General features: G+C 70.6%; 46 protein-coding genes and 1 pseudogene (2 of these 47 cut by a window edge). 17 read left to right on the plus strand and 30 right to left on the minus strand.

Going from position 1 to position 57,671, the window contains the following annotated elements; all coding sequences use genetic code 11:
- Positions 1-909, plus strand: the 3' portion of a protein-coding gene (locus AB0D85_RS40290) for an OFA family MFS transporter (protein WP_362332041.1). Its footprint begins 495 nt before the window's first position; the window shows 909 of its 1,404 coding nt (coding positions 496-1,404); its start codon lies off the left edge, out of view; the stop codon is at positions 907-909.
- Positions 910-1,005: 96 nt separating this feature from the next.
- Here the strand turns inward: AB0D85_RS40290 and AB0D85_RS40295 are convergent, their stop codons facing one another.
- From AB0D85_RS40295 to AB0D85_RS40310, 4 genes are all read right to left on the minus strand, one after another.
- Entirely contained in the window at positions 1,006-1,683 is a 678-nt protein-coding gene (locus tag AB0D85_RS40295) for a GntR family transcriptional regulator (protein ID WP_362332044.1), read from the minus strand.
- 147 nt (positions 1,684-1,830) lie between these two features.
- Entirely contained in the window at positions 1,831-2,778 is a 948-nt protein-coding gene (locus AB0D85_RS40300) for a beta-ketoacyl-ACP synthase III (protein WP_362332047.1), read from the minus strand.
- A gap of 147 nt (positions 2,779-2,925) precedes the next feature.
- Positions 2,926-3,060 (minus strand): hypothetical protein, encoded by a 135-nt coding sequence (locus AB0D85_RS40305; RefSeq protein WP_362332051.1) that lies wholly within the window; start codon positions 3,058-3,060, stop codon positions 2,926-2,928.
- A complete protein-coding gene (locus AB0D85_RS40310; RefSeq protein WP_362332054.1) occupies positions 3,029-4,363 on the minus strand; it encodes an OFA family MFS transporter in 1,335 nt (444 codons plus the stop codon). Before AB0D85_RS40310 ends, AB0D85_RS40305 begins: the two co-directional genes overlap by 32 nt.
- Positions 4,364-4,575: 212 nt before the next feature.
- Between AB0D85_RS40310 and AB0D85_RS40315 the strand changes: the two genes are divergently transcribed.
- The 5 genes from AB0D85_RS40315 to fdhD are packed head-to-tail and all read left to right on the plus strand — an operon-like array spanning position 4,576 to position 11,020.
- Positions 4,576-5,547: a 2-dehydropantoate 2-reductase gene (locus AB0D85_RS40315; RefSeq protein WP_362332057.1), complete on the plus strand. Its 972-nt coding sequence runs from the start codon at positions 4,576-4,578 to the stop codon at positions 5,545-5,547.
- A 17-nt stretch (positions 5,548-5,564) separates the two neighbouring features.
- The gene (locus AB0D85_RS40320) at positions 5,565-7,484 is read left to right on the plus strand and encodes a molybdopterin-dependent oxidoreductase (protein WP_362332060.1); all 1,920 of its coding nucleotides are present in this window, start codon (positions 5,565-5,567) and stop codon (positions 7,482-7,484) included.
- 5 nt (positions 7,485-7,489) lie between these two features.
- The gene (locus AB0D85_RS40325; protein ID WP_362332309.1) at positions 7,490-9,307 is read left to right on the plus strand and encodes an NAD(P)H-dependent oxidoreductase subunit E; all 1,818 of its coding nucleotides are present in this window, start codon (positions 7,490-7,492) and stop codon (positions 9,305-9,307) included.
- On the plus strand, positions 9,304-10,164 hold the full coding sequence (locus tag AB0D85_RS40330; RefSeq protein WP_362332063.1) for a 2Fe-2S iron-sulfur cluster-binding protein: 861 nt from the start codon (positions 9,304-9,306) through the stop codon (positions 10,162-10,164). Before AB0D85_RS40325 ends, AB0D85_RS40330 begins: the two co-directional genes overlap by 4 nt.
- Before the next feature lie 7 nt (positions 10,165-10,171).
- The gene (fdhD, locus tag AB0D85_RS40335; RefSeq protein ID WP_362332066.1) at positions 10,172-11,020 is read left to right on the plus strand and encodes a formate dehydrogenase accessory sulfurtransferase FdhD; all 849 of its coding nucleotides are present in this window, start codon (positions 10,172-10,174) and stop codon (positions 11,018-11,020) included.
- A gap of 72 nt (positions 11,021-11,092) precedes the next feature.
- Here fdhD and AB0D85_RS40340 read toward each other — a convergent pair whose 3' ends face one another.
- Entirely contained in the window at positions 11,093-11,917 is an 825-nt protein-coding gene (locus AB0D85_RS40340; RefSeq protein ID WP_362332069.1) for a LysR substrate-binding domain-containing protein, read from the minus strand.
- A gap of 151 nt (positions 11,918-12,068) precedes the next feature.
- Here AB0D85_RS40340 and AB0D85_RS40345 point away from each other — a divergent pair, with 151 nt between their 5' ends.
- Positions 12,069-12,788 carry an SDR family oxidoreductase gene (locus AB0D85_RS40345; RefSeq protein WP_362332072.1) on the plus strand — a complete coding sequence of 240 codons (720 nt, stop codon included), beginning with the start codon at positions 12,069-12,071 and terminating at the stop codon, positions 12,786-12,788.
- A 4-nt stretch (positions 12,789-12,792) separates the two neighbouring features.
- On the opposite strand, the gene AB0D85_RS40350 is transcribed toward AB0D85_RS40345, so the two are convergent.
- Together AB0D85_RS40350 and AB0D85_RS40355 are read right to left on the minus strand one after the other, a co-directional pair.
- Complete coding sequence (locus AB0D85_RS40350; protein ID WP_362332075.1) at positions 12,793-13,320, minus strand: isochorismatase family protein; 528 nt, start codon at positions 13,318-13,320, stop codon at positions 12,793-12,795.
- Between the two features lie 16 nt (positions 13,321-13,336).
- Complete coding sequence (locus AB0D85_RS40355; protein ID WP_362332078.1) at positions 13,337-13,777, minus strand: MarR family winged helix-turn-helix transcriptional regulator; 441 nt, start codon at positions 13,775-13,777, stop codon at positions 13,337-13,339.
- Between the two features lie 115 nt (positions 13,778-13,892).
- Here AB0D85_RS40355 and AB0D85_RS40360 point away from each other — a divergent pair, with 115 nt between their 5' ends.
- Complete coding sequence (locus AB0D85_RS40360) at positions 13,893-14,810, plus strand: zinc-binding dehydrogenase (RefSeq protein ID WP_362332081.1); 918 nt, start codon at positions 13,893-13,895, stop codon at positions 14,808-14,810.
- An 8-nt stretch (positions 14,811-14,818) separates the two neighbouring features.
- Here the strand turns inward: AB0D85_RS40360 and AB0D85_RS40365 are convergent, their stop codons facing one another.
- Positions 14,819-15,868, minus strand: coding sequence for a bile acid:sodium symporter family protein (locus tag AB0D85_RS40365; RefSeq protein ID WP_362332084.1), 1,050 nt, complete (start codon positions 15,866-15,868; stop codon positions 14,819-14,821).
- Between the two features lie 169 nt (positions 15,869-16,037).
- Between AB0D85_RS40365 and AB0D85_RS40370 the strand changes: the two genes are divergently transcribed.
- Positions 16,038-16,913 carry a LysR substrate-binding domain-containing protein gene (locus AB0D85_RS40370; protein ID WP_362332087.1) on the plus strand — a complete coding sequence of 292 codons (876 nt, stop codon included), beginning with the start codon at positions 16,038-16,040 and terminating at the stop codon, positions 16,911-16,913.
- Positions 16,914-16,968: 55 nt separating this feature from the next.
- On the opposite strand, the gene AB0D85_RS40375 is transcribed toward AB0D85_RS40370, so the two are convergent.
- A complete protein-coding gene (locus AB0D85_RS40375) occupies positions 16,969-17,949 on the minus strand; it encodes an Lrp/AsnC family transcriptional regulator (protein WP_362332090.1) in 981 nt (326 codons plus the stop codon).
- A gap of 394 nt (positions 17,950-18,343) precedes the next feature.
- On the opposite strand from AB0D85_RS40375, the gene AB0D85_RS40380 reads away from it, so the two are divergent.
- Positions 18,344-20,170: a long-chain fatty acid--CoA ligase gene (locus AB0D85_RS40380; RefSeq protein ID WP_362332093.1), complete on the plus strand. Its 1,827-nt coding sequence runs from the start codon at positions 18,344-18,346 to the stop codon at positions 20,168-20,170.
- Positions 20,171-20,177: 7 nt separating this feature from the next.
- Here AB0D85_RS40380 and AB0D85_RS40385 read toward each other — a convergent pair whose 3' ends face one another.
- The 9 genes and pseudogenes from AB0D85_RS40385 to AB0D85_RS40425 form a co-directional block, all read right to left on the minus strand.
- Complete coding sequence (locus AB0D85_RS40385) at positions 20,178-22,208, minus strand: PQQ-dependent sugar dehydrogenase (RefSeq protein WP_362332096.1); 2,031 nt, start codon at positions 22,206-22,208, stop codon at positions 20,178-20,180.
- A gap of 15 nt (positions 22,209-22,223) precedes the next feature.
- Positions 22,224-24,476 carry an alpha-galactosidase gene (locus AB0D85_RS40390; protein WP_362332099.1) on the minus strand — a complete coding sequence of 751 codons (2,253 nt, stop codon included), beginning with the start codon at positions 24,474-24,476 and terminating at the stop codon, positions 22,224-22,226.
- Positions 24,473-27,706: a glycosyl hydrolase family 28 protein gene (locus AB0D85_RS40395; RefSeq protein WP_362332102.1), complete on the minus strand. Its 3,234-nt coding sequence runs from the start codon at positions 27,704-27,706 to the stop codon at positions 24,473-24,475. Before AB0D85_RS40395 ends, AB0D85_RS40390 begins: the two co-directional genes overlap by 4 nt.
- Before the next feature lie 11 nt (positions 27,707-27,717).
- The gene (locus AB0D85_RS40400) at positions 27,718-28,506 is read right to left on the minus strand and encodes a heparin lyase I family protein (RefSeq protein WP_362332105.1); all 789 of its coding nucleotides are present in this window, start codon (positions 28,504-28,506) and stop codon (positions 27,718-27,720) included.
- Positions 28,503-29,699 (minus strand): glycoside hydrolase family 88 protein, encoded by a 1,197-nt coding sequence (locus AB0D85_RS40405; RefSeq protein ID WP_362332108.1) that lies wholly within the window; start codon positions 29,697-29,699, stop codon positions 28,503-28,505. Before AB0D85_RS40405 ends, AB0D85_RS40400 begins: the two co-directional genes overlap by 4 nt.
- On the minus strand, positions 29,696-30,880 hold the full coding sequence (gene pqqE, locus AB0D85_RS40410) for a pyrroloquinoline quinone biosynthesis protein PqqE (RefSeq protein WP_362332111.1): 1,185 nt from the start codon (positions 30,878-30,880) through the stop codon (positions 29,696-29,698). Before pqqE ends, AB0D85_RS40405 begins: the two co-directional genes overlap by 4 nt.
- On the minus strand, positions 30,877-31,131 hold the full coding sequence (gene pqqD / locus AB0D85_RS40415) for a pyrroloquinoline quinone biosynthesis peptide chaperone PqqD (RefSeq protein WP_362332114.1): 255 nt from the start codon (positions 31,129-31,131) through the stop codon (positions 30,877-30,879). Before pqqD ends, pqqE begins: the two co-directional genes overlap by 4 nt.
- Before the next feature lie 206 nt (positions 31,132-31,337).
- Positions 31,338-32,045 (minus strand): annotated as a pseudogene (pqqC, locus tag AB0D85_RS40420) (pyrroloquinoline-quinone synthase PqqC); the annotation flags it as partial.
- 20 nt (positions 32,046-32,065) lie between these two features.
- Complete coding sequence (locus AB0D85_RS40425) at positions 32,066-32,206, minus strand: pyrroloquinoline quinone precursor peptide PqqA (protein WP_362332116.1); 141 nt, start codon at positions 32,204-32,206, stop codon at positions 32,066-32,068.
- Between the two features lie 332 nt (positions 32,207-32,538).
- Here AB0D85_RS40425 and AB0D85_RS40430 point away from each other — a divergent pair, with 332 nt between their 5' ends.
- On the plus strand, positions 32,539-33,375 hold the full coding sequence (locus AB0D85_RS40430) for an aldo/keto reductase (RefSeq protein WP_362332119.1): 837 nt from the start codon (positions 32,539-32,541) through the stop codon (positions 33,373-33,375).
- Between the two features lie 131 nt (positions 33,376-33,506).
- Here the strand turns inward: AB0D85_RS40430 and AB0D85_RS40435 are convergent, their stop codons facing one another.
- A complete protein-coding gene (locus tag AB0D85_RS40435; RefSeq protein ID WP_362332122.1) occupies positions 33,507-34,118 on the minus strand; it encodes a hypothetical protein in 612 nt (203 codons plus the stop codon).
- A 245-nt stretch (positions 34,119-34,363) separates the two neighbouring features.
- On the opposite strand from AB0D85_RS40435, the gene AB0D85_RS40440 reads away from it, so the two are divergent.
- The gene (locus AB0D85_RS40440) at positions 34,364-35,056 is read left to right on the plus strand and encodes a glycoside hydrolase family 75 protein (protein WP_362332125.1); all 693 of its coding nucleotides are present in this window, start codon (positions 34,364-34,366) and stop codon (positions 35,054-35,056) included.
- An 80-nt stretch (positions 35,057-35,136) separates the two neighbouring features.
- Here the strand turns inward: AB0D85_RS40440 and AB0D85_RS40445 are convergent, their stop codons facing one another.
- Positions 35,137-35,838: an SDR family oxidoreductase gene (locus tag AB0D85_RS40445; protein ID WP_362332128.1), complete on the minus strand. Its 702-nt coding sequence runs from the start codon at positions 35,836-35,838 to the stop codon at positions 35,137-35,139.
- 129 nt (positions 35,839-35,967) lie between these two features.
- Complete coding sequence (locus tag AB0D85_RS40450; protein WP_362332132.1) at positions 35,968-36,867, minus strand: class I SAM-dependent methyltransferase; 900 nt, start codon at positions 36,865-36,867, stop codon at positions 35,968-35,970.
- Positions 36,868-36,990: 123 nt separating this feature from the next.
- Between AB0D85_RS40450 and AB0D85_RS40455 the strand changes: the two genes are divergently transcribed.
- Positions 36,991-37,761, plus strand: a complete 771-nt coding sequence (locus AB0D85_RS40455) for a phytanoyl-CoA dioxygenase family protein (protein WP_362332135.1) — start codon at positions 36,991-36,993, stop codon at positions 37,759-37,761.
- A gap of 80 nt (positions 37,762-37,841) precedes the next feature.
- Here the strand turns inward: AB0D85_RS40455 and AB0D85_RS40460 are convergent, their stop codons facing one another.
- On the minus strand, positions 37,842-39,563 hold the full coding sequence (locus tag AB0D85_RS40460; protein WP_362332138.1) for a glycoside hydrolase family 6 protein: 1,722 nt from the start codon (positions 39,561-39,563) through the stop codon (positions 37,842-37,844).
- Positions 39,564-39,624: 61 nt separating this feature from the next.
- Positions 39,625-41,100 (minus strand): cellulose binding domain-containing protein, encoded by a 1,476-nt coding sequence (locus AB0D85_RS40465; protein ID WP_362332141.1) that lies wholly within the window; start codon positions 41,098-41,100, stop codon positions 39,625-39,627.
- A 261-nt stretch (positions 41,101-41,361) separates the two neighbouring features.
- Between AB0D85_RS40465 and AB0D85_RS40470 the strand changes: the two genes are divergently transcribed.
- On the plus strand, positions 41,362-44,298 hold the full coding sequence (locus AB0D85_RS40470; protein WP_362332144.1) for a glycoside hydrolase family 48 protein: 2,937 nt from the start codon (positions 41,362-41,364) through the stop codon (positions 44,296-44,298).
- A gap of 266 nt (positions 44,299-44,564) precedes the next feature.
- Complete coding sequence (locus tag AB0D85_RS40475; RefSeq protein WP_362332147.1) at positions 44,565-47,231, plus strand: cellulose binding domain-containing protein; 2,667 nt, start codon at positions 44,565-44,567, stop codon at positions 47,229-47,231.
- A 259-nt stretch (positions 47,232-47,490) separates the two neighbouring features.
- Here the strand turns inward: AB0D85_RS40475 and AB0D85_RS40480 are convergent, their stop codons facing one another.
- Both AB0D85_RS40480 and AB0D85_RS40485 read right to left on the minus strand, forming a co-directional pair.
- Positions 47,491-49,203: a GAF domain-containing protein gene (locus AB0D85_RS40480; RefSeq protein ID WP_362332150.1), complete on the minus strand. Its 1,713-nt coding sequence runs from the start codon at positions 49,201-49,203 to the stop codon at positions 47,491-47,493.
- A gap of 99 nt (positions 49,204-49,302) precedes the next feature.
- Complete coding sequence (locus tag AB0D85_RS40485) at positions 49,303-49,716, minus strand: pyridoxamine 5'-phosphate oxidase family protein (protein WP_362332153.1); 414 nt, start codon at positions 49,714-49,716, stop codon at positions 49,303-49,305.
- A 253-nt stretch (positions 49,717-49,969) separates the two neighbouring features.
- On the opposite strand from AB0D85_RS40485, the gene AB0D85_RS40490 reads away from it, so the two are divergent.
- Positions 49,970-50,314: an STAS domain-containing protein gene (locus AB0D85_RS40490; RefSeq protein WP_362332156.1), complete on the plus strand. Its 345-nt coding sequence runs from the start codon at positions 49,970-49,972 to the stop codon at positions 50,312-50,314.
- 16 nt (positions 50,315-50,330) lie between these two features.
- On the opposite strand, the gene AB0D85_RS40495 is transcribed toward AB0D85_RS40490, so the two are convergent.
- The 4 genes from AB0D85_RS40495 to AB0D85_RS40510 form a co-directional block, all read right to left on the minus strand.
- Positions 50,331-52,721: a phosphoketolase family protein gene (locus tag AB0D85_RS40495; RefSeq protein WP_362332159.1), complete on the minus strand. Its 2,391-nt coding sequence runs from the start codon at positions 52,719-52,721 to the stop codon at positions 50,331-50,333.
- A 215-nt stretch (positions 52,722-52,936) separates the two neighbouring features.
- Complete coding sequence (locus AB0D85_RS40500) at positions 52,937-53,878, minus strand: universal stress protein (RefSeq protein ID WP_362332162.1); 942 nt, start codon at positions 53,876-53,878, stop codon at positions 52,937-52,939.
- 212 nt (positions 53,879-54,090) lie between these two features.
- A complete protein-coding gene (locus AB0D85_RS40505; protein WP_362332313.1) occupies positions 54,091-55,926 on the minus strand; it encodes a rhamnogalacturonan lyase in 1,836 nt (611 codons plus the stop codon).
- 72 nt (positions 55,927-55,998) lie between these two features.
- A complete protein-coding gene (locus tag AB0D85_RS40510; RefSeq protein WP_362332165.1) occupies positions 55,999-56,955 on the minus strand; it encodes a YafY family protein in 957 nt (318 codons plus the stop codon).
- Between the two features lie 71 nt (positions 56,956-57,026).
- On the opposite strand from AB0D85_RS40510, the gene AB0D85_RS40515 reads away from it, so the two are divergent.
- On the plus strand, positions 57,027-57,494 hold the full coding sequence (locus AB0D85_RS40515; RefSeq protein WP_362332168.1) for a hypothetical protein: 468 nt from the start codon (positions 57,027-57,029) through the stop codon (positions 57,492-57,494).
- On the opposite strand, the gene AB0D85_RS40520 is transcribed toward AB0D85_RS40515, so the two are convergent.
- A protein-coding gene (locus AB0D85_RS40520) for a class I SAM-dependent methyltransferase (protein WP_362332171.1) crosses the window boundary here: on the minus strand, positions 57,472-57,671 show its 3' end. 559 nt of this gene lie beyond the right edge of the window; only the last 200 of its 759 coding nucleotides appear in the window; its start codon lies beyond the right edge, outside the window; it ends in the stop codon at positions 57,472-57,474. The genes AB0D85_RS40515 and AB0D85_RS40520 overlap by 23 nt on opposite strands.

The raw sequence follows: 57,671 nt of genomic DNA on the forward strand, positions 1-57,671 counted from the left end.
CCCGAACGCCGGGGCGCCCGCACGGGTTTCGTGAACGGCGGCTTCGCCTACGGCTCACTGCCCTTCATCTTCATCTTCAACTACGCCTTCGACACGGCCAACTACCACCGGGTCCTGGACCTGATCGGCGCCTACGTCATGATCGTGGTCCTGGTCACCGCGTTCTTCTTCAAGGACCCGCCGAAGAACTGGTGGCCGGCCGACATCGACCCGCTCACCCACGCGGGCGGCACGAAGTCCACGACGGCTCTCGCCAAGAACCCTCCCGCGGTACGCCAGTTCACGCCCAAGGAGGCGATCCGCACCGGCATGCTCCCCCTGATGTGGATCGCGATCGTCATGACGGCCGGCGTCTCGATCTTCGGCATCTCCTTCCAGGTGGACTTCGCGAAGGACGTCGGCTTCGGCCCGCTCGTCGCCGCCTCCTCCATGGGCGTGATGGCGGTCATCAACGGCGTCGGCCGGGGTGTCGTCGGCTGGCTCTCCGACCGCTTCGGCCGCAAGTCGACACTGGTCTTCGTCATCGTCGTCCTGGGCCTCGCCCAGTTCGGCGTGATCTGGGCCGGTGACGTCAAGAGCGAGTGGCTGTTCCTGTTCTTCGCCTTCCTCTCCGGCTTCGGCGGCGGCGCCTTCTACCCGCTCTTCGCCGCCCTCACCCCGGACTACTTCGGCGAGAACTACAACGCCACCAACTACGGCCTGGTCTACAGCGGCAAACTCATCTCCGGCCTCTTCGGCGGCGGCCTCGGCTCCATGGTGGTAGGCGCCTGGGGCTACAACGGCGCGTACGCCCTGGCCGGCGGCATCTCGATGCTGGCGGCGGCGGTGGCCCTGCTGCTCCGGCAACCGGGCCGCGAGACGGGCACGGGGGCGACGGTGGTGACGGCCCAGCCGCAGACGGCGACCTGACGGTTCCTCCGCCGCCATCGGCGTACGACAGGCCCTGGGGCACCCCTGCCCCGGGGCTCGTCGGCCTGTGCCGCACCCCGGCTTCCAGGACCTCGGTCAGGCCTTCGCCCGCTCGTGGTACGAGCGCCGGGTGTGTTCCGTGTGTTCGCGCATCAGCGTGGTCGCCAGTTGTTCGTCCCGGGCCGTGATCGCGGCGATCAGTTCGCGGTGTTCGATCCAGGACTGGCGGCCGCGTTGGCGGGCGACCGGGGTGTAGTACCAGCGGACCCGGCGGTCGACCTGGGCGGCGAGTTCGGCGAGGACCGCGTTGCCGGCCAGGTCCATGATCTTGGTGTGGAACGCGGCGTTCAGGGCGACCGCCGTGTCCACGTCGTCCGCGGTGACCGCCTTCTCGCCCTCGGCGCACAGGGATTCCAGCGCGGCCACTCCCGCCTTGTCGGCGTTGGCCGCCGCCAGGCGGGCCGCCTCCGCCTCCAACAGGGTGCGGACGGTGAGGAGTTGGTCGGCCTCCGCCTCCGTCGGCTCGTGGACGAACGCGCCCTGGGCGGGGCGAAGGTCCACCCAGCCCTCGGTGTTGAGGCGCTGGAGCGCCTCACGGACCGGCTGCCGGGAGACGCCGAGGTGGCCGGCGAGTTCGCTCTCCACGAGGTGCTGGCCGGGCTGGAGGGCGCGGGTGGTGATGAGTTCGAGCAGCGCCTCGTACACGCGGTCGCGGAGCGGGCCGGGGCGTTCCAGCTTCGGCACCGCCCCCTGCGGCAGTCCGGCAGACAACATCGGGTCCCCCTTCGCAGGCAAGCAGACAACCCGTACACGCGGACACTCAGTATCGATTGTCTTTCGTCTACAGTCTACGGTGCACAGCCGCCAGGGGAAGCGGGAGTCGGGCACGTCACACCGGCCCGGCACACCCGGCGCGCGACCTCAGGGGCAGCGCACGACCTGCCCGGCGTACGACAGGTTGCCGCCGAAGCCGAACAGCAGGACGGGGTCGCCGCCGGAGATCCGCCCCTGTTCGACCAGCTTCGACAGGGCGAGCGGAATGCTCGCGGCCGAGGTGTTGCCGGACTCGGTGACATCGCGGGCGACCACCGCGTTGACCGCGCCGATCTTCGCCGCGAGCGGCTCGATGATCCGCAGGTTGGCCTGGTGCAGGACGACCGCCGCGAGGTCCACGGGGTCCACACCCGCCTTCTCGCAGGCGCGGCGGGCGATGGGCGGCAGCTGGGTGGTGGCCCAGCGGTAGACGCTCTGCCCCTCCTGCGCGAACCGGGGCGGGGTGCCCTCGATCCGTACCGCGTGGCTCATCTCGGGGACGGAACCCCACAGGACCGGTCCGATCCCGGGCTCCTCACCGGGCCCGCAGGCCTCGACCACGGCCGCGCCCGCCCCGTCGCCGACCAGGACACAGGTCGTACGGTCGGTCCAGTCCGTGACCTCGGACATCTTGTCGGCGCCGATGACCAGGGCCCGGGTGGCGGCCCCGGCCCGGACGGTGTGGTCGGCGGTGGCGAGCGCGTGGGTGAACCCGGCGCACACCACGTTGACATCTATGGCCGCGGGCTGCGGGATGCCGAGCCGGGCGGCGACGCGCGCGGCGGTGTTCGGGGAGCGGTCGATCGCGGTGGAGGTGGCGACCAGGACCAGGTCGATGTCCGCGGGGGTGAGGCCGGCCGCGGCGAGGGCCTTGGCGCCGGCGTGCGCGGCCAGCTCGTCGACGGGTTCGTCGGGGCCCGCGATGTGCCGGGTGTCGATGCCCACCCGGCTGCGGATCCACTCGTCACTGGTGTCGACCATGCCGGCCAGGTCCTCGTTGGTGAGTACCCTGGCGGGCTGGTAGTGGCCGACGGCGGCGATGCGCGAGCCGTTCATGGGTGGTGGATCCCCCTCGTTGCCTCGGTCTGGGCCCACCAGTCTGTTCAGTGACTCACGGGTACGACGGCACGTAAGGCCACAGGAAACAGGCGCCCGAGTTGTCGGCTTCTCGCAGACCCTCGGACGCCCTAGCATGCTTCCGGTTCACCCGTTGAACAGCTGTGTCGCCTTCTGTACGAGTTCGTACACCCCGTAGGCGAAGGGCGCGCCCACCCAGACCCAGGCGACCGCGATCAGCCACCGCCGGTCAGGACTGGGCGGGTTGCTCTCGTTCGACATCGGTGGCCTCCCTCGGGGCGGGAATGTGATGGCGGGCGTCGACGGGCCGGACCAGTTCGTTGGCGATGAACCCGACGACGAGCAGGCCGATCATGATGGAGAAGGACAGGGTGTACAGGTCGGCGCCGTGCTTGCCGGCGCTCTTCTGATGGTCGGCGATCCAGTTGACGATCAGCGGCCCGAGCACACCGGCCAGGGACCAGGCGGTGAGCAGCCGACCGTGGATGGCGCCGACCTGGTAGGTGCCGAAGAGGTCCTTCAGATAGGCGGGGACGGTCGCGAAGCCACCGCCGTAGAAGGAGAGGATCACCAGCGCGCAGAGGATGAACAGCGGCTTGGAGGAGTCGCCGAAGAGCGCGATGAGCAGGTACATCAGCGCGCCCACGCCGAGGTAGACGCGGTAGATGTTCTTGCGGCCGATCAGGTCGGAGGTGGACGACCAGCCGATGCGGCCCGCCATGTTGGCGGCGGACAGCAGGGCGACGAACCCGGCCGCCGCGGACACCGTCACCGGGGTGGAGCTCCCGGCGAAGAAGTCCGTGATCATCGGGGCGGCCTTCTCCAGGATGCCGATGCCCGCGGTCACGTTCATGCAGAGCACGACCCACAGGCACCAGAACTGCGGGGTGCGGATCGCGCTGTTCGCGGAGACCTGCACGCCCTCGAAGGCGCTCGGCGCGTCCGCGACCGGCTTCTCGGTACGCGGGACGCGGATCAGGAGCACGCCGAGGGTCATGAAGACGGCGTACGACAGCCCGTGCACCAGGAAGGCGAGCGCGATGCCATCGTTGTCACTGCCGAAGGACGAGAGCATCTGGGCGGACCAGGGCGAGGCGATCAGCGCGCCGCCGCCGAAGCCCATGATGGCGATTCCGGTGGCCATGCCGGGCCGGTCCGGGAACCACTTGATCAATGTGGAGACCGGCGAGATGTAGCCGATACCCAGACCGATGCCGCCGACGAAGCCGTAGCCGAGGACGATCAGCCAGTACTGCTTCGTCTCGGCGCCGAGCGCGGAGATCAGGAAGCCGGTGGAGAAGCAGATCAGGGCGACGGTCATGGCCCAGCGCGGTCCGTTGCGCTCGACGAGGGTGCCGCCGAACGCGGCCGACAGACCGAGCATCACGATCGCGAGCTGGAAGGGCAGCGCGCTCTCGGTGCCGCTCAGGTTCAGCGCGGATTCGAGCGGCGGCTTGAACACGCTCCAGGCGTAGGCCTGGCCGATGGAGAGATGGACGGAGAGGGCGGCGGGCGGGACGAGCCAGCGGCTCCAGCCCGGCGGTGCTACAGGGGGGCTGCTCATGAATCCCGAACGGTAGGGCCGCTCCTGGGTAGTTGAGAACCCAACGGCTCGATCGTATGCGATGAGCGGTATCCAGAATGCGCCGAACGGTCACTGCCCGAACCCTTGTCGACCACGACCCCATACTGTAGACAATATTTCGTCGACACGATTCGGTCAGTCTCCTCCCCCGACCACCTCCGCGGTATCCCTCAAACCGAACGGAGTGTTCCGTGAAAGTCGCAGTCCTCGGCGCCGGTGCGATCGGCGCCTATGTCGGTGCCGCGCTCCACCGCGCGGGCGCCGATGTGCATCTCATCGCCCGTGGACCCCATCTGGCGGCCATGAGGCAGTACGGAGTACGGGTGCTGAGCCCGCGCGGCGACTTCACCGCGCACGCCCACGCCACCGACGACCCGGCCGAGGTCGGCCCGGCCGACTATGTCTTCCTGGGCCTGAAGGCCAACTCGTACGCGGCGTGCGGGCCGCTGATCGGGCCGCTGCTGCACGAGCACACGGCGGTGGTGGCCGCCCAGAACGGCATCCCCTGGTGGTACTTCCACCGGCACGGCGGCCCGTACGACGGCCACCGCGTCGAAAGCGTCGACCCGGGCGGAGCCGTCAGCGCCGTGCTCGCCCCCGAACGCGCCGTCGGCTGCGTCGTCTACGCGGCCACCGAACTCGAAGCCCCGGGCGTGGTACGGCACTTGGAGGGCACCCGGTTCTCGATCGGCGAACCGGACCGCACGGTGTCCACGCGCTGTCTGCGGCTGAGCGAGGCCATGCAGAGCGGCGGGCTCAAGTGCCCGGTGGAGCCGGACCTGCGCAACGACATCTGGCTCAAGCTGCTCGGCAACATCTCCTTCAACCCGATCAGCGCGCTGGCCCGCGCCACCATGCGGCAGATGTGTCTGCACGGCGGCACCCGCCGGGTCATCGAGATCATGATGCGCGAGACGCTCTCCGTCGCCGAGGCGCTCGGCTGCGAGGTCGGCGTCTCCATAGAACGCCGGCTCGCGGGCGCCGAGAAGGTCGGCGACCACCGCACCTCCACGCTCCAGGACCTGGAGCGCGGCAAGCCGCTGGAACTCGACGTCCTGCTCGCGGCCGTCGTCGAACTGGCGGAGATCACCGGCGTGGAGGTGCCCACCCTGCGCACCGTGCACGCCATCTCGGACCTGCTCGCGCTGAGGAGCGCCGCATGACCGTCGAGGAGCGCCGCATGAGGAAGCGTGCACCGAAGACCTACACCCGCCTCACCCACCCGCTGGTCAGGGACGCACGCGACGAGCCCTTCCGGCAGGCGGGCTGGGAGGAAGCCCTGGACCGGGCGGCGCGCGGCCTGGAGCGCAACCGGGACGCGTTCGGGATGTTCTCCTGTGCCCGCGCCACCAACGAGATGAACTACGTGGCCCAGAAGTTCGCCCGGGTGGTGATGGGCACCAACAACGTCGACTCCTGCAACCGGACGTGTCACGCCCCGAGCGTGGCCGGGCTGAGCGCCGCCTTCGGCTCCGGCGGCGGCACGTCGTCGTACGAGGAGATCGAGCACACCGACGTCATCGTGATGTGGGGCTCCAACGCCCGCTTCGCGCACCCGATCTTCTTCCAGCACGTGCTCAGGGGGATCAGGAACGGCGCCCGGATGTACGCCGTCGACCCGCGCCGCACCTCGACCGCGGAGTGGGCGGAGAGCTGGCTCGGGCTGAACGTCGGCACGGACATCCCCATGGCGCACGCGATCGGCCGCGAGATCATCCACGCGGGTCTGGCCAACGAGGCGTTCATCGAACGGGCGACGACCGGCTTCGAGGAGTACAAGGCGCTGGTCGAACCATGGACGCTCTCGCTCGCCCAGAAGGTGACCGGCGTACCGGCCGCGGCGATACGGGAGTTGGCGCACGCCTACGCCCGCGCCGAGCGCGCCCAGCTGTGCTGGACCCTCGGCATCACCGAGCACCACAACGGCACCGACAACGTCCGCGCCCTGATCAACCTCTCCCTGCTCACCGGCCAAGTGGGCCGCTGGGGCGCCGGGTTGCAGCCGCTGCGCGGCCAGAACAACGTGCAGGGCGGCGGCGACATGGGCGCGATCCCCAACCGTCTGCCCGGCTTCCAGGACATCCTCGACCCCGGTGTCCGGCTGAAGTTCGAGTCGGCCTGGGACACGGTGATCCGGCCGCACTACGGGCTGAACCTCACCGAGATGTTCGAGGCGATGGAGGAGGGCTCGCTGAAGGCGGTCTACTGCATCGGCGAGAACCCCGCCCAGTCGGAGGCCGACAGCGAGCAGGCGGTGCGGCGGCTGGGCGCCCTCGACTTCCTGGTCGTCCAGGACATCTTCCTCACGAAGACGGCCGAGTTGGCCGACGTCGTCCTGCCCGCGACCGCCGGCTGGGCGGAGACCGAGGGTACGACGACCAACAGCGAACGGCGCGTTCAGCGGGTGCGCCGGGCCGTGACCCCGCCCGGCGAGGCCCGCGAGGACATCGACATCCTCTGCGAGCTGGCGGCCCGGCTCGGCCACGACTGGAAGTACGCCGACGCGGAGGCCGTCTGGAACGAGCTGCGGTCGGTCTCCCCGGACCACTACGGGATGACGTACGACCGGCTCGTCGAGCACCAGGGCATCCAGTGGCCCTGCCCGAGCACCGAGCGGCTCGAACCGACGTACCTGCACGGCCGGTTGTGGGAGAAGGACCCGGCCAGGCGCGGACTGCCGGCCCCCTTCGGGCTGGTCCAGCACGATCCGCCGGTCGATCTCACCGACGACGAGTACCCGATCCGGCTCACCACCGGGCGACGGCTCGACTCCTACAACACCGGTGTCCAGAGCGGCGGTTACGCCTCCCCGCTGCGGCGCGGCGAGTACGTCGAGCTGTGCCCGGAGGACGCCGAGCGGTACGGGGTGGTGGTCGGCGAGGAGGTCCGGGTGTCCTCGCGGCGGGGCGCGGTCGTGGCCCCGGTCTGGATCGACACGGCCCTGCGCCCCGGCCTCGCCTTCATGACCATGCACTTTCCCGACGAGGTGGACACCAACCAGCTGACGATCGAGGCCAACTGCCCGATCGCGGGGACGGCGGAGTTCAAGGCGTCGGCGATCCGTATCGAGAAGCTCCCGGTCGCGACCATCGTGAGGTGACGCAAGTGGACCTGCACTTCGGCGACAGCAAACCGACGGACGAGGAACGGGCCGCCGTGGACGCCCTGTTGGGCCCTCCGGAGTCCTCCTGGGAGGGCGCGGACCGTTCCGATCAGGATCTGCGGTGGGCACGCGGCGGCCGCGCGGCCCGGGACCGCCGCGACCTGCTGCTGCCGGGGCTGCACGCCGTCAACGACCGGATCGGCTGGATCAGCGAGGGCGCCCTCGACTATCTGTGCCGCCGTCTGACCGTCCCCCCGGCGGAGGCCTACGGCGTCGCCACCTTCTACTCGATGTTCTCCGTCAAGCCCCGCCCGGCGACCGTTCTGCACGTCTGCACCGACCTGGCGTGCACGGCGGCCGGGGCCGCGGACCTGTGCGCCGGCGTGGAGGAAGCCCTCGACGGGGGTGTCCACGTCGAGCGCAGCCCCTGCCTCGGACTGTGCGAGCGCGCCCCGGCCGCCCTGGCCGTCCGGGCCGGTGATCCGGTGCGTACGGCGGTGTCGGCCCCGGCGACGGTCGAAACGGCCGTCCTCGCGGCCACCGCACCGGACTCGGCGCCGGAGGAACCGCCGGCCGCGATGGCCGTACCCCAGGCCGGGCAGGACGGTCTGACCCTGTTGAGGCGGGTGGGCGTGGTCGACCCGTCCTCCCTCGACGACTACCGCGCGAACGGCGGCTACACCGCCCTGCGCCGGGCCTTCGGCCTCGGCCCCGCCGGGGTCATCCGGGAGGTCACGGACTCCGGTCTGGTCGGGCGCGGCGGCGCCGCCTTCCCGACCGGCCGGAAGTGGCAGGCCACGGCGTCCCAGCCCGACCGCCCGCACTACCTCGTCTGCAACGCCGACGAATCGGAGCCGGGCACCTTCAAGGACCGCGTGATCATGGAGGGCGACCCGTACGCCCTGGTGGAGGCGATGACGATCGCGGCGTATGCGATCGGCGCGCACCGGGGCTTCCTCTACCTCCGCGGCGAGTATCCGCGGGCGATCCGGCGGATGCGGCACGCGATCGACCAGGCGCGCGCCCGTGGCTTCCTCGGGGACGACGTCCTCGGTCAGGGCTTCGCCTTCGACATCGAGATCCGGCGGGGCGCGGGGGCGTACATCTGCGGTGAGGAGACGGCCCTGTTCAACTCCATCGAGGGATACCGGGGCGAGCCGCGCTCGAAGCCGCCGTTCCCGGTGGAGAAGGGGCTGTTCGGGAAGCCGACGGTCGAGAACAACGTGGAGACGCTGGTCAACGTCCTGCCGATCCTGACCATGGGCGCCCCGGCGTACGCGGCGATCGGGACCGCCAAGTCCACCGGCCCCAAGCTCTTCTGCGTGTCCGGGAGCGTGGCCCGCCCCGGCATCTACGAACTCCCCTTCGGCGCCACGCTCGGTGAGCTCCTGCAACTGGCGGCGGTGCACGGCGGGTTGCGGGCGGTGCTGCTCGGCGGAGCCGCGGGGGGCTTCGTGCGGCCGGACGAACTCGCCGTCCCCCTCACCTTCGAGGGCACCCGGGAGGCGGGCACCACGCTCGGCTCGGGTGTGGTGATGGCCTTCGACGACACCGTGCCCCTTCCCCGGCTCCTGCTGCGGATAGCCCGGTTCTTCCGGGACGAGTCCTGTGGGCAGTGCGTGCCGTGCCGGGTCGGGACGGTCCGGCAGGAGGAGGCGCTGCACCGGATCGTCGCACGCACGGGGGCCGAGGCGGCCGGGGACGTCGCGCTGCTGCGCGAGGTGGGCCGGGCGATGCGGGACGCCTCGATCTGCGGTCTCGGGCAGACCGCGTGGAACGCCGTGGAATCCGCCATCGACCGTCTGGGGGCGTACGAATGACCGTCACACCGCTGGGGATCCCGCGCCGGCTGCTGGAGTTCACGATCGACGGGCAGGAGGCGCGGGTCCCGGAGGGCTCGACGATCCTGGACGCCTGCCGGGCGGCCGGGAAGGACGTCCCGACGCTGTGCGAGGGCGACACCCTGCGCCCGAAGAACGCCTGCCGGGTGTGCGTGGTCGAGGTGGAGGGGGCCCGGACCCTGGTACCCGCCTGCTCCCGGAAGGCCGAGCCGGGGATGGTCGTGCGGACCGGCACCGAACGTGTCCGGCACAGCCGGAAGATCGTCCTGGAGCTGCTGGCCTCCTCGGTGGATCTCTCGACCACGCCCCGGGTCGCCGGGTGGCTCAAGGAGTACGAGGCGAAGCCGGACCGCTTCGGCCCCGCCGCGGCCCGCCTCGACGACCAGCCCAGGGTCGACAACGATCTGTACGTACGCGACTACGGCAAGTGCATCCTCTGCTACAAGTGCGTGGACGCCTGCGGCGACCAGTGGCAGAACAGTTTCGCGATCTCCGTGTCCGGGCGCGGTTTCGACGCCCGGATCGCGGTCGAGCACGACGCCCCGCTGACCGACTCCGCCTGTGTCTACTGCGGGAACTGCGTGGAGGTCTGCCCCACCGGGGCGCTGTCGTTCAAGTCGGAGTTCGACATGCGGGCCGCGGGTACCTGGGACGAGTCGCGGCAGACGGAGACGACGACCGTGTGCGCGTACTGCGGTGTGGGCTGCAACCTCACGCTCCACGTGCAGGACAATGAGATAGTCAAGGTCACCTCGCCGCACGACAACCCGGTGACCCACGGCAACCTCTGCATCAAGGGCCGTTTCGGCTACCAGCACGTACAGAACCGGGGCTGATCAGGACATGGGACGAGTCACGGAACGACGCAAGGTCATCCGGATCCGCGACGGAGCGGTCTCCGCCCGGCCGGACACGCTCGTCGCCGAGGAACCGCTGGAGATCAGACTCAACGGGAAGCCCCTCGCCATCACGATGCGCACGCCCGGCGACGACTTCGCGCTGGCGGCCGGGTTCCTGGTGAGCGAGGGGGTGCTGGCGGAGGCCGGCGATCTGCAGAACATCGTCTACTGCGCGGGCGCCACCGTCGACGGCTCCAACACCTACAACGTCGTCGACGTACGGACGACGCCGGGCGTCAAGCTGCCCGACTTCACCCTGGAGCGGAACGTCTACACCTCCTCGTCCTGCGGGCTGTGCGGCAAGGCGAGCCTCGACGCGGTGCGTACGACGGCGCGCTGGCCGATAGCCGACACTCCCCCGGTCCGGGTGGAGCCCGAACTGCTCGCGAGCCTCCCCGACCGGCTCCGCGCGTCGCAGCGGGTGTTCGACCGGACCGGGGGGCTGCACGCGGCGGCCCTGTTCACGGAGGACGGCGAGCTGCTGGACATCCGCGAGGACGTCGGCCGGCACAACGCGGTGGACAAACTGGTCGGCAGGGCCCTGCAGAACGGCGACCTGCCGTTGTCCCGCACCATCCTGCTGGTCTCCGGGCGGGCCTCCTTCGAGCTGGCGCAGAAGGCCGTGATGGCGGGCATCCCGCTCCTCGCGGCGGTCTCGGCACCCTCCTCGCTGGCGGTGGACCTGGCGGTGGAGACCGGTCTGACGCTGGTCGGCTTCCTGCGGGGCAGCAACATGAACGTGTACGCGGGCGAGGACCGCATCGCCCTGCGGACCGCGGCCGCCCAGGGCTGATACGGCTCGCCGCGGCACGGCGGCGGGGCCCCGACCGGCGGGGAGCGCCCCCTGCGCCGCAGGGGCCCCGCCTCAGTCGGGTGCCGCGACGGCCGCCGCGGCCTCGGCGAACGCGGCGATCAGCGGGGAGTGCCGGCCCGCCGCCCAGGCAAGGAGCACCCGGTCGGGTTCGGCGTCGGTGACCGGGACGTAGACGATGTCCGGGCGGGAGTACTGCTCGGCGGCCGAGCGGGGCACCATCGTGATGGCGGTGCCGGCGGCCACGCACTCGAACTTCTCCTCGATGGTGCGCAGCGGCAGGTCGCCGGGCCGGGGATCGTTGTAGCGCAGCCACTGCTCGCCGTCGAGGTCGGCGAGGGCGATCTCCTGCTTCCCGGCGAGCCGGTGCCGGTCCGGGAGCATGGCCACGCGGGGCTCGCTGTACAGGGGGCGCAGTTCGAGTCCGTCCTCGCGGACCGGCAGCCGTACATAGGCGATGTCGACGGTGCCGTCCAGGATCAGCTGTTCCTGGTCGTCCCACTCGACGCGGCGGGCGGCCGCTTCGACGTCCGGGTGTGCGGCGGCGAAGGCGCGTAGCGCGTGGGTGACGACGACCCCGGCTCGGAAGCCGACGACCAGCCTCCGCCGGCCACCCGCGGACTGCGCGACCCGACGCCGGGTGCCGTCGGCGAGGGCCAGCAACTGGCGTGCGTCGTCGAGGAGTTGGTGTCCGGCGTCGGTCAGGGTCACGCCGTGGCTGTCCCGGACGAACAGCTCGGCGCCCAAGTCCTTCTCCAGCGCGCGGATCTGACGGCTCAACACCGGTTGCGCGATGTGCAGCCGCTCGGCCGCCCGGCCGAAGTGAAGGAGTTCGGCGACGGCCACGAAGTAGCGGACCTTGCGCAGATCCAGGTCCATGACCGCGGCTCCTTCCGGCAATGGCGGTGGCGGTGGCGATGCCTTCAGGGTATCGCCACCACCGGAAGAGGTCTTGGACGGCCGATGTCGCCGGACCGCAGGCTGGAACCGTCCGAACGGGACGGAACACCGGCTGGGAGAGGGATCGGTCATGGGTCTGCAGGGACAGCGTGTCGTGGTCATCGGGGGCACGTCGGGCATCGGGCTCGCGGTCGCCGGGGGCGCGGCACGGGAGGGCGCGCAGGTGGTCGTCGCCTCGCGCCGGCAGGAGAACGTGGACGCGGCACTGAAGGTGCTGCCCGAGGGCGCCGAGGGGCAGGTGCTGGACGCGTCGGACGAGGACGCGGTCCGCGGTTTCTTCGCGCGGGTCGGCGCGTACGACCACCTGGTGTACACGGCGGGTGACGCGCTGCTGCTGGGGAGCGTGGCCGAGACGAGCGTGGCACGGGCCCGGGACTTCCTGGACACGCGGTTGTGGGGTGCGTACACGGCGGTGAAGTACGGCGCCGGGTCGGTCCGGCCGGGCGGGTCGGTGGTGCTGACCACGGGCACGGCGGGCCGTCGGCCGCTGCCCGGTTCGAGTGTCGCGTCGGCGTTGTGCGGGGCGATGGAGTCGCTGACCCGGGCGCTGGCCGTGGAGCTGGCGCCGGTGCGGGTCAATGTGGTCTCGCCGGGGCTGGTGCGGACCGAGCTGTGGCGGGAGGTGCCGGAGGCGGACCGGGAGGGGCTGTTCCGGTCGTCCGCCGAGTCGCTGCCGGTGGGGCGGGTCGGCGAGCCGGCGGATGTGGCGGAGGCGTATCTGTACCTGATGCGCGGGGGTTACAGCACCGGGTCGGTGGTGGTCGTGGACGGGGGCGGGACGCTGGTCTGAGCGGTCACGCGGGCGTGAGGCGTACGCCGGCCGCGCTGACGACCGTGCCGAGGCGCGGGAAGTCCAGGCGGACCGAGGCCTCGTGCTCGGCGGCCGTGAGGGCGGCCATGGCGTCCTCGACGAAGACGAGGTCGTAGCCGAGGTCGGCGGCGGCGCGGGCGGTGGACTCGACGCCGAGGTTGGTGGCGATACCGCCGAACACCAGCCGGGTGACGCCGAGCCCGCGGAGCCGGGCGTCCAGCTCCGTGCCCTGGAAGCCGCCGATGGTGCGCTTGACGATCTCCACGTCCCCGTCCCGCAGGAGTCCGGCGACCAGTCCGCTGCCCGGCGGCTGCTCCGCGAGGGAGGGCCGCTCCACGCGGACGAGCACCACGGGTGCGCCGGCCGCGCGGAAGCCGGCGGCCAACTCCTCGGCGGTCTGCAGGACTTCGGTGCCCTTGCGGGGCTCCAGGGGCAGCGCGACGATGCGGTCCATCAGGTCGACGAGGACGAGGGCGGTGCGCGTCGGATCGAGCGCCAGGGGTGCGGTCATGACGGAACGTTAGCCGTCATGAGCCGTCCGTACCGGAAATCCGGATCAACAGGCCCGTGAACTGGTCGCGTTCGGCGGCCGACAGCGGGGCGAGCAGCGTGTCGTTGGCCGCGCGTGCCGCCTCCTCGCAGCGGGCGAGCAGGCGGCTCCCTTCGTCCGTGAGGGACACGGCGTTCTTGCGACGGTCCGCGGGGTCGGGTGCGCGGACGACGAGCCCGGCCCCCTGGAGGTCGTTGAGGACGCCGACGAGGTCCTTGGGGTCGAGGGAGACGGACCGGCCGAGGTCGGCCTGGGCGACGGGGGCGAGGTCGCGTACGGCGGAGAGCACCACGTGGTGCCACATCCGCATGCCGTGCTCCGCGAGCGCCTCGGCGACGAGGGCCCGGCCACGGGCGGCGGCCCGGCCGAGCAGCCAGCTGGGCAGGGAGCGGATCGCGAGGAGGGGGGCTTCGGCCATGGGGGCAGCCTAGCCAAGATTCCATTGGCCTTCCCAACGAAAAATCATTGGACTCCCCAACGACCAAGCTCTATCGTTGGGACTCCCAATGAATCTCTCGCTCCACGGAGGTGCGATGCGTCGCGTCCGGTACGAGTCCACCGGCGGCCCCCTGTTCCTGGAGGAGGTCCCCGCCCCCCGGCCCGGCCCCGGTGAACTGCTCGTGCGCTGCGAGGCGGTCGGGATCACGCTGCCCGTGGTCCGCAAGGTCACCGAGGCGCCGGAGCCGACAGCGCTGGGCGGCGAGATCGCCGGCGAGGTGGTGGCCGTCGGCGCGGATGTCACCCGTTTCCGTACCGGCGACCGGGTGACGGGCCTGTGCTTCGGCCACGGCTATGCCGACTTCGCCCTCCTGCAGGAGGCGATGGCCTCTCCCGTCCCCGGCACGGCGTCCGCCGTCGACGCGGTCGCCCTGGTCCGCAGCGGCCTGGTCGCCCTCGGCGCCCTGACGGCGGCCCGTCCCGAACCGGGCGAGACGGCCCTGGTCACGGCGGCGGCGAGCGGAGTCGGCCACCTGGCCGTCCAGCTCGCCCGGACCCGGGGAGCGGGCCGTGTCGTGGGCGCCGTCTCCGACCCGGCGAAGGCGCCCTTCGTCCGCGGCCTGGGCGCCGACGCGGTGGTGACGTACACCGACGACGACTGGGACACCCCGGCCGACTACGCCCTGGACGCGGTCGGCGGCGACCTGCTCACCCCGGCCGTGGCCGCGCTGGCCCCGGGCGGCCGGCTGGTGGCGTACAGCTCTGGCGGCGGGACCGTCCGGGCGTACGACCTGCTGGTCGGCGCGAAGTCGGTGAGCGGCTTCCAGCTGGCCCGGATCGCACGCGAGCGGCCGGCGCTGTACGAGGAGTGGCGTCAGGAGCTGTGGCGGCTGTTCGCGGAAGGTGCGGTGCGGCCCGCCGTGCACGGGGAGTTCCCGCTGGCGGAGGCGGCGCGGGCGCACGCGGTGATCGAGTCGCGGGCCAACCTGGGCAAGGTCGTGCTGCGTCCCTGACCCGTGGCTCAGCGGCCGGGCGTCCCGGTGCCGACGGCCGGCCGTGACTCCGCCACGGGGGTGACCGGGGGTACGGCCTCTTCCTGGGCCTCCGGGTCGTGGGCGCGGCGCTTGGCGATGACCGCGCAGACCATGAGCTGCATCTGGTGGAAGAGCATCAGCGGCAGCACGGCCAGTGAGGCATGGGCGCCGAACAGGACGCTGGCCATGGGCAGCCCGGACGCGAGTGACTTCTTCGACCCGGCGAACTGGATGGCGATCCGGTCCCCGCGGCCGAAACCGAGCGCCTTGGCGCCGTACCAGGTCAGCAGGAGCATCACGGCGAGCAGGACGGCCTCGACCACGAGGAGTCCGCCCAGCCGGACGGCGCTGACCTGATGCCAGATGCCCCGGACCATGCCCTCGCTGAACGCGGTGTAGACGACCAGCAGGATCGAGCCGCGGTCGACCAGGCCGAGGACCTTCTTGTGCCGGGTGACGAAGCCCCCGATCCAGGGGCGCAGCAGCTGTCCGGCGACGAACGGCACCAGCAGCTGGAGCACGATCTTGACCATCGAGTCGGCGGAGAAGCCGCCCCCGCTGTTGCCGAGCAGGGCCGCGGCGAGCAGCGGGGTGATGACGATGCCGACGAGGGAGGAGAAGGAGCCGGCGCAGATCGCCGCGGGCACGTTGCCCCGGGCGATCGAGGTGAAGGCGATCGACGACTGGATGGTCGAGGGGACCAGGGCCAGAAAGAGGAAGCCCTGGTAGAGCGGATGGGTGAGCAGGACCGGGACGAGTCCGCGGGCGGCCAGGCCGAGCACCGGGAAGACCACGAAGGTGCAGACCAGGACCGTGACATGGAGCCGCCAGTGGCGCAGCCCGTCGACGGCCTCGCGGGTGGAGAGGCGGGCGCCGTAGAGGAAGAACAGGAAGGCGATCGCGGCCGTGGAGGCGCCGGAGGCCACATCGGCGGCCGTGCCCCGGGCCGGGAGGAGCGCGGCGAGACACACCGTCCCGAGCAGCAGCAGGACGTACGGGTCGATCGGCAGCCAACTGGGCCGGCTCAGGCGTTTCACGGTGCTCCACTTGCGGATCGTCGGGGTCGGTCGGGCCAGGGGTCCTGCTGCGCTCTCGCCGGGGCCCACCCGGCCCGGAGAGCCCCTCTCCATCGTCCTCCTCACCACTGTGATCGGGAATCCGGTATACCGCTCTGACTGCCATCACGTTCCGCGATAACATGTTCGAGTGTACGACCCTTCCCAGCTGCGCACCTTTCTGGCGGTGGCCCAGACGCTGAGCTTCACCCAGGCCGCCCGCCGCCTGGGGCTGCGCCAGTCGACGGTCAGCCAGCATGTGCGCCGGCTGGAGGACGCGGCCGGCCGCCAGCTGTTCTCCCGCGACACGCACTCCGTGGAGCTGACCGAGGACGGCGAGGCGATGCTGGGGTTCGCCCGCCGGATCCTGGAGGTGCACGAGCAGGCGGCGGCGTTCTTCACGGGCACCCGGGTGCGCGGCCGGCTCCGCTTCGGCGCGTCGGAGGACTTCGTCCTCACCCGGCTGCCGGAGATCCTGGAGGGCTTCCGCTACGACCACCCTGAGGTCGACCTCGAACTGACGGTGGAGCTCTCGGGCACGCTGCACGAGCAGCTGGCCGCCGGAAAGCTGGACCTGGTGCTGGCCAAGCGGCGCGCGGAGGACCCGCTGGGCGAGCTGGTCTGGCACGACGACCTGGTCTGGATCGGAGCGGAACGGCTCCGCCTGGACGCCGCCCGCCCGGTCCCGCTGATCGTCTATCCCCCGCCGGGCATCACCCGCGCCCTGGCCCTGGAGGCGCTGGAACGCCAGGGCCGCGACTGGCGCATCGTCTGCACGAGCGGCAGCCTCAACGGCCTGATCGCGGCGGCGAGGGCGGGCCTGGGAGTGATGGCCCACTCAAGGGGCCTGATCCCACCGGGCCTGTTCCGGGTCCCGGACCGGGCGGGCCTGCCGGAGTTGGGCAAGGTCGACTTCGTCCTCGTACACGGCCCGAGACGGTCACCGGCGCAGACGGCGGCGGACGCACTGACGGCGGCGATCCTGAAAGGAGGCGAGCAGTTGCGCCCCGCAGGGGCGCGGGGCTGAATCGATGTGCGGCTACCGCCGCGTGGGCGCGACCAGCCCCCACCGGCCGCAGTGTTCAACGCGACCCCTGATACGTCAGCTGCTTCACCCTCCGCAAAAACGGCATCGCCTCCACATGCTGCACCCCGTCCAGCCGCCCCACCGGCCCGCTCAGGTACCCGTACAGACCGGCCGTGTCCCGAAGGACCGCCGTCACGACGACATGGGACGGCCCGGCGGTGGCCGCGGCGAACGCCACCTCCTCGTGCCCCGCCAGCGCCTCCCCCACGGAGTGCATCGCGGCGGGCGCCGTGGTGATCCACAGCAGCGCGGTCATGGGATAGCCCAGCACCTCGGACCGGTACTCGACATCGATGTACACCGCCCCGGAGGCGATCAGCGCGGCCAGCCGCCGCTTGACCGACGACTCGGACCGCCCCGTCGCCCGCTGCAGCTCCGGGTAGGTCGCCCGGCCGTCCCGTTCCAGCGCGGCGAGCAACGGCGCGTCCTCGGGCTCCAGCCGCGCAGGTCCGTCGCCCTCCGGCGACGGCGGCCGCAGCGCGGCGACCTGCTCCTGGGACAGCGCGCGGAACTTCTGGACCCACCCGTTCGGCCCGCCGTAGAACCGGTGCAGCAGCTGCTGCGCCCGGATCTCCACCACGCTCGGCGTGCGCGGAAGCTTGCCGAGGAGCAGGTCGTCGTGGTCGCCCGGATGGCGCGGCCGGGTCATGCAGACGATCTCCGTGCCGCCGGAGGCCAGTCCGATCCAGGCGGTGTCGGGGCGTTTGGCGAGCGCGTCGGCGATCACGGTGGCGCTGTCGGGTGCGCAGCGCAGCCGGAGCATCCACTGGTCCTGGCCCAGCCGGTCGGCGTCGCGGACCGCGACGACCCGCAGTCCGGCCTCGGCGCACAGCCGCCGGTAGCGGCGGGCGATCGTCTGGTCGGAGACGCCGAGCACGGCGGCGATCCGGCTGAAGGAGGCACGGCCGTCGACCTCGAGCGCGCAGAGCAGCTGCACGTCCAGCTGATCCAATGTGTCGGATTCCAGCTCCAGCATGACGCCCCCCGTCGGATTTCACCGGGTCACCATGATTGCTCACCCTGATCGCCCGCACTACGGGTGCGCGCGGAGTGACGAAATCGGCCACGGCGGCGCTGTCTTCAGAGAGCACTTCGGTGCCGGGCATCTGACCGGTCGGTAACCAGATGGGGGCGGTAATCGGGTCGTACAGATTCAGTGGAGATTACGGAGCCGAAACCTACTGAACCGTAAGGATTCTGTCCGACCCTTCCCCATGTGAGCGTATTTTCCGGACGCGGGCGGGACCATACGAGAGCAATGCTCGTTTTCGCACCCCCTCCCGAACGGTCTTCCGGTGGGGTAGCTTTCACGGCGCTGTGCTGCGGAGCGTCACGACCGTCACTGTGGAGCGAGAAGCGGGGAGCGGGGTTTGCGCGAGTTCACCAACCCGCCGTTGGCGTCGGCGCCGCCGGTGGGCGGCCTGGCCGACTGTGTGTTCGAGCATGCCCAGACGGACCCGCTGCACATCGCCCTGGGCCGCAAGGACGAGCTCGGCCACTGGCGTGACGTGACCTCGGCCGAGTTCCGCGACGAGGTCCTGGCCCTCGCCAAGGGGCTCCTCGCACGGGGCGTCCGCTTCGGCGACCGGGTCGCGATCATGTCCCGCACCCGCTACGAGTGGACCCTCTTCGACTTCGCGCTGTGGACGATCGGCGCCCAGGTGGTGCCGGTCTACCCGACCTCGTCGGCCGAGCAGTGCTTCTGGATGCTGTACGACGCCGAGTGCACGGCCGCGATCGTGGAGCACGAGGACCACGCGATGACGATCGCCACCGTCATCGACCGGCTGCCGCAACTGCGCCAGCTCTGGCAGCTGGACTCGGACGCGGTGCAGGAGCTCTACGACGCCGGCGCCCACCTCGACGACGAGATCGTGCACCGGCACCGGCAGGCGGTCACCCCCGACTCGGTCGCCACGATCATCTACACCTCCGGCACCACGGGCCGCCCGAAGGGCTGTGTGCTGTCGCACGGCAACTTCGCGTTCGAGGCGGACACGGTCGTGGCGCGCTGGGAGTCGGTGTTCCGCGCCAAGAAGGGCGAGGAGGTCTCCACTCTCCTCTTCCTGCCGCTCGCGCATGTCTTCGGGCGCATGGTGGAGGTGGCCGCGATCCGGCACGGCGTCCGCTTCGGTCACCAGCCGCAGCTGCACGCGGCCGCGCTGCTGCCCGATCTGGCCGCGTTCCGGCCGACGTTCATCCTGGCCGTGCCGTACATCTTCGAGAAGGTGTTCAACGCGGCCCGGCGGAAGGCGGAGAAGGAGGGCAAGGGCGGGCCGTTCGAGAAGGCGGTCGAGATCGCGGTGAAGTACGCGGACGCGGTCGAGGCGAAGGCGTGGGGCACCGGTCCCGGGCCGTCGGCCGGGCTGCGGATGCAGCACCAGCTCTTCGACAAGCTCGTCTACTCCAAGGTCCGCTCGGCGATGGGCGGCCGGATCCGCAACGCCATGTCCGGCGGCTCGGGGATGGACCGCAGGCTCGGCCTGTTCTTCGCCGGCGCGGGGGTGCACATCTACGAGGGCTACGGCCTGACCGAGTCGACGGCCGCCGCGACCGCCAACCCGCCCGAGCGCACCCGGTACGGCACGGTCGGCCAGGCCATCCCCGGCACCACCGTGCACATCGCGGACGACGGGGAGATCTGGCTGAACGGCGGCAACGTCTTCCAGGGCTACCTCAACAACCAGAAGGCCACCGACGCCACCCTGCACGACGGCTGGCTGGCCACCGGCGACCTGGGCTCGCTGGACGAGGACGGCTATCTGACCATCACGGGCCGCAAGAAGGAGATCCTGGTGACCTCCGGCGGCAAGAGCGTCTCCCCCGGTGTCCTGGAGGAGCGGGTCCGCGACCATCCGCTGGTCAACCAGTGCATCGTCGTCGGCAACGACCGCCCCTACATCGCCGCCCTGGTCACCCTGGACACCGAGGCGGTCGAGCACTGGCTGACCATGCGCGGCAAGCCCCAGATGTCCGCGGCCCAGCTGGTGCGCGACGCCGACCTGGAGACCGAGGTGCGGCGGGCGGTGGTGGCCGCCAACACCCTGGTCTCACAGGCCGAGTCGATCCGTACGTTCCGTATCCTCGCGCAGCCGTTCACCGAGGAACACGGGCTGCTGACCCCGTCGTTGAAGCTGAAGCGCAAGGCGATCGAGAACGCCTACGCCAACGAGGTCGAGGCCCTGTACCGCGCCTGACGGGCCGTCAGCTGATGTCGATCCGGAAGAGCTTGTCGGATCCGTCGGGCTGGTTGCCGTTGTTGTCGCAGTTGGTGGTGGACAGCCACAGCTGGTCGGCGCCCGGCACCTTGGTCACGGTCCGCAGCCGCCCGTAGGTGCCGACGTAGTACGCCGTCGGGGTGCCCACGCTCTCGTTGTTGCCGTTGATCGGGATCCGCCACAGCCGTTCGCCGCGCAGGGACGCCATGTAGACGACGTTGCGGACGATGGCGATGCCGCTCGGGGAGGCCTCGGAGACGTTCCAGGTGGCCTTGGGGTTGGTCATCCCCGCGACCGAGCAGGTGCCCTCGCAGGTCGGCCAGCCGTAGTCGGCGCCCGGCTTGATGAGGTTCAGCTCGTCCTTGGAGCTGTTGCCGAACTCGGCCTCCCACAGCCGCCCGCTGCGGTCGAAGGCGAGGCCCTGCGGGTTGCGGTGGCCGTAGCTGTAGACGTAGTTGCCGAACGGGTTGCCGGGGGCCGGCTTGCCGTCCGTCGTCATGCGCAGGATCTTGCCGTTGAGGGAGTTCTTGTCCTGGGCGAGATCGGGGGTCTGGGCCTCCCCTGTCGAGACGTAGAGATAGCCGTCGGGACCGAAGAGGAGCCGTCCGCCGTTGTGGTAGCGGTTCTTCTTGATGCCCTGGAGCAGGATCTTGTAGTCGCTGAGCTTGGTGCCGTCGTAGGTCATGCGGACGACCCGGTTGCCCTCGTCCGCGGTGTGCATGAAGTAGACGTAGTGGTTGGTCTCCCACTTGGGGTCGACGGCGACCCCGAGCAGCCCGCCCTCGCCGTTGGTGGTGACGGCGTTCGGCACGGTCCCCACCTGGGTCCGGGTGCCGTCCTTGGTCACCTTCCAGACCTTGAAGTCGTCCCGCTCGGTGACCAGCGCGGTCTTGCCGTCGGGCATCCAGTAGGTGCCCCAGGGGATCGTCCAGCCGCTGGAGAGCGTGGCGATGGAGGACGGGACCCCGCCGTCGGTGGCACAGGCCTTGGTGGTGAAGGTGACGGTGTTGCTCGGCGCGGAGACGTTCCCGGCCGCGTCCCGGGCGACGACGTCCAGTGTGTAGGGGCTGTCGCAGGCGAGGCCGGTGAGGGTGGTGGCCGTGCCGTCGGTGACCGTCTTGTAGACGGTGTCCCCGCTGCGGACGTCGTACGCGGTCACCGCGCGGTCGTCGGTGGACGCGCCCCAGCTGAGGTCGACCGTGTTCGCGGTGATGCCGGCCGCGGACAGGGCACCGGGTGCGGTCGGCGGTGTGGTGTCGCTGCTCGGTTTCGTCGTGCAGTCGACGACGGGACTGGCCGGCGAGGTGTTGCCGGCCGCGTCACGGGCGATCACGGTCAGGTCGTAGGTGGTGTTCGGGGTGAGCCCGGTGAGGGTCTTCGACGTCGAACTCCCCGCCGCCTCGGCGAACTTGTTGCCGTGCTCGTAGAGGTCGTACGCCGCCACGCCCACGTCGTCCGTGGCCGCGCCCCAGTTCAGGGTGAGGCCGTTCTCGCCGATGTCGGAGCAGGACGGCTGGCCGGGCCGGGTGGGGGCCTGGGTGTCGGCCGCCGCTCCGACGCTGATCCGGTCGAGGTTGGGCCCGCCGTCGGCGGTGGTGGCGGTCGCCCGGATCTTGTTGGTGCCCGCGGTCAGCGGCACGTTGACCGACTTGGTCACCCACGTGTTCCAGTCGGCGGTGGCCGGGAAGGAGACCGCGGAGGCGACGACCGTGCCGTTGACGGAGATGTCCATCGGGCGGTCGGTGGCGGTGCCGTTGGCGAAGCGCAGGGTGAGGGACGAGGTGCCGGCCGAGGCCGCGCTCACCGCGAACTCCACGTACGAACCCTTGATGTTGGTGTAGTCGACGAAGCCGGTGCCCGTGTAGCCGGTGTGGTTGGTGGCGACCGTGCCCTGCGAGATGGTGGCGTCCTCGGCCTGGTAGTCGGTGGCCGCGAGGGCGGTGCCCTGGCTCAGGCCGGCCAGCGGCAGCGCGAGCGCCGCGGCCAGGCCGTAGGGCAGAACTCTCCTGAGATTCATGGGGGTTGCTCCCTGTCAGCCCGTGTACTGGGCGAAGACCTTGAGGTAGTCGTACGGCTGCTGCGACACACCGCTGCAGGCGTCGCCGTCGGTGCCCGAGCCGCAGGCCCGGTCGCGGTTGACGGCCCAGTAGGTGAGGCGCCCGATGTGGTGCTGCTGGGCGTAGCCGAGCATGGTCTTGAAGTCGGCGACGCGGACCCGTTCACCGGAGTCGTCGGTCTTCCCGTTCATCGACGACAGCCCGATGTGGGCGTAGGCGGTGGCGTCGCTGTAGCCGTAGGCCGACTTGACCTTGGCCTTGAGCCCCTCCATGGCCTGGGTGGTGAGGGTCCCCATGTTCGTGGAACCGCCGCCGAAGTCGAACGGCATGATGCACCAGACGTCGTTCGCCAGACCGGAGTCGGCGGCCCGCTTGATCATGTCGGCGCCGGTGGAGTCGGGGCCGCTGGTGGTGGTCCCGAAGGTGATGACCGTCTTCAGGCCCGGATTGTTCGCCTTCACCGTCTTCAGCGCGTCGACGACCCGCTGCCGTACGGTCGCGTTCGACCACTCGGTGTTCTCGATGTCGATGTCGAGGGCCTTCAGCTTGTAGGCGCTGATCACCTTCTGGTAGGCGCCCGCGAGCGCCGAGGCGCTGGAGCACTTCTCGCCGAGCTTGTCGCCGCTCCAGCCGCCGACGGACACGACCACGTCCCCGCCGGCCGCCCGGATCGCGTTGATCTTCGCCTGGTCGTCGCCGCCCGTGAGCGGACGCGAGCCGTCCCACTTGGGGTTGCAGGTGCCGTCGGAGAGGACGAAGGCGAGGGTGAACCACTTGACGCCGGTCGCCGACATCACCGACGTCGGGTTCTGCGGGCTGCCCCAGCCCAGGTACTCGTAGGGGGCGACGGCGAAGCCCGGTGAAGCGGCCGCGAGCTTCACGGAGTTCACGGGCTTGACGCGGATCAGGCGGGTCTCGCCCGGGCGCAGGGTGGCGCTGTAGGAGTTGGCGATCACGCCCTTGTGGGAGCCGGACCACAGGTCGGTCACATCGCCGGAGCCGGTGAAGCCGGCCTGGGACCAGTCCACGCTCACCGTGGAGTTGCCGGAGGTCCCGGTGTTGAAGAGGGCCACGACGTACTGGCCGTCGCTCTCCTTCTTGCTCCACACCTGCTGGACCCCGCTGTTCACGATCCGCTTCGCGGCCACCCCGTCCTGGTCGACGCCGATCAGCCGGTCGTTGGTGAGCATGGCCTTGTCGACGGTGTCGAGGTGGGTGAGGTCGGTGCCGAGCAGCAGCGGGGCCGCCGCCATCGACCACAGCGTGAAGTGGGAGCGGCGCTGGTCGGCCGTGAGACCCACCTGGTCGCCGTTGCCGAGCTCCAGCGAGTCCAGGTCGTTCCAGCCGCCGGGACCGGCGTACGGCTGCCAGGAGGCGGCCGAGTCGAACCGCTTGGAGACATGGGACCAGTCGGTCAGCGGATAGCCGCTGCCGTTGTCGCCGGGCCCGCAGTAGCACTCCACATCGCCCTGGGTGCGCCAGCTGTTGGCGAGCCCGCGCCATGTGGTGGCATCGGCGATCGGAAGGTTGTTGGAGAGGGCGAAATTGATGGGCCGTCCGCTCGCCCGCAGCGCCTTGTCCCAGGCCTGGACGTCGGACACGTCCTGGCTGCCCACGCCGTCGATCTTGAGATAGTCGACGCCCCAGGAAGCGAACTGCTTCGCCCAGGAGTTGACGAACTCCTGCGCGCCGGGCTTCCCGTAGTCGATGTAGTACATGTTCTTGCAGTTGTAGTTCTTCTCCGTCTTCGAGGTGTCCGCGATGTCCTTCGCGTGGTACGACGTGCCCTCGATCGGCGTGTTCTTCAGGACCGCGTTCTTCGCGATGCCGGGTGTGACGTAGAAGCCGAACTTCAGGCCCTTGGAGTGGACGTAGTCGGCGACCGCCTTGATGCCGTCGGGGAACTTGGCGGTGTCGGCGGTCCAGCGGCCGTAGGAGTCCACGACGAAGCCGTTGTCGTCGCACTTCTGCCAGAAGTCGTCGAGGTTGACGTACACGAAGCCGTGGTTCTTCAGGCCGCTGGAGGCCAGTGCGTCGGCCTGGGCCTCGATCTTCGCCTCGGTCGGCTGGCGGCGTACGAAGCTCCAGCTGCTCCAGCCCATGGCGGGGCGGGCCGACTGGCCGTTGTCGGAGGCGGCGGCCGGCTGGGCGGCGCTGCTCAGGAGCGGCACGGCGGCCGTCACGAGCAGACCGGCCACCGCGGCCGTGAGCGATCTGACGCGTTTCACTTCTGTCCCCCGTTCGCGGGTGTGGCGTACGACGTCCCGATCCACGCCTCGTCGATCCGCAGCCGCTTGTAGCGGGTGGTGTCGGTGGAGGCGGCCCAGGTGGTGTCGACTTCGAGGCGGACGTAGCGGGCGGTGGCGGCGGTGAGGTCGATGCCCTGGATGCCGCGGCGGCTGGGCAGCTGTCCGGTCTTGACCGGGCTTCCCCAGTTCGTGCCGTCGTCGCTGACGTACACCTTGTAGTCCTTGATCCGCGCCGACTGCTCGGTGTCCGAGCGGGCGTAGGCGACGGAGTCCTCGCGCTGGTTGAGCCCGAGGTACTGCACCTTCTTGGCCGAGCCGAGGTCGAAGGTGAGGTTCACGGGCAGCGTCTTGTTGTTGTCCCAGTAGGTGAGGTAGTCGCCGTCACCGGCGGCCGAGCCGGCGTGTCCGCTCGCGGCGGCGCTCGCGGTCACCTTGACGCCGGTGAGGATGCCCTGGCGGCCGGCGGTGGTGACCTTGAAGACGGTGTCGTACGGGTCCCAGTCGCCGAGCCCGGTCAGGGTCAGCACGCCACCGGACTGCGACCACGAAACCGCCTTGCCCGTACGCAGGTTGGTGACGGAGGCGATGCGGTAGCCGTTGTCGCGGATGCGCAGGGTGCTGGTGCTGGGCGGGGTCAGGACGTGGATGTACTGGCGGTTCGGGTCGGACTTGGCGACGGTGGTCACGCCGTGGGCGCCGTCGTTCCAGTAGCCGGGTTTGAGGCCGCCGTACATATAGCCGCCGCCCTCGGTGCCATGCAGGGACTCCCAGATGGGGTCGAGGTAGCTGTTCGCGAAGGTGTTGAAGGCGGCCTGGTTGCTCGGGAACTTGCCGTTGACCTGGGCGGTCTCCGCCATCAGGGCCTTCACCGAGGAACCGGCGTTGGTGACGAGCCGACCGAGGGTGAGCGCGCGGTCGACGGTCGGGTCCGAGCCGTCGTACCACCAGGCGCCGGTCGACGGCAGCTTGAAGTCCGCCTCGGTGAGGCGGGGTTGGGCGGTGTAGACGGCCTGGGGGTAGTCGTAGGCCGGGGTCATGCCCGTCTTCTGCTCATTGCTGATCATGTCCATGATCGGCGTGTCTTCGTTGTTGTTGCTGAGCGTGTAGTCCGGGCGCTTCTGGTAGATCTGCTGGTAGAGGTCGTGGCTCTCCCAGTACGCGTTGTCGTTGTCGATCCAGAAGCCGCCGAGGTCGGGATAGCGGTCCATGACCTCGAAGAAGTTGTCGTAACTGAACTGCCCGAAGCCGTCGTTGGTGGTCAGGTCGACGTTCTTGCCCTTGTAGGCGGAGTAGGCGGCCGAGTCGAGCCACTCATGGCCGCCCTCGTCGTGCCACTGGGGGTCGTTGGTCATGTAGAGGATGACCTTCATGCCCTTGGCCTTGGCGGCGGTGATCAGCTCGCCGAGGAAGTCCCGCTTGGTCGAGCAGGACCCGGGGATCTTCGAGGGCCAGGGGCGGGCGTAGCCGAGGCGGCTGTGGAAGGTGGCGAGGACCAGGTACTGGGTGTGCAGCTTCTGGGCCTCGTTCACCCAGTAGTCGGGGGTCCAGCCGCCGCTGGTGACGTCGTTCTCCCAGGCGGTGCAGCTGGTGTGGGCGGGGGCGGTGCGCAGGCCCCAGTGCAGGAAGAGGCCGCCGACGGAGTTGCGGAGGAAGTCCTGGCGGGGGTTCTCCAGGTCCAACGGCCGCGCGGCCGCCGCGCAGTCCTGGCTGCCGGAGACGCGCAGTGCACCGCCGGAGGTGTTGTGACTGTCCGTCAGGCAGGCTCCGGTGACGTCCTGGAGGCCGATGTCGTACGGGGAGTCGCCGCCCTTCTGCGCGGTGAACCGGGTGAGGCGGAGGTCGCTGACCGCGTTGGCGATGACCGCGGGCCGCCCGTCGTCCGCGGCGAACTTCACGCTGCTGTCGGTGAATTGCACGTGGTCGGCGTTGTGCAGGTACCAGCCGTAGGCGGGCCGGGTGCCGATGGCCTTGGGGTTGTAGTCGTTCGGGTCGTTGCTGGGCACGCCGGTGGACATGGTGCCGTTGCCGCCGGGGACGGTGATGTTGACGTGGTCGAAGGTCACCCCGCTGATGCGGTGGCCGCTCTCGCCCCACAGGGTCGGGCTGAAGGAGGGGCTGTTGCCGGTGGCGGTGATGTTGTCGTACGTGACGTCACTGATCGATCCGACGCCGGGACTGTTCCCGCAGCGTTTCCTCGTCCCGATCTTCTCCATGATCGGCGAGTGGACGTTGGTCATCGTGATGTCGCGGTAGTGGACGTCGGAGATCTTCGCGCCGTCCATCGAGACCATGCCGAGGCCCGACTTCTCGGCGCCGTCGATACGGATGTTCTCGAACTGGTAGTCCGAGAAGTCTCCGCAGGTCTCGGAGCCGAACATCAGGGCGTTGCAGCACTTCGCGCCGAGTGTCGAACCGCTCACCCGGACATGCCCGTTGGGGAGCTTCGCGCCGAGCGCGTAGTCGCTCTTGAAGACCAGGGCGTCGTCGTTGGCGTGGATCGTGGCGTTGGTGATCGTGGCGTTCGTCGTGGAGATGACGTTCCAGCCGTCGCGGTCGCTCGCGGTGTCGATGGTCAGGTGGTCGGACGTCACGTTGTTGCAGCCGTTGATCAGGGCCGCGAAGTGACCGCCCCGGCGAAGCGTCAGACCGTCGCCGATCCGGAGGCCGTCGCACCTCGTCAGCGAGATGATCTTGTCGGCCTCGCCGGTCTTCGGGTTGCCGGTGATCAGGTTGCCGGCGCCGTCGATGACGCCCTGCCCGACGAACCCGATGTCGGTGAGCTTGTCGCCGTAGATCATCGCGTCGTGGAAGTGGCTGTGGCCGTAGTCCTGGTAGGCGTCGTACGGGTTGGACTCGGCCTTGTCGTAGGTGTCGGCGCTGGAGCCCTGGAGGGTGGCGCCCTTGTCGAGCTGCAGCGTCACATGGCTCTTCATGTGGATGGTGTTCTTGGACTTGTAGGTGCCGGCGGTGAAGCGGACCGTGCCGCCGCCCGCCGCGCTCGCCGCCGTGACGGCCTTGTCGATGGCCGGGGAGTCGTTGGCGGAGCCGTCGCCCTTGGCGCCGTAGTCACGCACGTCGAAGACGGCGGCGGGGTGCGGCGCGGCGGGCGGGGCCGCGAGGGCCGCGGGATGGGAGAGCCCGAGGACGACGGCCACGACGAACAGCACGATCGCGGCGGCCCGGTGCCGTGGAGCTGTGGGGGGTTTCATGTGACGGTTCCTCACACCAGCTGGTAGCCGCGGAGATCGGTCAGCAGGAGATAGGTGTCCTGCAAGGAGCCCGAGGTGTCGCCCAGGGAGCGGTAGATGCCCCACTTCGGGCGGACCCGGTCGGCCAGGAAGGTGTCGACGCCGGTCTTGGAGGCGTCGATCACGGTCGAGCCGCCGGACTTGAGGATCCAGCGGACCGAACCCGCCGAGCCGTTGCCGACCTTGATCTGGAAGTCCACGTCGGTCCAGGTGTCGTGCAGCGGGTCCAGGTCCGTGCGGCCGACGAGGATGTCGTCGATCGCCAGCTTCAGTTCGATGGTCTGCTTGCCGTTCACCCGCCGCAGGGACTGCACGACGATCGGCGAGGTGCCGCTGCCGGGCTGCTTCATCTGCATGATGTGCGTGAAGGTGGTGGTCGCCTTCAGCGAGCTCGGGATGTACATCGAGTAGGTGACCCGCCAGGTCTGGCCCTCGTTCCACTTGAGGTAGCTGCTGGAACTCGTGCGCAGGCCGGTGACCTCCTGGCGCTGGCGGTCGGTCGAGGTGTCGCGGTCGACCGTGTGCATGTTGAAGCGCCAGTTGTTGCCCGTGGCGAAGATGTGCGGGTGCCCGGCGGGGTGGGAGTCGGCGCGGTCGTCCTCGACGGTCTCGAAGGCGCCGAGTCCGTCGCTGCTCGCCGACGGCTGCCACTTGAGCTGCCAGGACGCGGCGTGTGCGGTGGTCGCGGGCAGACCGACGGCCGCTCCCGCGGCACCGGCGAGCGCGGCCCCGAGAACCGCCCTTCGGGATGTTGTGCTCATGACACTGAATCTCCTCGCAGTTGCTCGTTCATGATCAGGAAGGCCCCGAGGCCGTGGAAGTCGTTGACGGCCCGGGTGCGGGCGACGTAGTACGCGTAGTCGCCGACGTTGGTGCCGACGGAGATGTCGGCGAGGTCGGTGCGGCCGTCCGGACCGACCGACAGCTGCGCGAGCACGCCCTGGTAGCCGCGGCGGGCGACATCCGCGTAGTGCGGGTCGAGATAGTGCTGCTGGGCGCCGCGCGAGAGGGCGTAGGTGAACATGCTGGAGCAGGACGTCTCGGTCCAGTTGTCGCTGCGGCCGCCCTTGTCGATCACCTGGAACCAGCGTCCGGTCGCCGGGTCCTGGTACTTCTCCAGGCCGGCCGCCAACTTGCGGAAGATGGAGAGGAGTTGGGGGCGCCGGGGCTGGTTCGCGGGGACGGCGTCCAGCACGTTGACGATCGCCATCGCGTACCAGCCGACGGCACGGCACCAGTGCTCGGGCGCGAGCCCTGTCCCCGGATCCGCCCAGCTCGCGGTCTTCGACTCGTCGTAGGCGTGCTTGAGCAGTCCGTTCGCGACCTGGAGGTGGCCGCCGTAGACGGCGAGCTGCTTGGCCGCCTCGTCGTCCGTGTACGCGCTGTCCCCGAACTCCTTGCCGTACTCGACGAGGAACGGGTTCACCATGTAGACGCCGTCCGCCCACAGCTGGTGCGCGCGGCTGGAGTTGTCGGCGTGCCAGAAACCGCCGTCGCTGGTGCGCGGGTAGGTGTTCAGGCGGTCGCGGATCTTCTGGGCCGCCTTGCGGTAGCGGTCCTGGCCCGTCTCGTGGTGCAGGATCACCAGGAGCCGGCCCGCCTGCATGCTGTCCAGGCTGTTGAAGGACTGGTCGATCGATCCGTCGCTCTTCACGAACCGGTCCACGTAACTCTTGATGTAGGTGAGATAGCGGGGGTCGTGGGTGCGCCGGTAGGTGAGGTACTGGCCGTACAGGTAGAGGCCGACCGGGTAGGACCAGCCCCCGATGGTGACCGGGGTGTAGCGGGCCATCGTGGAGTCGACGACCGCGGTGGACCAGTCGGGGGCGGCGGCCGGTCTGGTCGCGGCGGGTGCGGTGGCCGCGACGGCGGGCGGGGGTACGGTCGCGGGGAGCGCGGCCAGGGTGGCGGTGGTGAGCGCGACGGCCGCGACGGCGGCTCGCAGGCGTTTCATGGTCCTCCTTCTCCGGGGGCTTCTCTGTGGGCTTCTCCGGGGACTCCTCCGGCGGCTTCTCCGGCGGCTCCTCCGGGGTCCTCTCTGGGTACGGTGGCGGCGGAAGTCCGCCGCAGGGGTACGAGGTGGTGGCCGGGGGCGTGGCGGCAGGCCGGGTCGGTGTTGCGGGCGTCCCCCGTCAGCGCGTACGCCTGGCAGCGGCAGCCGCCGAAGTCGGTGGCGCGCAGGGCACAGCCGCGGCAGGGTTCGCGCATCCACGCCTCGCCCCGGTAGGCGTTGAAGGCCTTCGACTCCCGCCAGATCCAGGCGAGTCGGTGCTCCCGTACGTTCGGCGGGTCCAGACCGGGCAGGGTGGCCGCGGCCGGGCAGGGCAGGACCGTGCCGTCGGGGGTCACGGTGAGGGAGATCCGGCCCCAGCCGCCCATGCAGGGCTTCGCGGTACCGGTGAGGAGATCGGGGGCGACCCAGATCAGCTCCGGTTCGCCCAGGCGTGCGCGCCAGCGCAGGACCGTCTCCCGGGCCCGTTCCACCTGCCCGGGCAGCGGCAGCAGCGCGGCGCGGTTGCGGGCCGCCCAGCCGTGGTACTGGGTGTTGGCCAGCTCGATCCGGTCCGCGCCCCAGTTCACGCCGAGCGCGATCAGGTCGTCGACGGCGTCCAGGCTGCCCCGGTGCAGCACGACGTTCAGCCCGAAGGGCAGACCCGACGCCCGGATCAGCCGGGCCGCGCGTTCCTTGGCCGCGAACGAGCGGGCGCCGGCGATGCGTTCGGCGGCCGTCGGCTCCGCGTGCTGTACGGACAGCTGGACACTGCGCAGTCCGGCGCCGACCAGCCCGGCCAGCCGCCGCTCGCTGAGCCCGATGCCGCTGGTGACGAGCTGGGTGTAGAGGCCGGCGGTGTCGGCGGCGGCGACCAGTTCGGGCAGATCACGCCTGAGCAGCGGCTCGCCGCCGGACAGATGGGTCTGGACGGCGCCCAGTTCACCGGCCTGCCGGAACACCTCCGACCACTCCCCGGTGTCCAGCTCGGCTGACCGACTGATCAGTCGGACAGGGTTCGAGCAGTAGCCGCAGCGCAGCGGACAGGAATGCGTGAGCTCGGCGAGCAGGGCCCAGGGCGGCTCCGCGGCGGCCGGTGTGCCGGGCTCCGCGGTGGTCGCCGTGGTGTTCTCCGCGGTGGTCATCTCAGCCACCCCTCCCTCTGCAACGCCCCGAGGAACTCCGGGACTTCGGCGACGACCGGAGCGTCCGGGAACGCCTCCGCCAACTCGGCGACGATCTCCGCCACCGCCCGGTTGCCGTCGCACCGCCGGAGCACCTCGCCCGCCCGGCCGTGCAGCACGACCACGCGCTCGGGCACCAGCAACAGATCGGTGCCGCGCACCCGGTCGTGACGCAGTACGACCGCGCGGGCGAGGGAGGGCCGCCAGGTCATGCCCCACCTCCGCCCGACCCGACGGCCCGGTCCCGCGCCTCGGCTGGGTCCCGGACCTCGGCCCGGTCCCGGGAGTCGCCCTGGTCCCGAGCGTCGGCCCAGCCCCCGGCGCCGGCTGAGTCCCGGGCGCCGATCCAGTCATCGGCGCCGGCTGGGTCCCGAGCGCCGCCCCAGTCCCCGGAATCGCCCCAGTCCCGGGTGTCCCCCCGGTCCACGGCGTCGAGCAGGGCCCACAGCACCTCGCACTTGTAGGCGAGCGCGGTGACGGCGCGGTGCTGTTGCTCGCGGGTGCGGGCCCAGGCCAGGACCAGGGCGAGGGCCTCCTCACCGTCCCGGGCGCCCTGGTCGACGCGGGTGCGGAAGTAGTCGAGGCCGGCCGGGTCGAGCCATGGGTAGTGGCGTTCGAGGGCGGTGATGCGGGTGCGCATCAGGCCGGGTGCGGACAGTTCCGTGAGGGAGGCGGCGACCGCGTCCAGGGCGGGGCGCAGGCGGCAGAAGGTGACGTACCCCTCGACCGCCAGCCGCACCCCGGGCAGCACCCGGGAGCTGTCCCACAGTTGGTCGCGGGTGAGACCGGCGGCCTCGCCGAGGCGCAGCCAGCGTTCGATGCCGCCCTCGCCGTCGGCGCTGCCGTCGTGGTCGCGGATGCGGCGCAGCCAGGCGCGGCGCAGCGCGGGCCCGTCGAGCTTGGCGAGGATCAGGGCGTCCTTGACGGGGATGTGCCGCTGGTAGTGGAAGCGGTTGGCGATCCAGCGGCGCAGTTCGGCCGGGGTCAGCTCACCCCGGTGCATACGCAGGTTGAAGGGGTGCCGGTCGTGGTAGCGGTCGGCGGTGACGGCGCGCAGCCGTTCGGTGAACTGCGGGACCGGCCAGGGGTCGGCGGCCGTCCCGGCGTGGACGGTGGTGACGGTCATGGCGGGCCGCCCAGGGCGGGTCAGCGGTCGCCGAGGGCGTAGCCGGTCACTTCCAGGGCGGTCTCCACGACCTGGTAACCAGGGCTTCGCCAGACCTTTTCATCCGATGTCTGCCGAACCGTGGGTTCCGGCTGACGGTCCTCGGAGAGGGTCTCGTTCATGGGTGCGTACCTGCTTTCCTGAGGTTGGGGGGTCTCAGAGCGCACACAGGGGGTTCGTGTTCACGGGGATCTGCTGGAAAACCCAGAGGATGGTTCACATCCCTGTACCGGGTTCAGCGATACGTCCGACGATGCGAACCAGAGTCCCGGCAGGAGCGGGCCGCGGTCAATGGTCCGGACCCATAACGTCGGATGCATTTCCGGCCAATCTCCGCCCACGACGGCTGACCCGCCGGTCAGTTCCGGCGGATTCCGGGGTCAGGAATGCATCACGACTCGTGATCGTTGACGATGGGAGTACCACCTGTCGACAACCTAAGGATCGAGAGCTCGTGAGCAGCAAGGTCCCCCCGAAAATCCTCAACAACGGCGTCGCGATGCCCCAGCTGGGCTTCGGCGTGTGGCAGGTGCCGGACGACGAGGCCGAGCGTGCCGTCGCCACGGCGCTGGAGGCCGGGTACCGCAGCATCGACACAGCGGCGATCTACGGCAACGAAGAGGGCACCGGCAAGGCCATCGCCGCCTCCGGCGTGGCCCGCGAGGACATCTTCGTCACCACCAAGCTCTGGAACGCCGATCAGGGGTACGACGCCACGCTGCGCGCCTTCGACGCGTCACTGGCGAAGCTGGGTCTGGACTACCTGGACCTGTACCTCATCCACTGGCCGCTGCCGGCCCGGGGCAAGTACATCGACTCGTACAAGGCGTTCGAGAAGCTGTACGCCGACGGCCGCGTCAAGGCGATCGGCGTCTCCAACTTCATCCCGGAGCACCTGGAGCGGCTGATCGCGGAGACCTCGGTCATCCCGGCCGTCAACCAGATCGAGCTGCACCCGCATCTGCAGCAGCACGCGGCGCGGGAGTTCCACGAGGAGCAGGGCATCGCCACCGAGGCCTGGTCCCCGCTCGGCCAGGGCAAGGGTCTGCTGGAGGTGCCGGCGATCGTGGCGATCGCGCAGAAGCACAACCGCACCCCGGCCCAGATCGTGCTGCGCTGGCACCTCCAGCTCGGCAACGTCGTGATCCCGAAGTCCGTGACGCCGTCCCGGATCAAGGAGAACATCGAGGTGTTCGACTTCAGCCTGGACACCGAGGACCTCGCGGCGATCAGCGCGCTCAACGAGGACCGGCGCATCGGCCCGGACCCGGCCACCTTCGACATCGGCTGAGCGCCCGCCCGGTTCACACAACGGCCGTCCCGTCGCCCCCTCGACAGGACGGCCGTTCGCGTTCCCCGGCCCGGCGCTTCGCGTTCCCCGGCTTCGGCACTTCGCCTCCCCCGGCTCTCGCGCGGGGCGCGTCATCCGGGGTGCACATCGGCGTGTACGACCTCGAACTCCTCCAGGCCGAGGACCGTCACATGCGACTTGGCGACGTCCTGGCGGCGGGCGGCCGCCTGGCCACCGCGGGAGGCGGCCATCGAGGCACGGTCGACGAAGAGCGAGCCGACCATGCCCCGGCCCCGCTCGCGGTCGACGAACACGGCGCACCGGGCGAAGCCGGGCAGCGTCTCCAGCCGGGGTATCGCCGAGGAGCGGAACGTCTCGGTGAACAGGTCCGTGTCGACCGGGTCGAACTCCACCCTGGTGATCCGCAACCCACCGCCCAGCCTCGGCAACTGCGCCGAGTGGAAGACGGCCACCTCGTAGTTCTCGACGGCGACGGTGCCCGCGAACGGCTCCAGCATCGGTCCGCGCCGCTCGCGCATCACCTGGTCGCTGTTGCGCCGGGCCTCCGCGGAGCCCCACCAGCTCACCGCGAGCAGTTTGCCCAGGTCCCGGTCGATGAAGACACACGCGCCCCGGTACTCGGGACGATCCTCCAGCAGAGTGCGCCCTTCACTGTTCAGAGCCCTGATCGCGGCTTCGATCCGCGCCGGATCGCCGGTGACGTACACCGTGCGTACGAACATGACCCCTCACTTTCCAGGAGCCATCGGAGCCACCGCCCAACCCGCACGGCCCCTGCGTAAACAATCGGAATGTCCTGCTTCATGAGTCTTCCCTCGCCCGGTGCCATATCACCGCATTAATGGGCTAATCAGACAGTTCTCATCTGGGGTAGTTCCCCTCCGGGGGTTGACGCGGACATGCAGCCGGGTCCACCTTGTACGGCACCCGGTCAGGAAACTTTCCTAACAGAAGGGGACCCCCCACAGTGCGCATCCGAACACTGACCCTTGCCGCGGCCTCCGGGGCCGCACTGCTCGCCGCCGGAGTGCTCCCCGCGAGCGCGTCCGGCGCCACCCCGAAGTCCGCCCAGGAGGGCTCGGTCAGCGCGGCGGACCTGCTCGCCAAGGTGAAGAGCTGCTCCCAGATATCGAACGGCAAGTACAAGACCGACGACGAGACCTCGGCCACGATCCCCGTGTGCGGCAAGAACGGCGCGGTGTTCTGGAAGGCCGACATGGACATCGACTGCGACGGCCAGCGGACCACCAACTGCAACGAGGACCGCGACCCCTGGTACCAGGACGACACCGCGTTCCACCAGTCCGACGGCAAGCCGCTGAAGGCCGAGTCACTGCCCTACATCGTGGTGCCCAGCTCCAGCAGCATCTGGAACTACTCCAGCGCGGGCATCAAGGGCGGCGGAGTGGTGGCCGTGATCTACAACAACAAGGTCGAGTACGCGGTGGTCGGCGACACCGGCCCCACGAAGATCATCGGCGAGGCGTCGTACGCCACCGCCAAGGCGCTCGGCATCGACCCCGACCCGGCGACCGGCGGCGCCGACTCCGGCGTGACGTACATCCTGTTCAAGAACTCCAAGGTCTCCCCCATCGAGAGCCACAGCGCGGCGGTGTCTCTCGGTGACCAGCTGGCGAAGCAGTTCCTCGCGAACAACTGACCGAGGTGCGTTCTTCGCCGGCCATCGGCCCGGGGAGGGCGGGCGGCCCGGTAGCGAGCGGTACCGGGCCGCCCGGCACGTCAGTTGGGCTGCCCCAGCGGTCGTACGACGATGGTGTTGACGTCCACCCCGGCCGGCTGCCGGATCGCCCAGACCACCGAGTCGGCGATCTGGTCGGCGGTCAGCAGATGCCCGGGCGGCAGGCTGCCGTTGCCGTCCCAGAACGGGGTCTCCACCCGCCCCGGCGCGACCAGGGTGACACCGATGCCGAAGTCGGTGACCTGGCGGCGGGTGTTCTCCGCGAGCCCGGTGACCGCCCACTTGGTCGCCCCGTACAGGTTGCCGGGCGTGTTCACGAACCCGGCGACACTGCCGACCAGGACGATCCGGCCCCGGCTCTCCTTCAGGGCACCGACGGAGGCACGGATCAGCAGGGCGGGGCCGAGGACGTTGGTGAGGACCATCTCGGCCCACCCCGCCGGGTCGCCCTCGGCGACGGTGTCATGGGTGGCGAAACCAGCGTTGGCGACGACGGTGTCGAGACGGCCGTACGCCTTGACCGTACTGTCGACCGCGGACTCGATGTCCGCGTACTCGGCCGCGTTGCCGACGATCGTCAACAGCCCGTCCGGCTCACCGAGTTCCTCGGCGAAGGCCCGCAGCCGCGGCTCACCCCGGCCGGTGACGGCGACCCGGTGCCCGGCGTCCAGCAACTGCCGCGCCACGGCAGCACCGATGCCGCTGCCGCCGCCGGTGATGAGAGCGACCGGAGAGTCGGTCATGGTTCCCCCTGGTGTTCGATGACCGGTGATCCCTCGGAGTCCACCACTTCGAGCGCTCTCGATGTCAAGTACCGCAGGTGGCGCGGTACGGCACGGAATCCGACGGCCAGGACCGGACCGTCAACGCCGCTAAGCGGGCCGTACCGCCGTGTGGACCGTCCGGGCGCCGAGGACGAACAGGTCGGGCCTGTGGTGCAGGCTTGCCGGGTCCGCCGGGTCGAGGAGCCGGTCCAGGGTGGTGCGGTCGTCGGCGTCGACCCCCTCGCCGAGCGTGTCGCGCAGCCGGGAGAAGATCTCGGTCGCGTAGGCGCGCGCCCGGTCGGAGGCGGGCGCGGGCAGGTCGATGAGGAAGCTGCGGCTGCGGGTGTACTTGAGCCCGGCGGAGGTCAGCAGCGCGGGCCAGTCCTCGGCTTCGGCGACCGTTCCCGGCAACTCGGTGCGCATCCGCTCGAACCACTCCTCCTGCACCGCGTCCAGCCGTGCCTGGAGCCCGGGCCGGCCGATGCCGATGGCGCGGGGCAGGAAACGGCTGGGCAGGCCGCCTTCGAGGATGGCCAGGGTGCCGCCGGGGGCCAGCCGTTCGGCGAAGGCCGTGAGCGCGGCCCGCTGGTCGCCCAGGTGGTGCAGGCTGTGCCCGGCCCAGATGAGGTCCGCCGGGTAGTCCAACTCGTCCAGCACGCCCGGGAGTTCACCGGCGAGCACATCGAAGCGGTCACCGACGCCCTGCCGCTCGGCGCGGGCGCGGGCCCGGTCCAGGAGCGGCTCGCTGCCGTCCACGGCGAGCACCCGGGCCCCCGGGAAGACCTCGGCGAACAGACACGACACCACCCCGGGCCCGCTGCCCAGGTCGACGATCAGCCCGGGCTCGGTGACCTCCTTGCCGAGCCAGCCCAGGGCGTTCTCGTAGAGGGGAGCGAAGAGCTCCGCCTGCGACTCCAGGTGACCGGCCATCTCGGCCCAGTCGATGTCGGTGCTGGAGGGGGAGTCCGCGTGGGTGTGCGGGTGCTTGTGGTGGTGGTCGTGCGCCATGGGTGCAGCCTCTCGTCCGGGTGCCGTCAGCGTGCTCCGGCGCACCGGCCGGAGGCCAGCTCCGTTGCCGGTGCGGCAAAAAATTGGATGCGGACGGCAAGTCCGTCGGGTCACGATGACCGGATGGACGACGAGCTGGTGGAGCGCTTCCTGGCAGACGGCTTCGTGAAGATCGAGGGCGCGGTTCCGCCGCGGGTCGCCGAGGGGTGCGCCCGGCGGCTGTGGAAGGAGACGGGATACGACCCCGAGGACCCCGGAACCTGGAAGGACCCGGTGGTCTGGGTCGGCGGCAGGGCCGACGGCCCCTTCGCCGCGGCCCCCAACTCCGCCGCTCTGCACGAGGCCTTCGATCTGCTGGTCGGCGAGCGCCGCTGGGACCCCCGCTATTCGCTGGGCGCCTTCCCGCTGAGGTTCCCGCACGAGGAGGAGCCGGACGACGCGGGCTGGCACATCGACACCAGTTTCATGCCGGAGGGCGCCACCGAGTGGTACGCCAACCTGTGGTCCCGGGAGCGCGCCCTGCTGATGCTGTTCCTGTTCAGCGAGGTGACGGAGGCGGACGCCCCGACCCGCGTCCGGGTCGGCTCGCACCTCGACGTGCCACGGATCCTGGAGCCGTACGGCGAGCGGGGCGCCACCCTGCACGAGCTCGGCCCGAAGGTCGACGCCGCGTCCGCCCACCGCCCGCTCGCGTACGCCACCGGACGCCCGGGCGACGTCTACCTGTGTCACCCCTTCCTGGTCCACGCCGCCCAGCCGAACCACGGCACCCGCCCCCGCTTCCTGGCCCAGCCCCCGCTGTACCTGAACGCACCGCTGGAGCTGGACCGCCCGGACGGAAACCACTCACCCATAGAACTCGCGGTCCGCCGGGGCCTGGCCCGCGTCGGCTGACCCCCGCGCCCCTAGGGGCGCGGGGAACTGCGCGACCAGCCACACCCGGCCCGCAGCTTCAATCCGGCCTCACCCGGCGCTCACGACAACGGCGGGTACGCGTTCGCCATCAGCTGCTGGAACTGCGCGGAGAACCAGTGCCCCGACAGCGGCGCGTTCGGCAGCGCACCGGACATGTTGTTGCCGTTGCGCGCGTTGCCCGTGTACGTCGGGTCGCACATCTGGTCGAAGCCCTTGCCCTCGTCGTTCGCGATGGCGGTGCTGGAACCGTCGGACTCCCCCGGCGGCTTCATCCACACATACGCGTCGATCCCGGCGGCCGGGCTGGCCTGCGGGCGCTCACCGAGGCCGGCTCCGGCCTGGTTGCACCAGTTGCCGACGTGGATCCGGCGGTCGTAGCGGCCGCCGTCGACGTACGTGTCCACGCTGGTCGTCGGACCCGCGCCGGTGGGCCGGGCGCTGCCGCCCCAGCCGTTGCGGGAGGTGTCGATCAGCATGCCGATGCCGGAGTTGAAGCCGACCGAGACCAGTTCGGTGCGGAAGGCCTGGGCGAAGGACAGCTCGTCGACGTAGCGGTTCCAGTCGACCCACTTGGACTGCCGGACGGAAGTGCCGTTCACCGTGTCGTTGATGGTGAAGTGGTCCTCCTTCAGGGCGCTGTAGTTGGCCGTGTTGGTGATGAACCCCTGGACGTCGTCGACGGTCGCGCCCTCGCTGGTGGCCGCCTGCTTGAACAGGTTGGCCGCCGGGGCGAAGTTGTCGTCCCAGCCGAGCCAGCCGTGGTGGCCGGCGTCGAGGTAGTTGTAGACGTTCGGGATCGCGCCGAGCTTGGCGAGGGCGTAGCCGACGCCCTTCACGTAGTTGCCGTTGGCCAGCATGGTGTCGCAGTTGGCGGTGGCGGTGGCCCGGCTGCCGGTGTTGGTGACCAGGTTGGGCAGTGAGTCGATCTCGATGGTGGTGACGATCCGCAGCGAGGCGTACTTGCTGTCGGAGAGGATCGCCGCGATCGGGTCGATGAACTGCGTCTTGTACTTGTCGATCTCCGTCGGGCCGAGTTCGCCGTTCGAGGCGAGGGCCGCGCAGTCACGTCCGGGCAGGTCGTAGATGACCAGCTGGACGACCTCCTCGCCGCTGCCCTTCTGTGCCAGGGCCGCGTCCAGGTGGTCGCGCAGGCCCATACCGCCGTTCACGCCGTTGATCGCGGCGATGCGGTCGAGCCAGACGCCGGTGGGCTGGTTGGAGACGCGGGTGCCGCCCGGTTCGGCGGCGGCCTTCGCGGACCACTCCGGGTTCACGTAGACCTTGGCGCCGGAGTACGGGTTGTCGACCCGGGTGCCGGTGCCGCCGCCCCCGCCGCCTCCGCCACCACCGCTGCTGCCGTCGTCGACGTTGCAGGTCACGCCGTCGAGGGTGAAGGCGGTCGGGATCGCGTTCGTCCCGCTGTAGGACCCGTTGAAGCCGAAGCTGACCGAACCGCCGGTCGCCAGCGTGCCGTTGTAGGTCTCGTTGTTCGCGGTGACCGCGGTGCCGCTCTGGGACAGCTTGGTGTTCCAGTAGCTGGTCACCTGCTGGTTCCCGGCGTACGACCACTTCACCGACCAACTCGACCTCGCGGCCGAGTTGTTGGTGACGGTGACGGCGGCGGTGAAGCCGGCGCCCCAGTCGTTCTGGATCTTGTAGTCGACGGTGCAGGGGATCGCGGAGATCGCCGCCCCGGAGGAGGGGGTCACGGCGGCCGCCGGTCCCGAGACCCCGGCGACGAGCGCCAGGGCGGCGAGTACCGCTGTTCTGGTACGACTCATGAGTGCGGGTTCCTTCTTCTTCGGTGGAACTTCCCAGGTGGAACTTCTTCGGTTGGGGTGCTTACGGGTTGATGGCCTGGAGGTGGTCGCGCAGCCCGACGCCGTACGCCGTGGGCGTGCCGCTGTAGTCGGAGATCAGGGACGGGCCGGAGGAGCAGTCCCAGGTGTTCCAGGTCCAGCCCAGGTAGGAGAGGCCGTGGTCGTCGAACCACTTCATGACCTGGTCGACGAACGCGTGCGAGCAGGTGTTCTCGCCGATCTCCCCGGCGACCAGCGGCACCTGGGCCGCGACCGGGGCGAGGGTGGAGTTCCAGCAGCTCTCACTGGCGCAGGTGTTGAAGTTGTAGCCGTGGTAGGCCGCGACGAGGTTGCCGGCCGGGTCGGTGGGCCTGTACGTCAGCCACTGGCTGAGGTCGTTGGAGTACGCGAGCCCGCCGATCATGATCACGTTCCTGGCCCCGGCGCCGCGGATGCCGTCCACCAGGCCCTGCATACCGGCGACCTGGTAGCCGATCCCGGAGCAGGTGCCGCCGTCCCGCCAGCACTCCCAGGCCTGGGTGGTGGTGGCGGTCGCCCGGTCCGGGTACGGCTCGTTGAACAGGTCGAACACGGCCGCCTGGTCGTCCTTGAAGGTGCCGGCCACCGAGGACCAGAAGGACGGGGTGTACTGGGCGTCGGGCATCGGCTTCTGGCAGGTGGCGTGCACGTCGGAGCAGCCGGCCGAGTTGCCCGTGTACTGGCCGTAGGACCAGTGGAGTTCGAGGATGGGCGTCATGCCGAACGACTCGACGCGGGCCACCAGTTCCTTGACCGCGTTGATGTAATTGGCGCCGCCGTACTCGGACTTGACGTTGGACAGGCCGAGCCAGCACTCCTCGTTGAGCGGGATGCGGACGGCGTTGGCCTTCCAGTCGGCGATCGCCCTGATCGCCGCGTCGTCGACCGGGCCGTCCCAGATGCCGTAGCCCTGGACGCACATGAACTCGCCGCCGGAGCGGTTCACGCCGAGCAGGCGACGGGTCCTGCCGTCGGCGTCCACGAGCTTGGTGCCGGACACGTGCAGGGCGGGTGCCGTCCCGGTGGCGGGCGGCTGGGTCGGGGTCGGGGTGGGCGTCGGTTCCGTATCGACGTTGCAGGTCGTGCCGTTGAGCTTGAAGGCCGTCGGTACGGCGTTGCTCCCCGACCAGGAGCCGAGGAAGCCGGCGCTGACGCTCGCGCCGGTGGCCAGGGAGCCGTTCCAGCTCTCGTTCGCGGCGGTGACCGTCGTACCGGACTGGGACCACTTGGCGCTCCAGCCCTGGGTGACCTTCTGGCCGCCTCCGAAGTCGAAGCCCAGGCTCCAACTGCTCACGGCGGCCATGTTGTTGGTGATGGTCACGGAGCCCTGGAAGCCGGTGTCCCACTGGCTGGTGACCGTGTACTGGACCGTGCACGCGGGTGTGGCGCCGGACGCCGACACCACCGGTACCAGTGCGGACCCGACGAGGGCGACCGCACCGGCGACGGCTAAAAGAACTGAACGCGGGGGGTGTCGCATGAGCGACTCCTTGCAGCTCGGGCGCGTCGTGGCGGACGCGTCGACTGAACGGAATCGCTCCCACTGGTGCGAAGGAAGGTAGCGCCAAGCGACAGCAAAGAACAGGGGAGTTGCTTGACTTTTCGGCGGGCGTATCCGTCGAATCTTTTCGACTCTTCAACCACCTTGACCGCTCCATGCCACGTCTCCACTATGGGAGCGCTCCCACTGGTTCAAGCCTTGACTTCTTCCCGAGCCGCAAGCGCAAGGAGGAACCAGCACATGCATCCCGCACATCCCGGAGGACCCGGGAGGAGGCGCAGAGCCGTGCGACGGTTGTGGACGGCCGTCGTCGCGGCCCTGGCCCTGCCGCTGTCGATGCTCGCGACCGGAACAACCCCCGCCCACGCGGCGACCGTTCAGTGCAGCGTCGACTACAGGACCAACGACTGGGGCACCGGTTTCACGGCCGACCTCACCCTCACCAACCGCGGTACGGACGCGATCAGCGGCTGGACGCTGACGTACGCGTACACGGGCAACCAGAAGCTGTCGAACGGCTGGAACGGCACCTGGTCCCAGTCCGGGACCTCGGTCACCGTGCAGAACGCGTCGTACAACGGCACGATCGCGGCGGGCGCGGCGGTGTCGACGGGCGCGCAGTTCTCGTACACCGGCAGCAACGCGGCCCCGACGAGCTTCGCGATCAACGGCACGACCTGTGCCGGCGCGCACCAGCCGCCGGTGACCGTGCTGACCAGCCCGAGCGCGGGCGCGGTGTACACGCAGGGCGACGCGGTCCCGCTGGCGGCGACCGCGGCGGCGGCCGACGGGGCGACGATCAGCAAGGTGGAGTTCTACGACGACACCACGCTGCTGGGGACGGACACGTCGTCGCCCTACTCGCTCTCGGTCTCCAGTTTGACCGTGGGCAGTCATTCGCTGGTGGCGAAGGCGTACGACAGCCTGGGCGCGTCCGCCTCCTCGACCCCGGTCGGCATCACGGTCGCCTCGGGTCCGGCGGTGGTGGCCTCTCCGACGCAGCTGGGCGTCCAGCAGGGGGCGACCGGCACCTTCGGGGTGAGCCTGTCGAAGCAGCCGAGCGCCAGTGTGACGGTGTCGGTGGCCCGCACGGCCGGCAACACCGGGCTGTCGGTGAGCGCCGGTTCGTCGCTGACGTTCACGCCGTCCAACTGGAGCGCCGCGCAGAACGTGACCGTGGCGGCGGACTCGTCCGGCACCGGCACCGCGACCTTCACGGCGTCGGCGACCGGCTACACGGCGGCCGCCGTGACCGTCACGGAACTGGCCGCGTCGAAGGCGTACGACGCGCGTTTCCTGGACCTCTACGGGAAGATCACCAACCCGGCGAACGGCTACTTCTCCCCCGAGGGCATCCCCTACCACTCGGTCGAGACGCTGATCGTCGAGGCGCCGGACCAGGGCCACGAGACCACGTCGGAGGCGTACAGCTACCTTCTCTGGCTGCAGGCCATGTACGGCAAGGTCACCGGTGACTGGTCCAAGTTCAACGGTGCGTGGGATCTCATGGAGAAGTACATGATCCCGACCCACGCCGACCAGCCGACCAATTCGTTCTACAACGCGTCCAAACCGGCCACGTACGCACCGGAGTTGGACACGCCGAACGAGTACCCGGCGAAGCTGGACACCTCGGTGTCGGTGGGATCGGATCCTCTCGCCGGTGAGCTGAAGACCGCGTACGGCACGGACGACGTGTACGGCATGCACTGGCTGGAGGACGTCGACAACGTCTACGGCTACGGTGACACGCCGGGCGGTTCGTGCGAGGCGGGTCCGACCGCGGACGGGCCGTCGTACATCAACACCTTCCAGCGCGGTCCGCAGGAGTCGGTGTGGGAGACGGTCCCGCAGCCGACCTGCGACGCCTTCAAGTACGGCGGCAAGAACGGGTACCTGGACCTGTTCACCGGGGACTCCTCCTACGCCAAGCAGTGGAAGTACACGGACGCCCCGGACGCCGACGCGCGTGCGGTGCAGGCCGCGTACTGGGCGGACGTGTGGGCGAAGGACCAGGGCAAGGGCGGCGATGTCTCCGCCACCGTGGGCAAGGCGGCGAAGATGGGCGACTATCTGCGCTACGCCATGTACGACAAGTACTTCAAGAAGATCGGCAACTGTGTGGGGCCGACGACCTGCGCGGCCGGCACCGGCAAGGACGCCTCGGACTATCTGCTCTCCTGGTACTACGCGTGGGGCGGGGCGACCGACTCCAGCGCGGGCTGGGCGTGGCGGATCGGGTCCAGCCATGTGCACGGGGGCTACCAGAACCCGCTGGCCGCGTACGCGCTGAGCTCGTACGCCGACCTGAAGCCCAAGTCGGCGACCGGGGCGACGGATTGGGGCACCTCGCTGACCCGGCAGCTGGAGTTCTACCGCTGGCTGCAGTCGTCGGAAGGTGCCATCGCCGGTGGTGCGACCAACAGTTGGCAGGGGCGGTACGCGAGCCCGCCGTCCGGTACGTCGACGTTCTACGGCATGTACTACGACTGGGAGCCGGTGTACCACGACCCGCCGTCCAACCAGTGGTTCGGCTTCCAGGCCTGGTCGATGGAGCGGGTCGCGGAGTACTACCAGCAGACCGGCAACGCCACGGCGAAGGCGATCCTCGACAAGTGGGTGGCGTGGGCGCTGTCCAAGACGACCGTCAATCCGGACGGTACGTACCTGATCCCGTCGACGCTCCAGTGGTCCGGCCAGCCCGACACCTGGAACGCGTCGAGTCCCGGCTCCAACAGCGGACTTCACGTCACGGTCGCCGACTACACCAACGACGTGGGCGTGGCGGCCGCGTACGCCAAGACGCTGACGTACTACGCCGCCAAGTCCGGTGACGCGACGGCGAAGTCGACGGCCAAGGCGCTGCTCGACGGCATGTGGAACAACTACCAGGACAGCCTGGGGATCGCGGTGCCGGAGACGCGGGCCGACTACAACCGGTTCGGGGACACGGTGTACGTGCCCAGCGGGTGGAGCGGGACCATGCCGAACGGGGACGCGGTCAACTCGTCGTCCACGTTCGCCTCGCTGCGGTCCTTCTACAAGAACGACCCCGCCTGGTCGAAGATCCAGAGCTATCTGGCGGGCGGGGCCGCGCCCGTGTTCACGTATCACCGGTTCTGGGCCCAGGCGGACATCGCGCTCGCCATGGGGTCGTATGCGGAGCTGCTCGAATAGCCCCCGCCGGGCGCTCCGCGGGGTGGGCCGTGGTTTGGCTGCGGGTCCGTTGTGGCTGGTCGCGCAGTTCCCCGCGCCCCCAAGAGGGGGCGTACCCGCACCGCTCGCTCCGAGGAACCGCCTGAAAGCTCTGCGTGCAGGCTCCGCCACCTGACGGCGGGGCCGATCCGCCGGGCCGCCCTCACCCGCACTGGGGGTGGCCCGGCAACTCACACCCCAGGAAGAAAGCGCTTACCCCCACCATCCCCTCCCCCGGAAGGACCCCCGTGCGAAGAACCCGCATCCTCACGGCCGTGCTGGCCCTGGCGGCCGGCTTACTGGCGGGCAGTCCGTCCGCACTCGCCGCGGCCGCCCCGAAAGCAGCGGTCGCCGCTGACACCTACACCTGGCACAACGCCCGGATCGACGGGGGTGGATTCGTCCCGGGCATCGTGTTCAACCGCTCCGAGAAGAACCTCGCCTACGCCCGTACCGACATCGGCGGTGCCTACCGCTGGTCGGAGTCGACGAAGACCTGGACGCCGTTGCTGGACTCGGTGGGGTGGGACGAGTGGGGGCATACGGGGGTCGTCAGCCTGGCCTCCGACTCCGTGGACCCGAACAAGGTGTACGCGGCCGTCGGGACGTACACCAACAGCTGGGACCCGACCAACGGGGCCGTGCTGCGGTCCTCCGACCGGGGTGCCAGCTGGCAGAAGACCGATCTGCCGTTCAAGCTGGGCGGCAACATGCCGGGCCGGGGCATGGGCGAGCGGCTGGCGGTCGACCCGAACAAGGACAGCGTGCTGTATCTGGGCGCGCCCAGCGGCAAGGGGCTGTGGCGGTCGACCGACTCCGGGGTGACCTGGTCGCAGGTGGGCAACTTCCCCGACGTCGGTAATTACGTGCAGGATTCGACCGACACCACCGGCTACGCCTCCGACAGCCAGGGCATCGTGTGGGTCACCTTCGACGAGTCGACCGGTACGGCCGGTTCGGCGACGAAGACGATCTACGTCGGGGTCGCCGACAAGGACAACGCGGTGTACCGCTCGACGGACGCGGGTGCGACCTGGAGCCGGCTGGCCGGTCAGCCCACGGGGTACCTCGCCCACAAGGGCGTGCTGGACGCGAAGAACGGCTACCTCTATCTCGCCTACAGCGACAAGGGCGGCCCGTACGACGGCGGCAAGGGCCAGCTGTGGCGGTACGCGACCGCGACCGGCACCTGGACGAACATCAGCCCGGTCGCGGAGGCCGACACCTACTACGGGTTCAGCGGCCTGACCGTCGACCGGCAGCACCCCGGCACCGTCATGGCCACCGCCTACAGCTCCTGGTGGCCGGACACCCAGATCTTCCGCTCCACGGACAGCGGGGCGACCTGGACCAAGGCCTGGGACTACACGTCGTACCCGAACCGCTCGAACCGCTACACGATCGACGTGTCGTCGTCGCCGTGGCTGACGTTCGGAGCGAATCCGTCGCCGCCCGAACAGGCCCCGAAACTCGGGTGGATGACGGAGGCGCTGGAGATCGACCCGTTCGACTCGGACCGGATGATGTACGGGACGGGCGCGACGCTCTTCGGCACCGAGAACCTGACCCAGTGGGACAGCGGCGGCCAGTTCACCGTGAAGCCCATGGTGCAGGGCCTGGAGGAGACCTCGGTGAACGACCTGGCCGCTCCCCCGTCCGGCGGCGCCCAGCTCTTCAGCGCGCTCGGTGACATCGGCGGCTTCCGGCACACGGACCTCACCAAGGTCCCGTCGATGATGTACACGTCCCCGACCTTCACGACGACCACCAGCCTGGACTTCGCCGAGTCCAACCCGAACACCGTGGTCCGGGTGGGGAATCTGGACTCCGGTCCGCACATCGCGTTCTCCACCGACAACGGCGCCAACTGGTTCGCGGGGACGGATCCTTCGGGGGTGAGCGGTGGCGGCACGGTCGCGGCCGCCGCCGACGGGAGCCGGTTCGTGTGGAGTCCGGCGGGCACCGGTGTGCAGTACACGACGGGCTTCGGCTCGTCCTGGTCGGCGTCGAGCGGGATCCCGGCCGGGGCGGTCGTCGAGTCGGACCGGGTGGACCCGAAGACCTTCTACGGCTTCAAGTCCGGGAAGTTCTACGTGAGTTCGGACGGTGGCGCCACCTTCACGGCGTCCTCCGCCACCGGTCTGCCGAGCGGCGACAGCGTGCGGTTCAAGGCGCTGCCCGGGACGAAGGGAGATGTGTGGCTGGCGGGTGGTTCGACGGACGGTGCGTACGGTCTGTGGCACTCCACCGACGGCGGCGCGACCTTCGCCAGGTTCGCGAACGTCGACCAGGCCGACACCATCGGCTTCGGCAAGGCGGCGGCCGGGGCCTCGTACCAGACCCTCTACACCAGCGCGAAGATCGGCGGGACACGCGGCATCTTCCGCTCCACGGACAAGGGCGCCACCTGGACCCGCATCAACGACGACGCCCACCAGTGGGGTTGGACCGGCGCGGCCATCACGGGTGACCCGCGGGTCTACGGCCGGGTGTACATCTCGACGAACGGCCGGGGCGTGATCTACGGCGACACGTCCGACAGCAGCGGAGGCGGCGGCGGGGACGGAGGGGGCGGCACCGATCCCACGCCGTCCGGCGCCTGCACGGTCACCTACAGGATCAGCAACCAGTGGACGGGCGGTTTCCAGGCGGACGTCCAGCTCACCAACACGGGCTCGGCGGCCTGGAGCAGCTGGTCGCTGGGCTGGTCCTTCCCGAACGGCCAGACGGTCGGCCAGCTCTGGAACGCCGACTGGACCCAGTCCGGTGCCGCCGTGACCGCCAAGAACGTCAGCTGGAACGGCACGGTCGCGTCCGGCTCCTCGGTGTCCTTCGGGTTCACGGGCACCTGGACCGGCTCGAACGACAGACCCGCGTCCTTCAAACTGGGCGACCAGACCTGCACGGTCGCCTGACCGGCGGGGGCGCGTGCCGCACCGGGCACGCGCCCTCTTCCATCCGTTCCTACGGCTAGGGCCTGTCGTTTGGATCAGGTCGGCTGACAGATACTGCGGATTTCAGCCGACCCGAGCGGGGTGTGGTGCGTGCAGCTGCAAGGCGGAGGAGGGAGTCGACGCGGAGCGTCGGCGAGTGACGACAACGCCGCTGGGGGTACCCCCTCTGGGGGAGTGCGTGCCACACCCCGCGACGCCGACATGATCCAAACGACAGGCCCTAGGTCACCGGCACCCGCCACACCAGCGTCGTACCGCCGTCCTCGGGGCAGTCCCACTCCAGCCGGCCGCCGAGTTCCTCGGCTCGCTCGGCCAGGTTGCGCAGTCCGCTGCGACGGCCTTCGGGCGGGATGCCCACGCCGTTGTCCCGGACCGTCAGGACCAGTTCGCGCCCGTCGGTCGCGAGGATCACCTCGGCGCGGTCGGCGTGGGCGTGCCGGGCGACGTTGGTCAGGGCCTCGGCGAGGACGGCGACGGCGTGGCCCGCGATCTCCCTGGGCACGTCGGTGTCGAGGAGGCCTTCCATGCGCAGGCTGGGGGCGAAGCCCAGGACCGGTGCCGCCTCCCCCGCGACCCGTACGGCGCGGGCGCGGAGGCCTGCGCCGGCCGCGCCCTCGCGGTCGCGCAGACCGAAGATCGTCGACCTGATGATCTTGATGGTCTCGTCCAGGTCGTCCACGGCGCGCAGCACCCGCTCCGACGCCTCGGTGTGCTCGATGAAACGGCCGGCGCTCTGCAGGGTCATCCCGGTGGCGAAGAGCCGCTGGATGGCCAGGTCGTGCAGGTCCCGGGCGATGCGGTCACGGTCCTGGAGGACCGCGATCTCCTGGGCGTCCCGGCGGCGCTGGGCCAGTTCCAGCGCGATCGCGGCCTGGGCCGCGAAGCCCTGCAGTGTCTCGGTCTCCTTGTCGGAGAAGACCGTGCTGCCGATCTCGCGGGCCAGCAGCACCACACCCCGCACACCGCTGTCGCCGGTGCCGATGGGGATGGCCACGGCGGGGCCGAGGCCGTGGAAGCGCGGGGGTTCCGGGGAGATCCTCGGGTCGTGGAGGACGTCCTGGGTGGCGACGGGGGCACCGGCGGCGAAGGCGAGGCCCATCAGGGTGCGGTCCGGGGCGAGCACCAGACCCCGGTGATCGTCCGCGTCCATGCCGACGGCGATCTCCACGCCGAGCGAGCCGGTCTCCTCCATCGGTATCGCGACGGCGGCCAGCGCCGAGCCCGTGATGTCCCTGGCCCGCTCGGCGATCAGGGCCAGGGCGTCGGCGGGATCGCCGCCGGACATCAGGGTGTGGGTGATCTCCGCGTTGGCCCGCAGCCAGCGCTCGCGCAGCCGTGACTCCTCGTACAGCCGGGCGTTGTCGATCGCCACGCCGGCCGCCACGGCGAGCGTGGACGTCACCGAGACGTCCTCCTCGTCGAACTCCAGCCCGCCGCGCTTCTCGGTCAGGTACAGATTGCCGAACACCTGGTCGCGCACCCGGATCGGGACGCCGAGGAAGGTGTTCATCGGCGGGTGGTTCGACGGGAAGCCGTACGAGGCCGGGTGCTCGGAGAGCTTCGCGAGGCGGAGCGGCTCGGGGTGGCGGATCAGCTCGCCGAGGATGCCGTGGCCCTCCGGGAAGGGGCCGATCCGAGCGATCTGCGCCTCGCTGACGCCGGCCGTGTGGAAGGCCGACAGCCGCCTGCCGTCGGGGCCGATCACGCCGAGGGCCGCGTACTCGGCGTCGACCAGCACGGCCGCCGCCTCCACGATGCTGCGCAGGGCCTGCTCCAGCTCCAGCTCCCGGCCGACCGAGAGGACCGCCTCCAGCAGGCTGTGCACCCGGTCGCGGGTGCCACGGGCGGCGTCCAGACGGGCCTGCAACTCGTCCAGCAGCTCGTCGAGCCTCAGCTGCGGCAGCCGTACGCGGGCCGCTTCGGGGCCTTCCACTACAGTCCTCCCGATCCTGTCGACCGATGGGAACCGGCAGGTCCGGTCATAGGTCACCGTAGTGCGCGGCACGGGGTGAAGGCACCCCGATCGGCCAGGTCACCGGGGTCCGCGCAGTTCCCGTCCAGTGACCAGCTCGGGCTCGATACGTACGAAGACCTCGTGCGGGACCGGCGCCCAGGAGCGGGGGCCGTCGTGGACCAGCCGCCGGTGTTCGGCGGGGTCGCTCACCACGGTCGCGGAGCCGGTGACGACGACGCTCCAGCCGGAACGTCTACCGGCGTCGACCTCGTCCGCCTCGAAGGCCACCACCGAGCCGTCGATGGCGCGCACCAGCTCCGAGGCCGCGGACGTCCGCAGGAGCACGGCGCCGTCGCCGTCCAGGCCGAAGTTCACGGGCAGCACGGCGGGCAGCGCGTGCCGGGTGTGGACGATACGGCCGACGGGCACCGTGGCGAGCCGGATCAGGCACTCCCGCCGGTCGAGCTCACGGAATCCGTCGTTGGCGTACATGGGCCGCCGCCTCGTCTTTCAGGTCGGGTGTCACGTGGCTTCCATCCTCCGAGGGCGCCGGGACGAGAACCAGGGGCCAAGGGTCCCGACCCACGCGGCGAAGGACCCGGGTTGGGCCGCGGTGTGAGAGGACGGAGTGCAGGCGGCGTGCGCCCGGGCCGTTCGGGTCTCGTACGGGTGGGCCGAACGGCCCTTCCGCGCGGGCCTCGGGCTGGGCTTTTCTGCTGTCATGGGTGACAACCACACGAGGTCAGTGACATACCGCACGGCACGGACCGCCGACGGGACCTCCGTCGTGACGCTGCGCGGAGAGATCGACCTGGTGGCGGTTCCGGCCCTCTCGACGGCCCTGGACACGCTGACGGCCGGTGCCGAGCCCGATCTGATAGTCGACCTGCGCCGTGTGTCCTTCATCGACTGCACCGGGCTCGGCATCCTGTGCCGGGCGCGCAACCGGGTCCGGGCACGGCACGGCAGACTGCGGCTGGTCGTGCCCGGCGGTGCCGTCCCCCGGTTGTTCCGGCAGACGGGACTGGCCGATGCCTTCGAGCTCTGCGCGGGGCCGGTCGCGGACTCGGCGTCCGCCTCCCTGCGGTGACCGGCCCCGCCGCCGGTCAGGCGTTCCAGCTCCAGTCGGCGACCTCGGGCAGGTCGGTGCCGTGCTCGCGGATCCACACCTGGTGGCGGGCGCGGGCGTCGGCCATCTGCTGGCGCACGGCCGCCGCGCGCACCGAGAGCCCCGGGACCCGGTCGATGACGTCCATGACCAGGCGGTAGCGGTCCAGGTCGTTGCGGACGACCATGTCGAACGGGGTCGTCGTGGTCCCGGACTCCTTGTAGCCGCGTACGTGCAGGTTGCTGTGGCCGGTGCGCCGGTAGGCGAGGCGGTGGATCAGCCAGGGATAGCCGTGGTAGGCGAAGATCACCGGCTTGTCCGCGGTGAACAGGCCGTCGTACTCGAAGTCGCTCATCCCGTGCGGGTGGTCGTCGTGCGGCATGAGGCGGGTCATGTCGACGACGTTGACCACGCGCACGGCCAGCTGCGGCAGATGCCGGCGCAGCAACTGGGCGGCGGCCAGCACCTCCTGGGTGGGCACGTCACCCGCGCAGGCCAGCACGACGTCCGGTTCGCCGCCGTTCTCGGTGCCCGCCCACTCCCAGATCCCGGCGCCGCGCGCGCAGTGGACGCGGGCCTGGTCCATGGACAGCCAGTCGAAGCAGGGCTGCTTGCCGGCCACGATCACATTGACGTAGTCCCGGCTGCGCAGCACATGGTCGGCGACGGAGAGCAGGGTGTTGGCGTCCGGCGGCAGATAGACCCGCACCACCTCGGGGCTCTTGTTGAGGACGTGGTCGACGAAGCCGGGGTCCTGGTGGGAGAAGCCGTTGTGGTCCTGGCGCCACACATGCGAGGTCAGCAGGTAGTTGAGCGAGGCGATCGGCGCCCGCCACGGCAACTGCCGTGCCGTCCGCAGCCACTTGATGTGCTGGTTGACCATGGAATCGGCGATGTGCACGAACGCCTCGTAACAGGAGAACAGCCCGTGCCGGCCGGTGAGGAGATAGCCCTCCAGCCAGCCCTGGCACAGGTGTTCGGAGAGAATCTCCATCACCCGGCCGTGCCGGTCCAGGTGCTCGTCCACCGGCAGCACCTCGTCCTGCCAGGCCTTGCCGGTCGCGTCGAACACGGCCTGGAGCCGGTTGGAGGCGGTCTCGTCCGGACCGACCAGACGGAAGTCCCGGCGCGTCCCGGTGTCGGCCATCACCTGTTCCAGCAGGTCGCCGAGGACGCGGGTGGGTTCGTGCAGGGTGACGCCCGGCTTGTCGACCGGCACGGCGAAGTCGTCCAGGGAGCGCAGCGGCAGGTCGCGGACGAGGAGACCGCCGTTGGCGTGCGGGGTCGCGCCCAGCCGCTTCGCGCCGTCGGGGACGCAGGCGAGCACCTCGGCGACCGGTCGGCCGTCGGTCCCGAAGAGCTCCTCGGGCCGGTACGACCGCAGCCACTCCTCCAACTGCCGCAGATGCTCCGGGTTTTCACGCACCCCCGCGAGCGGGACCTGATGCGCCCGCCATGTCCCCTCCACGGGGACCCCGTCCACCTCGGCCGGCCCGGTCCAGCCCTTCGGCGTCCGCAGCACGATCACCGGCCAGTGCACGCGCCCGGCCGCCCCCTCCTCCCGGGCCGCCCGCTGCGACTCGGCGATCCGGTCCAGCGCCCGGTCCATGGCCGCCGCCATCGCACGGTGCACCCGCGCCGGGTCGTCGCCGCCGACATGGATCGGCTCATGGCCGTATCCCCGCAGCAGCGCGTCGAGTTCGGCCTCGGGCAGGCGGGACAGCACGGTCGGGTTGGCGATCTTGTAGCCGTTCAGGTGCAGGATCGGCAGGACCGCGCCGTCGTGCACCGGATCGAGGAACTTGTTCGAGTGCCAGGACGCGGCCAGCGGCCCGGTCTCCGCCTCGCCGTCGCCGATCACGCAGGCGACCAGCAGGTCCGGGTTGTCCAGGGCCGCACCGTAGGCATGGGCGAGGGAGTAGCCCAGCTCGCCGCCCTCGTGGACGGAGCCGGGCGTCTCGGGGGCGACATGGCTGGGCACCCCACCGGGGAAGGAGAACTGCCGGAACAGCCGCTCCATCCCCTCCCCGTCCCGCGGGACGTCGGGGTAGGTCTCGCTGTAACTGCCCTCCAGCCAGGAGTTGGCCAGCACCGACGGCCCGCCGTGCCCCGGCCCCCACACGCACAGCGCGTCCAGCCCGCGCGCCCTGACCACCCGGTTCAGATGCGTGTACACCAGGTTCAGCCCCGGCGAGGTACCCCAGTGGCCCAGCAGCCGCGGCTTGATGTGCTCGGGCCTGAGCGGCTCCGTGAGCAACGGGTTGGACATCAGATAGATCTGGCCCGCGGCCAGATAGTTCGCGGCACGCCAGTGCGCGTCCAGCGCACGCAGCTCCTGCTCGGACAGTTCGGGCAGTACGGCGGTCTCGTGCTGTTCGGCCTGGGACATGGGTGGGACTCCCGAAGTCATGGGTACGGGCCAGTGGTCGGGCTGCGGGAAACGGGGCGTGGGAACCGGGGCGTGGGAGGCCGTCACGCGTACCTGGCGGGCGTGGCCCTCCACGGTCTGCCGGTGCGGGGGTACGTCCTGCGGCGCCGAGCGCGGCGCCTCGTTCAGCGTAGCCAGGGGCTGCCGCACGTGCAGCCGGGCGGCAGCCCGTGGGGTCAGCCGTGCGGGACGACGGCGACGGGGGCGGTGGCGTGGTGCAGGACGGCGTGTGTGACATGGCCGATGTGCGGGCCGAGGACGCCTCGGCGGGCCCGGCGGCCGACGACGACCAGGGAGGCGGTCCGCGCCGCCTCGACGAGGGACTCGGCCGGGCTGCCGTAGCGGGAGTCCGCGACGACCTCGACGTCCGGGAACTTCTGCTGCCAGGGGCGCAGTGCCTCGGTGAGAGCCTCGGACTCGCTCCGGGCGAGGGCCTCGTGCAGCGCGGGGTCCACCGGGGTCCCGTACGCGTAGTACGGCGGCGGGAACCAGCCGTGCACGACGTGCAGGGACGTGGCCCGGCGCCGGGCGGCGTCGAACGCGAACTCGATCGGCGCGGCGTCGGGGCGGTCGGTGTCCAGGCCGAGGACGACGGGCCTGAACGGCGTCGCCGCGGACGGCACGCCCGCCGGATCCGGCTCGTGCTCGTCGGCGGCCTGCTCGTACGCCCGCACCAGGACGACGGGCAGCTCGGCGTGGGCGACGACGCGCAGGCCGACGGAGCCGACCAGGAAGCCGCCGAGGCCACCGAGCCCGCGCGAGCCCAGGACCAGCACCTCGGCGTCCCCGGCGGCCTCGGGGAGCACCTCGCCGGGCCGGCCGGACCACTGTTCGCCGGTGACGTCGACGCCGGGGTGGCGCAGCCGCAGGCCCTCGACGGACTCCCGGGGGATCTTCTCGGTCCAGTCCCGGACGGTCTCCGGACCGACGAGCGGGGCCTGGGCGGCCGGCGGCTCCGGGACCGGTTCCAGCACGTGCACGATCTTCAGCGGCAGGCCGCGCAGCTTCGCCTCACGGGCCGCCCTCCCCCACTGCCCGAAAGGCGTGGGAGGTGCCCCCACGGCGGCGGCCCGGCTCTCGGGCGAGCCGTCGATGCCCGCGGTGACGGTGCGAAGCATGGTCTCCACCTCCAGCGACGGGATCCCGCGACGGGGATCCGGTGACGGTTCGAGTCCGGTTGCCCACCGGCTCGCTACGTCCCCGATCGTGGCGCGTCGCGGGCGGGCGCGGGAGCGGCCGTAGGGCCCGGCGGCGGGCCGATGGTCCCGGAACCGGAGGTCCGCCCGGCCCATGGCGGGCGTGCGCCGCAGGGGCGCGCGCCCGCCACCCCTCAGGGGGTGTAGACCGTCGGCCGAGGTGCCGTGGCCATCCCGTCGCCGATGAAGAAGCTCGGGTGCGGGGGCTGGTTGTAGGCGGTGTTCTGCCAGGCCAGGGCGGTGCGGTACTGGGTGTCGTGGAGCAGGGTCGTGATCCTCGTGCCGGTCTCGTACGGCGTGGAGTAGATGCGCAGGGCCGTGTTGTCCGTCGTCGGCCAGACGACCTCCTCGCGCCAGTCGCCGAGGATGTCCCCGGACAGGGCCGGGGTCGCCTTCGTGCCGTTGTCCGAGTGGACGCCGGCGCCGGTCAGCAGGCGGGTGTCGGCCGAGGTGCCGTACTTGTCGATGTGGGTGTCGTCGAGGAGTTCGCGGACCGGGTCCCCGTCCCACCAGGTGAGGAAGTTGGTGCTGGAGGGCTTGCGGGTCGCGACGACCGTGCCCTGCGGGTTGCGGACGCCGTCCGCGTGCGAGGACCAGGACTCGGCGCCCGCGCTGCCCGCCCAGATGTCCCCGGAGACGCCCCGGCCGTTGTCGCCGTTGGGGTCGGTTGACCAGAGGACTTCGCCGGTCTTCGCGTCCGCCATCCAGGAGGACGGCTTGGAGCTGTCCTCGTCGACCTTGAACTCCTCCAGGCCGGGCCGGGAGGGGTCCAGGTCGCCGACGTGCAGGGCGTCGCCGTGGCCGTTCTTCGTCGTCCACAGGCCGTAGCCGTTGTCGTCGACGGCCATCGAGCCGTACACGATCTCGTCCTTGCCGTCCCCGTCGACGTCCGCGACCGACAGCTGGTGGTTGCCCTGGCCGTCGTAGCCCTTGCCGCTGTTGGTGGAGGAGTTGGTGTCGAAGGTCCAGCGGCGGGTGAAGGCGCCGCCCCGCCAGTCCCAGGCGGCGATGACGGTACGGGTGTAGTAGCCGCGCGCCTCGATCAGCGAGGGGCGGGAGCCGTCGAGGTAGGCGGTCCCGGCGAGGAAGCGGTCGACCCGGTTGCCGTAGGAGTCGCCCCACGAGGACACCGTGCCGCGGGCCGGGACGTAGTCGACGGTGCCCATCGCCCTGCCGGTCTGCCCGTTGAACATGGTCAGGTACTCGGGGCCGGACAGGACGTAGCCGCTGGAGTTGCGGTAGTCGGCGCTCGCGCTGCCGATCACCGCGCCCGTGCCGTCGACCGTGCCGTCCGCCGTCTTCATGGCGACCTCGGCCTTGCCGTCGCCGTCGTAGTCGTACACCTGGAACTGGGTGTAGTGGGCGCCGGAGCGGATGTTCTTCCCCAGGTCGATGCGCCACAGCCGGGTGCCGTCGAGGGTGATGCCGTCGAGGATGGTGTCGCCGGTGTAGCCGGACTGGGAGTTGTCCTTGGCGTTCGTCGGCTGCCACTTGAGGACGAAGTCCAGCCGGCCGTCGCCGTCGAGGTCGCCCACGGAGGCGTCGTTCGCCTCGTAGGTGTACGACACCCCGTCCGGGGTCGTACCGCCCGCGGGCGGGGTGATGGGGACGTCCTTGTAGCCGGCCCGGAACTGGATCGCGTGGACCGAGTCGGCCTGTTCGACGCCGTTCACGATCGCGCGGACCGTGTAGTCGGCCTGGGCCGGGGCGCCGGAGTGGAAGTAGTTGGTGGAACCGGTGACCGGGGTCGAGTTGACCTTCGTACCGGCGCGGTAGACGTTGAAGGAGACGCCGTCGGGGTCGGTGCCCAGCCAGCGCCAGCTGACCAGGTTTCCGGCGTCGGTGTGGACGCTGACCACGCCCCGGTCGAGGGCTTCGACCTGGCGGGCGGTGGCCGCTTGGGCGGTGCCGGCGGAGAGGGCGGTCAGCCCTGCGCCGACCAGGGCGGCCGCGGTGGCGAGGGCCGCCAGGACCGCGGAACGTCGTCTGCGATGCGGGTGCTGCACGTGGGGTACCTCCCGGGAGACGGACGGGTTCTGCTGTCAGTCGCAGCCGTCCGCCCCGGAGTTGCCGTATCTTTCGGCCAGTTCGGCAACCGTACGGGCGATACGTTCGCGCAGCTCGGGCGGTTCCAGCACCTCGATGTCCGTGCCGAGCCGCAGGAATTCGGCAACGGCATGCCCAACCGACTCGACCGGCACCCGGACCACCCTCCCGCCGCCGCCTTCCGGAGCGACCGTGACCGCTCTGGGAAGCGTCACGCCCGGCGCCAGCCGGACCAGCGCCTCGCCACCGCCGTCGTACAGCCTTGCGTGGAAGCCGCGTTGGTACGCCGTCCAGTACGCGGCCAGGTCGAAGTCCTCGGCGCGGGTGAACTCCTCTTCCAGGGAATCGAGTTCAAGGATCTGGTCGACGCGGTAGGTGCGCGGTCCGGGGGCCGCGACGACGTACCAGCGGCCCGCCTTCAGAACCAGTCCGTACGGCTCCAGGCGGCGCCGTACGTCGGTCGGTTCGCGCCAGCGGCGGTACCGGACGTCCAGGGCCCGGCCGTTCCAGACGGCCGCGGCGACGGCGGGCAGGTGCGGGGCCGCCTCGTCGTCCGTGTACCAGCCCGGGGCGTCCAGGTGGAAGCGGCCGCTGATCCGGTCGGCGTGGGCGCGCAGTTCCGGCGGGAGGGCGGCGCGGACCTTGAGCTGGGCGGCGGCGAGGACGGGGCCGAGTCCGAGCTCGGCCGCGGGGCCGGGGGCGCCGGCGAGGAAGAGGGCCTCGGCCTCCGCGGTGGTGAGGCCGGTGAGGCGGGTGCGCCAGCCGTCGAGGAGGCGGTAGCCGCCGGCGTGGCCCGCGTCGCCGTACAGCGGGACCCCGGCCGCGCCGAGGGCCTCGACGTCCCGGTAGACCGTGCGGACGGAGACCTCCAGTTCGGCGGCGAGCTGGGCGGCGGTCATCCGGCCCCGGGTCTGGAGCAGCAGGAGGATCGAGACGAGTCGGCTGGACTTCACTGCCACAGGGTGTCAGTGAAGTGGGCCTAGCGTCCCGTGTCGTCCCTTCCCCGGCACCCAGGAGACCGCTGATGAGCAGCCCGCACGACTTCGACTTCCTCCACGGCGCGTGGGAGGTGCACAACCGCCGCCGGACCGACTTCCTCGACCCGGACGGCGACTGGGAGGAGTTCCCCGCCGTCAACCGCTGCTGGCCGCTGTTCGACGGCGCCGCGAACGTCGACGAGATCGACATGCCGCACCTGGGCGCGAAGGGCGCGACCCTGCGGCTCTTCGACCAGGAGACCCGGGAGTGGTCGCTGAACTGGGCGGCGAGCCGGAGCGGGAAGCTGTTCCCGCCGGTCGTCGGGCGGTTCGAGGGCGACCGGGGGGAGTTCTACGGCGACGACACGCACGACGGGAAGGACGTCCGGGTGCGGTTCGTGTGGTCGGGGGTCTCCCCCGCCGCCGCGCGCTGGGAGCAGGCGTTCTCCGTGGACGGTGGCGAGAGCTGGGTGACCAACTGGACGATGGACTTCAGGCGGTCGGCGGTTTCCTGAACGCCCGGACGGCGAAGCGGGGGTCGGGGCGGCGGCGGTCCTGGTCGGGCAGGGCCGCCAGGCGCTCGGCGAACTCCTCGACCCGGGGGTCGCCGGGCCGCAGCATCGTGAACCAGCCGCGCCGCAGGTCGGCGATGGTGGAGCGGGGGCTGCGGCCCTGGCCGAGGCCGGTGAAGA

The organism is Streptomyces sp. NPDC048277 (assembly GCF_040652235.1).
Classification (GTDB): Bacteria; Actinomycetota; Actinomycetes; order Streptomycetales; family Streptomycetaceae; genus Streptomyces.

Coding starts and splice junctions, on each gene's coding strand:
- AB0D85_RS40465 (WP_362332141.1), bottom strand. CDS start 41,100: ATGCGACACCCCCCGCGTTCAGTTCTTTTAGCCGTCGCCGGTGCGGTC.
- AB0D85_RS40445 (WP_362332128.1), bottom strand. CDS start 35,838: ATGACCGACTCTCCGGTCGCTCTCATCACCGGCGGCGGCAGCGGCATC.
- AB0D85_RS40425 (WP_362332116.1), bottom strand. CDS start 32,206: ATGAACGAGACCCTCTCCGAGGACCGTCAGCCGGAACCCACGGTTCGG.
- AB0D85_RS40350 (WP_362332075.1), bottom strand. CDS start 13,320: ATGACCGCACCCCTGGCGCTCGATCCGACGCGCACCGCCCTCGTCCTC.
- AB0D85_RS40405 (WP_362332108.1), bottom strand. CDS start 29,699: ATGAAACGCCTGCGAGCCGCCGTCGCGGCCGTCGCGCTCACCACCGCC.
- AB0D85_RS40360 (WP_362332081.1), top strand. CDS start 13,893: ATGCGTCGCGTCCGGTACGAGTCCACCGGCGGCCCCCTGTTCCTGGAG.
- AB0D85_RS40495 (WP_362332159.1), bottom strand. CDS start 52,721: ATGTCCCAGGCCGAACAGCACGAGACCGCCGTACTGCCCGAACTGTCC.
- AB0D85_RS40320 (WP_362332060.1), top strand. CDS start 5,565: ATGAGGAAGCGTGCACCGAAGACCTACACCCGCCTCACCCACCCGCTG.
- AB0D85_RS40300 (WP_362332047.1), bottom strand. CDS start 2,778: ATGAACGGCTCGCGCATCGCCGCCGTCGGCCACTACCAGCCCGCCAGG.
- AB0D85_RS40460 (WP_362332138.1), bottom strand. CDS start 39,563: ATGAGTCGTACCAGAACAGCGGTACTCGCCGCCCTGGCGCTCGTCGCC.
- AB0D85_RS40345 (WP_362332072.1), top strand. CDS start 12,069: ATGGGTCTGCAGGGACAGCGTGTCGTGGTCATCGGGGGCACGTCGGGC.
- fdhD (WP_362332066.1), top strand. CDS start 10,172: ATGGGACGAGTCACGGAACGACGCAAGGTCATCCGGATCCGCGACGGA.
- AB0D85_RS40435 (WP_362332122.1), bottom strand. CDS start 34,118: ATGTTCGTACGCACGGTGTACGTCACCGGCGATCCGGCGCGGATCGAA.
- AB0D85_RS40330 (WP_362332063.1), top strand. CDS start 9,304: ATGACCGTCACACCGCTGGGGATCCCGCGCCGGCTGCTGGAGTTCACG.
- AB0D85_RS40485 (WP_362332153.1), bottom strand. CDS start 49,716: ATGTACGCCAACGACGGATTCCGTGAGCTCGACCGGCGGGAGTGCCTG.
- AB0D85_RS40470 (WP_362332144.1), top strand. CDS start 41,362: ATGCATCCCGCACATCCCGGAGGACCCGGGAGGAGGCGCAGAGCCGTG.
- AB0D85_RS40515 (WP_362332168.1), top strand. CDS start 57,027: ATGAGCAGCCCGCACGACTTCGACTTCCTCCACGGCGCGTGGGAGGTG.
- AB0D85_RS40310 (WP_362332054.1), bottom strand. CDS start 4,363: ATGAGCAGCCCCCCTGTAGCACCGCCGGGCTGGAGCCGCTGGCTCGTC.
- pqqE (WP_362332111.1), bottom strand. CDS start 30,880: ATGACCACCGCGGAGAACACCACGGCGACCACCGCGGAGCCCGGCACA.
- AB0D85_RS40355 (WP_362332078.1), bottom strand. CDS start 13,777: ATGGCCGAAGCCCCCCTCCTCGCGATCCGCTCCCTGCCCAGCTGGCTG.
- AB0D85_RS40375 (WP_362332090.1), bottom strand. CDS start 17,949: ATGCTGGAGCTGGAATCCGACACATTGGATCAGCTGGACGTGCAGCTG.
- AB0D85_RS40340 (WP_362332069.1), bottom strand. CDS start 11,917: ATGGACCTGGATCTGCGCAAGGTCCGCTACTTCGTGGCCGTCGCCGAA.
- AB0D85_RS40455 (WP_362332135.1), top strand. CDS start 36,991: ATGGACGACGAGCTGGTGGAGCGCTTCCTGGCAGACGGCTTCGTGAAG.
- AB0D85_RS40395 (WP_362332102.1), bottom strand. CDS start 27,706: ATGAAACCCCCCACAGCTCCACGGCACCGGGCCGCCGCGATCGTGCTG.
- AB0D85_RS40450 (WP_362332132.1), bottom strand. CDS start 36,867: ATGGCGCACGACCACCACCACAAGCACCCGCACACCCACGCGGACTCC.
- AB0D85_RS40500 (WP_362332162.1), bottom strand. CDS start 53,878: ATGCTTCGCACCGTCACCGCGGGCATCGACGGCTCGCCCGAGAGCCGG.
- AB0D85_RS40305 (WP_362332051.1), bottom strand. CDS start 3,060: ATGTCGAACGAGAGCAACCCGCCCAGTCCTGACCGGCGGTGGCTGATC.
- AB0D85_RS40295 (WP_362332044.1), bottom strand. CDS start 1,683: ATGTTGTCTGCCGGACTGCCGCAGGGGGCGGTGCCGAAGCTGGAACGC.
- pqqD (WP_362332114.1), bottom strand. CDS start 31,131: ATGACCTGGCGGCCCTCCCTCGCCCGCGCGGTCGTACTGCGTCACGAC.
- AB0D85_RS40385 (WP_362332096.1), bottom strand. CDS start 22,208: ATGAATCTCAGGAGAGTTCTGCCCTACGGCCTGGCCGCGGCGCTCGCG.
- AB0D85_RS40400 (WP_362332105.1), bottom strand. CDS start 28,506: ATGAGCACAACATCCCGAAGGGCGGTTCTCGGGGCCGCGCTCGCCGGT.